Annotated in this window: 50 protein-coding genes and 1 tRNA gene (2 of these 51 only partly in view); 30 read left to right on the top strand and 21 right to left on the bottom strand. The window is 43.2% G+C overall.

The window, feature by feature from the left end; translation table 11 throughout:
* Positions 1-462 carry the 5' portion of a CPBP family intramembrane glutamic endopeptidase gene (locus BP74_RS04790; RefSeq protein ID WP_496371606.1) on the bottom strand. The gene continues 447 nt to the left of window position 1, outside the view, so 462 of the gene's 909 nt are visible here — the first part of the coding sequence; its start codon is at positions 460-462; its stop codon lies off the left edge, out of view.
* A gap of 129 nt (positions 463-591) precedes the next feature.
* Between BP74_RS04790 and BP74_RS04795 the strand changes: the two genes are divergently transcribed.
* The 3 genes from BP74_RS04795 (at position 592) to BP74_RS04805 (ending at position 2,802) form a co-directional block, all read left to right on the top strand.
* On the top strand, positions 592-1,701 hold the full coding sequence (locus tag BP74_RS04795; RefSeq protein ID WP_496371608.1) for an esterase-like activity of phytase family protein: 1,110 nt from the start codon (positions 592-594) through the stop codon (positions 1,699-1,701).
* 103 nt (positions 1,702-1,804) lie between these two features.
* Complete coding sequence (locus tag BP74_RS04800) at positions 1,805-2,212, top strand: hypothetical protein (protein ID WP_496371610.1); 408 nt, start codon at positions 1,805-1,807, stop codon at positions 2,210-2,212.
* 116 nt (positions 2,213-2,328) lie between these two features.
* Complete coding sequence (locus tag BP74_RS04805) at positions 2,329-2,802, top strand: GAF domain-containing protein (RefSeq protein ID WP_496371612.1); 474 nt, start codon at positions 2,329-2,331, stop codon at positions 2,800-2,802.
* Here BP74_RS04805 and BP74_RS04810 read toward each other — a convergent pair.
* Positions 2,799-3,122, bottom strand: a complete 324-nt coding sequence (locus tag BP74_RS04810) for a cupin domain-containing protein (protein WP_496371614.1) — start codon at positions 3,120-3,122, stop codon at positions 2,799-2,801. The two genes, BP74_RS04805 and BP74_RS04810, sit on opposite strands and share 4 nt — an antisense overlap.
* Before the next feature lie 81 nt (positions 3,123-3,203).
* Here BP74_RS04810 and BP74_RS04815 point away from each other — a divergent pair, with 81 nt between their 5' ends.
* Complete coding sequence (locus BP74_RS04815) at positions 3,204-3,419, top strand: hypothetical protein (RefSeq protein WP_496371616.1); 216 nt, start codon at positions 3,204-3,206, stop codon at positions 3,417-3,419.
* Positions 3,420-3,451: 32 nt separating this feature from the next.
* Positions 3,452-3,652 (top strand): hypothetical protein, encoded by a 201-nt coding sequence (locus BP74_RS04820; RefSeq protein WP_496371618.1) that lies wholly within the window; start codon positions 3,452-3,454, stop codon positions 3,650-3,652.
* A gap of 269 nt (positions 3,653-3,921) precedes the next feature.
* Here the strand turns inward: BP74_RS04820 and BP74_RS04825 are convergent, their stop codons facing one another.
* The 3 genes from BP74_RS04825 to BP74_RS04835 form a co-directional block, all read right to left on the bottom strand.
* Positions 3,922-4,101, bottom strand: coding sequence for a hypothetical protein (locus BP74_RS04825; RefSeq protein WP_496371620.1), 180 nt, complete (start codon positions 4,099-4,101; stop codon positions 3,922-3,924).
* 146 nt (positions 4,102-4,247) lie between these two features.
* Entirely contained in the window at positions 4,248-4,658 is a 411-nt protein-coding gene (locus tag BP74_RS04830) for a hypothetical protein (RefSeq protein WP_496371622.1), read from the bottom strand.
* Between the two features lie 64 nt (positions 4,659-4,722).
* Complete coding sequence (locus BP74_RS04835; RefSeq protein WP_496371624.1) at positions 4,723-4,881, bottom strand: hypothetical protein; 159 nt, start codon at positions 4,879-4,881, stop codon at positions 4,723-4,725.
* Between the two features lie 302 nt (positions 4,882-5,183).
* Between BP74_RS04835 and BP74_RS04840 the strand changes: the two genes are divergently transcribed.
* Positions 5,184-6,218, top strand: coding sequence for a LacI family DNA-binding transcriptional regulator (locus tag BP74_RS04840; RefSeq protein WP_496371626.1), 1,035 nt, complete (start codon positions 5,184-5,186; stop codon positions 6,216-6,218).
* A 20-nt stretch (positions 6,219-6,238) separates the two neighbouring features.
* Here the strand turns inward: BP74_RS04840 and BP74_RS04845 are convergent, their stop codons facing one another.
* Positions 6,239-6,817 (bottom strand): DUF2202 domain-containing protein, encoded by a 579-nt coding sequence (locus tag BP74_RS04845; RefSeq protein ID WP_496371628.1) that lies wholly within the window; start codon positions 6,815-6,817, stop codon positions 6,239-6,241.
* 180 nt (positions 6,818-6,997) lie between these two features.
* Between BP74_RS04845 and BP74_RS04850 the strand changes: the two genes are divergently transcribed.
* From BP74_RS04850 to BP74_RS04905, 12 genes are all read left to right on the top strand, one after another.
* Positions 6,998-8,482, top strand: a complete 1,485-nt coding sequence (locus BP74_RS04850) for a phytoene desaturase family protein (RefSeq protein ID WP_496371630.1) — start codon at positions 6,998-7,000, stop codon at positions 8,480-8,482.
* Positions 8,483-8,579: 97 nt separating this feature from the next.
* Positions 8,580-10,160, top strand: a complete 1,581-nt coding sequence (locus BP74_RS04855; RefSeq protein ID WP_496371632.1) for a lipase maturation factor family protein — start codon at positions 8,580-8,582, stop codon at positions 10,158-10,160.
* 657 nt (positions 10,161-10,817) lie between these two features.
* Entirely contained in the window at positions 10,818-13,583 is a 2,766-nt protein-coding gene (locus tag BP74_RS04860; RefSeq protein WP_496371633.1) for a DUF1553 domain-containing protein, read from the top strand.
* A 48-nt stretch (positions 13,584-13,631) separates the two neighbouring features.
* Complete coding sequence (locus tag BP74_RS04865; protein ID WP_496371635.1) at positions 13,632-15,143, top strand: DUF1501 domain-containing protein; 1,512 nt, start codon at positions 13,632-13,634, stop codon at positions 15,141-15,143.
* A gap of 82 nt (positions 15,144-15,225) precedes the next feature.
* Positions 15,226-16,161, top strand: a complete 936-nt coding sequence (locus BP74_RS04870; protein WP_496371637.1) for a sugar phosphate isomerase/epimerase family protein — start codon at positions 15,226-15,228, stop codon at positions 16,159-16,161.
* 11 nt (positions 16,162-16,172) lie between these two features.
* Entirely contained in the window at positions 16,173-17,573 is a 1,401-nt protein-coding gene (locus BP74_RS04875) for a c-type cytochrome domain-containing protein (RefSeq protein WP_496371639.1), read from the top strand.
* A 271-nt stretch (positions 17,574-17,844) separates the two neighbouring features.
* Positions 17,845-18,336, top strand: a complete 492-nt coding sequence (locus BP74_RS04880; RefSeq protein ID WP_496371641.1) for a hypothetical protein — start codon at positions 17,845-17,847, stop codon at positions 18,334-18,336.
* A gap of 11 nt (positions 18,337-18,347) precedes the next feature.
* Positions 18,348-19,040: a hypothetical protein gene (locus BP74_RS04885; protein WP_496371643.1), complete on the top strand. Its 693-nt coding sequence runs from the start codon at positions 18,348-18,350 to the stop codon at positions 19,038-19,040.
* A 276-nt stretch (positions 19,041-19,316) separates the two neighbouring features.
* The gene (locus BP74_RS04890) at positions 19,317-20,777 is read left to right on the top strand and encodes an alpha-L-fucosidase (RefSeq protein WP_496371645.1); all 1,461 of its coding nucleotides are present in this window, start codon (positions 19,317-19,319) and stop codon (positions 20,775-20,777) included.
* Positions 20,778-20,791: 14 nt separating this feature from the next.
* Complete coding sequence (locus BP74_RS04895; RefSeq protein WP_496371647.1) at positions 20,792-22,972, top strand: glycoside hydrolase family 3 C-terminal domain-containing protein; 2,181 nt, start codon at positions 20,792-20,794, stop codon at positions 22,970-22,972.
* A gap of 237 nt (positions 22,973-23,209) precedes the next feature.
* Positions 23,210-26,350: a T9SS type A sorting domain-containing protein gene (locus BP74_RS04900; protein WP_496371649.1), complete on the top strand. Its 3,141-nt coding sequence runs from the start codon at positions 23,210-23,212 to the stop codon at positions 26,348-26,350.
* A 577-nt stretch (positions 26,351-26,927) separates the two neighbouring features.
* Entirely contained in the window at positions 26,928-27,917 is a 990-nt protein-coding gene (locus BP74_RS04905) for a formylglycine-generating enzyme family protein (protein WP_496371854.1), read from the top strand.
* A gap of 137 nt (positions 27,918-28,054) precedes the next feature.
* Here the strand turns inward: BP74_RS04905 and BP74_RS04910 are convergent, their stop codons facing one another.
* Entirely contained in the window at positions 28,055-28,426 is a 372-nt protein-coding gene (locus BP74_RS04910) for a hypothetical protein (RefSeq protein WP_496371651.1), read from the bottom strand.
* A gap of 8 nt (positions 28,427-28,434) precedes the next feature.
* Positions 28,435-29,367 (bottom strand): hypothetical protein, encoded by a 933-nt coding sequence (locus BP74_RS04915; protein WP_496371653.1) that lies wholly within the window; start codon positions 29,365-29,367, stop codon positions 28,435-28,437.
* A gap of 157 nt (positions 29,368-29,524) precedes the next feature.
* Between BP74_RS04915 and BP74_RS04920 the strand changes: the two genes are divergently transcribed.
* Positions 29,525-29,821 (top strand): hypothetical protein, encoded by a 297-nt coding sequence (locus BP74_RS04920; RefSeq protein WP_496371655.1) that lies wholly within the window; start codon positions 29,525-29,527, stop codon positions 29,819-29,821.
* Positions 29,822-29,949: 128 nt separating this feature from the next.
* Here the strand turns inward: BP74_RS04920 and BP74_RS04925 are convergent, their stop codons facing one another.
* Together BP74_RS04925 and BP74_RS04930 are read right to left on the bottom strand one after the other, a co-directional pair.
* Positions 29,950-30,615 (bottom strand): flavodoxin reductase, encoded by a 666-nt coding sequence (locus BP74_RS04925; protein ID WP_496371657.1) that lies wholly within the window; start codon positions 30,613-30,615, stop codon positions 29,950-29,952.
* A gap of 224 nt (positions 30,616-30,839) precedes the next feature.
* Positions 30,840-31,499, bottom strand: a complete 660-nt coding sequence (locus BP74_RS04930; protein WP_496371658.1) for a hypothetical protein — start codon at positions 31,497-31,499, stop codon at positions 30,840-30,842.
* Between the two features lie 165 nt (positions 31,500-31,664).
* Here BP74_RS04930 and BP74_RS04935 point away from each other — a divergent pair, with 165 nt between their 5' ends.
* Together BP74_RS04935 and BP74_RS04940 are read left to right on the top strand one after the other, a co-directional pair.
* Positions 31,665-32,273 carry an RNA polymerase sigma factor gene (locus BP74_RS04935; RefSeq protein ID WP_496371659.1) on the top strand — a complete coding sequence of 203 codons (609 nt, stop codon included), beginning with the start codon at positions 31,665-31,667 and terminating at the stop codon, positions 32,271-32,273.
* The gene (locus tag BP74_RS04940; RefSeq protein ID WP_496371660.1) at positions 32,266-33,006 is read left to right on the top strand and encodes a hypothetical protein; all 741 of its coding nucleotides are present in this window, start codon (positions 32,266-32,268) and stop codon (positions 33,004-33,006) included. Before BP74_RS04935 ends, BP74_RS04940 begins: the two co-directional genes overlap by 8 nt.
* 14 nt (positions 33,007-33,020) lie before the next feature.
* Here BP74_RS04940 and BP74_RS04945 read toward each other — a convergent pair whose 3' ends face one another.
* Together BP74_RS04945 and BP74_RS04950 are read right to left on the bottom strand one after the other, a co-directional pair.
* The gene (locus tag BP74_RS04945) at positions 33,021-35,696 is read right to left on the bottom strand and encodes a CHAT domain-containing protein (RefSeq protein ID WP_496371661.1); all 2,676 of its coding nucleotides are present in this window, start codon (positions 35,694-35,696) and stop codon (positions 33,021-33,023) included.
* A gap of 94 nt (positions 35,697-35,790) precedes the next feature.
* Entirely contained in the window at positions 35,791-36,588 is a 798-nt protein-coding gene (locus tag BP74_RS04950) for a hypothetical protein (RefSeq protein ID WP_496371663.1), read from the bottom strand.
* Positions 36,589-36,912: 324 nt separating this feature from the next.
* On the opposite strand from BP74_RS04950, the gene BP74_RS04955 reads away from it, so the two are divergent.
* Together BP74_RS04955 and BP74_RS04960 are read left to right on the top strand one after the other, a co-directional pair.
* Entirely contained in the window at positions 36,913-38,127 is a 1,215-nt protein-coding gene (locus BP74_RS04955) for an exo-beta-N-acetylmuramidase NamZ family protein (RefSeq protein ID WP_496371665.1), read from the top strand.
* A 57-nt stretch (positions 38,128-38,184) separates the two neighbouring features.
* Positions 38,185-39,018, top strand: coding sequence for a hypothetical protein (locus tag BP74_RS04960; protein ID WP_496371667.1), 834 nt, complete (start codon positions 38,185-38,187; stop codon positions 39,016-39,018).
* Between the two features lie 241 nt (positions 39,019-39,259).
* Here BP74_RS04960 and BP74_RS04965 read toward each other — a convergent pair.
* Positions 39,260-39,333: transfer RNA gene (locus BP74_RS04965), tRNA-Arg, on the bottom strand.
* A 46-nt stretch (positions 39,334-39,379) separates the two neighbouring features.
* Complete coding sequence (locus tag BP74_RS04970; protein ID WP_496371669.1) at positions 39,380-39,883, bottom strand: hypothetical protein; 504 nt, start codon at positions 39,881-39,883, stop codon at positions 39,380-39,382.
* A gap of 58 nt (positions 39,884-39,941) precedes the next feature.
* Between BP74_RS04970 and hutH the strand changes: the two genes are divergently transcribed.
* Positions 39,942-41,501 carry a histidine ammonia-lyase gene (gene hutH, locus BP74_RS04975; RefSeq protein WP_496371671.1) on the top strand — a complete coding sequence of 520 codons (1,560 nt, stop codon included), beginning with the start codon at positions 39,942-39,944 and terminating at the stop codon, positions 41,499-41,501.
* Positions 41,502-41,521: 20 nt separating this feature from the next.
* On the opposite strand, the gene BP74_RS04980 is transcribed toward hutH, so the two are convergent.
* Complete coding sequence (locus tag BP74_RS04980; RefSeq protein WP_496371673.1) at positions 41,522-43,033, bottom strand: serine hydrolase; 1,512 nt, start codon at positions 43,031-43,033, stop codon at positions 41,522-41,524.
* 171 nt (positions 43,034-43,204) lie between these two features.
* Between BP74_RS04980 and BP74_RS04985 the strand changes: the two genes are divergently transcribed.
* Positions 43,205-43,822, top strand: coding sequence for a DUF4142 domain-containing protein (locus tag BP74_RS04985; protein ID WP_496371675.1), 618 nt, complete (start codon positions 43,205-43,207; stop codon positions 43,820-43,822).
* Between the two features lie 49 nt (positions 43,823-43,871).
* Here the strand turns inward: BP74_RS04985 and BP74_RS04990 are convergent, their stop codons facing one another.
* Both BP74_RS04990 and BP74_RS04995 read right to left on the bottom strand, forming a co-directional pair.
* The gene (locus tag BP74_RS04990) at positions 43,872-45,428 is read right to left on the bottom strand and encodes an acyl-CoA mutase large subunit family protein (RefSeq protein WP_496371677.1); all 1,557 of its coding nucleotides are present in this window, start codon (positions 45,426-45,428) and stop codon (positions 43,872-43,874) included.
* Positions 45,429-45,487: 59 nt separating this feature from the next.
* A complete protein-coding gene (locus BP74_RS04995) occupies positions 45,488-45,985 on the bottom strand; it encodes a DUF7935 family protein (protein ID WP_496371679.1) in 498 nt (165 codons plus the stop codon).
* Positions 45,986-46,870: 885 nt separating this feature from the next.
* Here BP74_RS04995 and BP74_RS05000 point away from each other — a divergent pair.
* From BP74_RS05000 to tnpA, 3 genes are all read left to right on the top strand, one after another.
* A complete protein-coding gene (locus tag BP74_RS05000) occupies positions 46,871-47,215 on the top strand; it encodes a HesB/IscA family protein (protein WP_496371681.1) in 345 nt (114 codons plus the stop codon).
* Positions 47,216-48,035: 820 nt separating this feature from the next.
* Positions 48,036-48,638 (top strand): hypothetical protein, encoded by a 603-nt coding sequence (locus tag BP74_RS05005; protein WP_496371683.1) that lies wholly within the window; start codon positions 48,036-48,038, stop codon positions 48,636-48,638.
* A gap of 1,203 nt (positions 48,639-49,841) precedes the next feature.
* A complete protein-coding gene (gene tnpA / locus BP74_RS05010; protein WP_496371685.1) occupies positions 49,842-50,300 on the top strand; it encodes an IS200/IS605 family transposase in 459 nt (152 codons plus the stop codon).
* Between the two features lie 260 nt (positions 50,301-50,560).
* On the opposite strand, the gene secDF is transcribed toward tnpA, so the two are convergent.
* The gene (gene secDF / locus BP74_RS05015; protein ID WP_496371687.1) at positions 50,561-53,617 is read right to left on the bottom strand and encodes a protein translocase subunit SecDF; all 3,057 of its coding nucleotides are present in this window, start codon (positions 53,615-53,617) and stop codon (positions 50,561-50,563) included.
* Between the two features lie 198 nt (positions 53,618-53,815).
* Here secDF and BP74_RS05020 point away from each other — a divergent pair, with 198 nt between their 5' ends.
* On the top strand, positions 53,816-55,033 hold the full coding sequence (locus tag BP74_RS05020; RefSeq protein WP_496371689.1) for a serine hydrolase: 1,218 nt from the start codon (positions 53,816-53,818) through the stop codon (positions 55,031-55,033).
* A gap of 43 nt (positions 55,034-55,076) precedes the next feature.
* Positions 55,077-56,267, top strand: coding sequence for a pyridoxal phosphate-dependent aminotransferase (locus BP74_RS05025; protein WP_496371691.1), 1,191 nt, complete (start codon positions 55,077-55,079; stop codon positions 56,265-56,267).
* A 19-nt stretch (positions 56,268-56,286) separates the two neighbouring features.
* On the opposite strand, the gene coaE is transcribed toward BP74_RS05025, so the two are convergent.
* The 3 genes in view from coaE to BP74_RS05040 are tightly spaced (at most 58 nt apart) and all read right to left on the bottom strand, a layout consistent with a single transcriptional unit that may run on beyond the window.
* Complete coding sequence (coaE, locus tag BP74_RS05030; protein WP_496371693.1) at positions 56,287-56,889, bottom strand: dephospho-CoA kinase; 603 nt, start codon at positions 56,887-56,889, stop codon at positions 56,287-56,289.
* Between the two features lie 58 nt (positions 56,890-56,947).
* Positions 56,948-57,277 carry a preprotein translocase subunit YajC gene (gene yajC, locus BP74_RS05035; RefSeq protein WP_496371695.1) on the bottom strand — a complete coding sequence of 110 codons (330 nt, stop codon included), beginning with the start codon at positions 57,275-57,277 and terminating at the stop codon, positions 56,948-56,950.
* 22 nt (positions 57,278-57,299) lie between these two features.
* Positions 57,300-57,671 carry the 3' portion of a DUF1573 domain-containing protein gene (locus tag BP74_RS05040; protein ID WP_496371697.1) on the bottom strand. Its footprint extends 72 nt past the window's final position, so 372 of the gene's 444 nt are visible here — the last part of the coding sequence; its start codon lies beyond the right edge, outside the window; the stop codon is at positions 57,300-57,302.

Genomic DNA, 57,671 nt, shown 5'->3' on the forward strand with positions numbered 1-57,671 from the left:
GTTGGAGGGTACGGTTCCATAAAATGGTTGTGATGGATTATATTTTTTCCAGACTACCACCAGGATAAGCGTAACTATCAAAAGTTTTAAAGGCCAGTAAACAACCTGGTTATAATATATATTGAGTTCATTGGAATTGGAAAGATGTATATTGATATTAAAAGCCATTTTCCAGGCAAAAAGGGCGGGTGCCAATAATACAAGTGTTACAAAATTCGCATTGGTAAAAAGGCGTCGACCTTTCAAACACGAATAGATGCAATAGGGAATGGCAAATGCAATAAAAAATACCAGGTACCAGGATACATATTGTATTTGGCGTGGTGTTGTATTGATCTTTCTGTTTAACTGGAAATGGTAATTTATCAAAATACCTGTTGCAGCCAGCAGGCAACAGAACAAAAGCATCCTTTTATCAACAGCAATAATAAATTCCTTTAAATAGCTAAGTATGCTTCTCATTTATAACATATGGATGCGGCCTCAATATAAACGCGGTTCCTGTTTTGAAGGCCATAGAATGTCCAATCAATAAAATTACTTTTTCAGACAACAAAAGATACAGCATTTTTGCCCCCTGAAATGGCTATTATGAAATATGGGTTCTGTTCTTTTTTAATGGTTTTTTTGCTGGGTTGTGCCATACAACGCAAACCTTTTAATGATGAAACCAGGCTGGAGTTAATAGGGCAATACAACATACCCCTGAAAGCTCAATTCAATGGAACAACAGTGGGAGGTTTATCAGGCATAGACTACGATCCAAAAAAAGAAGTGTACTATATTATTTCGGATGATGGGTCAAAGATCGACCCTACACGTATGTACAAGGCAAGGATCCCGGTTAGTGAAAAAGGTATTGATACAGTTCAGTTTCTTTCCGTAACGACATTGTTGAACGATAAAGCAGTTCCGTTCTCACCTTCCACCATTGATCCTGAAGCTATACGCTATTTCCCTTCCAGGGACCAGGTAGCCTGGAGCAGTGAGGGAGAAAGAACAAAGAAAAATAATGAATGGACATTACGCGATCCATCGGTTTTTCTCAGTGATCAACAGGGTAAATTAGTAGATAGTTTTTTGTTGCCCGCCAATTTGCATATAAGCAGTTTGGAAAAAGGGCCAAGGAATAATAGTTCTTTTGAAGGCATCACCTTCGATAGGAAGTACAGGTCCTTATTTGTTAATGTAGAGGAGCCTCTTTTTGAAGATGGTGTCCAGGCATCTACCGGGGACACTTCAGCATGGACCCGGCTAATCCGGTTTGATGTGAGGACACGAAAACCTCTTGCCCAATATGCTTACAAGACTGATCCTGTTGCCTACCCGGCGCAGCCCTCCAATGCTTTTAAAATAAATGGAGTTTCCGAAATATTCTGGATTGCTGAAAATAAGTTGCTGGCTATAGAGCGATCCTTTTCTACCGGGCGGCCAGGTTGTGTAATTAAACTTTACCTGGTGGATTTAAAAAATGCTACGGATGTATCTTCCATCACATCGCTAAACACTGTTCAGGGTTTCAGGCCTGTCGCCAAAAAATTATTGTTGAATATGGAGGACCTGCACATACCCGTTTATAATATTGAGGGTGTTACCTGGGGTCCTTATCTTCCCAATGGACATCCTACGCTTTTGTTTGTAGCAGATGATAACTTTTCGCAGGTTGACAAAACGCAATTTCTCCTTTTTGAAGTAAAATAAATTAGTGGAACTGTGATTTCTTTTTTAAGCATTTACAGATGATTAGTTTTTAACCTTGCTTAACATGAGAAATAAATACCTTACTGGTCTAAAATACAAACAAATGAAAAAACTGTTTTTCTTATTGGTATTGTTTACAACAGTATATACCACAAAAGTTGTGGCGCAACAAAACGGTGGTGACCGCGACCCTGCAGCAATGATGCAAAGAATGAAGGATAGAATTAAACCATCCCTGGTTGAAAAAACAAAGCTTACAGATGCACAGGCAGATAAGGTCATTGAGATCAATTTCAGCAACCAACGTAAAAGAAGGGATATCAGGATGGATCAATCACTGAGCGATGAAGAAAAAACCAAAAAAAATGCGGAACTACAGGAAACTCAAAATAAAGAATTGAAAGCTATCCCCCTTACTGACGACCAGGTAAAGGATGTAAATACATTTTTCGAGGAAATGAGAAAAGAGCAGATGCAGAGACGCCAGGCTTCCGGCAATGGTGGGAACTGATAAAATACCTTTAGATTATCACTATAGAGAGCTGTCTTCAAGGGCAGCTTTTTTTATAAGCATGTAGCAGGTTGAATTGTCGCAATGAAATGATTGATGGTTTACCTTTACGCACTATGGCAGAAGACTTATCAATTATAGCGGGAACAAAGCAGGAACAATATGAGGCTTTGTTACCACAGATCAAAGCTTTGTTGGAAGGCGAATCGGACCTGGTGGCTAATCTGGCAAATATTGCTGCGGCTTTGAAAGAACAGTTTGGCTGGTTATGGGTAGGTTTTTACATGGTAAAAAAAGATGAACTTGTGTTAGGCCCATTCCAGGGACCGGTAGCATGTACCAGGATCAAAAAAGGCAGAGGAGTTTGTGGGGCAGCCTGGGAAAGAGCCGAAACATTAATTGTCCCTGATGTGGAAAAATTCCCCGGTCACATTGCCTGCAGCAGTTTATCAAGGTCGGAAATTGTTATTCCTATCGTGCAGAATGGTATCGTAACTGCAGTGTTGGATGCTGATAGTGCTGAGCTTGACCATTTCAATACTGTTGACAAAAAATATCTTGAAGAAATAGTTGAACTTGCCCGGTTTTAAAATTTATAGTCCTCTCTTTCAGGATTAAAAACATCAAGTAATATACAATCTGTTATCGCATGGCCTCCATGAGGAATGTTGGGTGGTATCACAGCAACGGTGCCAGGTTCTAATATCCTCGTTTCTCCATTTACAGTAAGCTCAAATTTCCCTTTTAAAACATGGGCAGTTTGTTCATGCCTATGGTGATGAACAGGCATGACCGCACCGGCTTCTACTGTCCAATACATGAAGGTTGTTGTGCCTGTATGAATTGCCCTGCCTGTATAACCTTTTATAACTTCTTTGGTGGTAAGGTTCGTAATTTCTATGAAGGCCATTTTCAAAATATTGATCTAAAGATAAAAGTTTATTCAAGCCATTGCGGCATAGTATTTATTGACTATCTTATAAATAATTTTATGAAAAAGGCTAACAATAATCCTCAACAAGGACACCATGAACATCCTTTGCCTCAGGAGATTTCTACCAGGCAAAAACAAATAAATGAAAGGGCCCATGATGAGGCTATAAATGATATAGATAATGATCCGGACCTAAGTGCTTCCAGCCCCAACGATGATCTTGATGAAGGTGAGTCTGCCAGGCTGGGCGAGGAGAACACAGATTTGGTATAATATTTAGGATCATAATTTAATAAACAGCAATCATGTCACGGAATAATAATAGTAATAATCCAAGAGAACGGAAGCCTGGAATACCAAGAGGTTTTGGATATTCTGAGGAAAGAAGTTATACACCTGCCCGCTCAGGCAGGGATAAAAATGAGAACCGTGTATCTTCAATGAATCGTTTGGAATTGAGACGAAGCGATCGTGAGAATGATCTGTATGAAAGACAAAGTATCTGATGGATTTGAACCAGGTTACGGTTCAATTTTCCAAATTCATATCCCTGGTAGTAAATAAACAGTCATCTAACTGAAGTATAATTCCTCAGTTTACTACCGCTTATTTATAGTTCCCTTTTGAAAATTACCTTGAGAATAATCAGCCGGAAAATAATTTACCCCGGATGATGCATTACAATGCAATAAAAAACCCCGGTAAATTACCGGGGAGTTTGTGCTTTCAATTCTTCCTTTGCTTTGATACAAAGTAATGATCAGGGATACATTATTTACTTTCTCCTTGAAGGATTTAAAAAGAAATTCGGACTTGCCCAATATTGAAGTGGATGCATTGCATAATTTGCAACTTCCTCTTTCACATTATCATTGTTGCCAGGTACATTAACCTCTGCCTGGGCCTTTATCTTTACGTATCTTTTTTCCTGGTCTTGAGTGATCGTGTTTTTCATGTGTTCTGTGTTTTAATGCTAAATAGGATCTGGCTAAAAAGCCTTCCTTCTTTCTGATTGCAAAAGTAGCGCCATTTGTTTAAACGTTTAAACAACATGCTTACTTTTAACAGTTCCGGGTTGTCGCGGATCAACTTTCCTTACCATTAAAGCTTTGTAACTGTAACATCTTCAACAGTATAACTGGAAGTGTTGATCTCGAGGGTTTGAGAATGCCTGATCTTGCCGGATGTAAATACAAATGTCAATTTAACATCTGGTGATTCGCCCTGTGCCACCTGGAATCTCCTGGAAAAATTGGGTTGATTGAATTTTGTAGCATACAATACATTTCCTTCAGGATCTTGCACCGTTAAGGACCATGGCTGGCTGTTCGCATTTTCAAAATTTACCTGCACCATATGTTGTCCCTCTGATTTTCCCAGGTAACTGATGCCTGGCTTTTGAATGTCAACTATGCCATGTGCCATAGAGCTCGTAGCTGTCGCCAATATAATCAGGAAAAATAAAATTCTGGAAGCGATAACTCTCATTGGATTTTTTGTTTGCGTTTTCATTTTTGTAATGTTTAATTGAGAAAAAAGATTTTCATGAAAAGCAATCGGTAGGAGCAGGCAATAGTTAGGAACCAATATTGAATTCCTGGTTTTTCGTAATGCAAATATAGAGCAGGCATATAAGTGTTGCAACACCAAATTGGCGTACATCTATGATGGCAAACCGGGATGATCTTTTGTAAATCAGCCATGGTGGCGTATTGTAGCAGATTGTAGTTATCATTCCCAATGGTGTATTACTGAAATGTTAAGCCTGTAAACAAAAAAAAGTCCGATGTAGAAACATCGGACGACTAACGATTGCTTGCTATATGAAAAGTTGACTTGTAGTATTCGTGTTAGAAACTAATCCTGTTTTTAAACAGTGTTCAATAACTAAGACATCACAAATGTACAGCATTGTTTAAACGTTTAAACATTAAATTACTGTTTCTTAAAGAATTTTAACAATTAGGCTGTATTTCTGATAATTATAAGGCAGGGATGATTATCTTGGCAGCATCGATTCTGTTTCCATTGCCAATTATGAAAAAAAAGGTCTCCTTAAAAGATATTGCCCAGAAGGTTGGTGTTTCCATTGCACTGGTTTCCTATGTTTTGAATAATAAAAAGCAAGGCCGGATCAGTGAGGAAGTGTCTAAGAAGATCAGGGAAACGGCCCTCAGGCTAAACTACCGGCCCAACCAGATTGCCAAAAGCCTGAAGACCAATAAAACCAATACTATCGGATTGGTAGTTGCAGATATAGCCAACCCATTTTCCTCCACCATTGCCCGTATCATCGAAGACGAGGCTGAGAAAAATGATTATACCGTCATTGTTGGTAGTTCTGATGAAAAAGAAGAACGCTCCAAAAGGATCATAAATGTTATGCTGGACCGCCAGGTGGATGGGATCATCTTTGCACCCGCGGAAAACGACCAGCCGCTTATACAGTATTTGCAAAAATCCAAGGTGCCGTTTGTTTTGATCGATCGTTACTTTCCTGAAATGAAGGTTAACTACGTTGCCGTTAATAATACAGAGGCTTCGTTTACCGGCGTCAATCACCTCCTAACCGTTGGTTGCAGCCGCATTGGATTCGTGGGATTTAAAACATCCTTATTCCATTTGCAGGACAGGAAGAAGGGATACCTGGCTTCTTTAAAAAAGCATGGAATAGCCATAAACAAAAGCTGGATAAAGGAAGTTCCCATAGATACTTCCGCAGAAGAAGTTAAAGAAGCGATTAAGGCTTTGCTTTCTCTGGCTGAACCTATAGATGCCATATTTTTCGCCAGCAACAAAGTGTCCACCTTTGGCTTGAAATACATCAATACATTGGGACTAAAAGTTCCCGCCGATCTGAAGATCCTGAGCTTTGACCAGTCAGATGCTACCGATCTGTTTTATGCCACGCTTACCCATATCAGGCAGCCGCTTGAAGAAATGGGACAGGTAGCTGTTCAGACACTTATAGAAATAATGAACAAGCCTAAAAAGATCACGCAAATTCACCTGCCCGCAAAACTGGTGATTGGTGAATCGACCGGGATGAAGAGAAAAAAATCCCCGGTGTAAAACCCCCAAACCGGCTATCATTATTCACTAATGATATTTTTAAAATCTTTTTGATCCAGTAGTCCCGGCTCATACGTGATCCCATACATTTTTAACCGCTTGTTAAAGGCATGTAAATTGTTTTTGGAACCCATGGCCAGTATATCGAATGTATGCAGGAGGTCAGATTTAATAGTGACAGCTTTTGCCTCATGAAGTGCAAGCAGGCTCATTTCTTCCAACAGGGCACCTCTTTTAAGCGCATCTATCACCGATAAGGATCCTTTTGAAATAGATTCATGGTAAATGGTTTCTGCCTGTGGAGTTGTAAATCCTGGTTTATTATCTGTTGATCCATTCTTATCAAGTACCACATCATAATTTTCAGCAACATCAACCAGGAAATCAACATGCTGGCTTTCAGCCGACCGGATATTTCCAAATGGATTGATCCCCCAGATAGCAAATAAGGAATCGTAAACAAACAATGACAGTTTTTGATTGTCATGCAGATTGATCAATGCTTTTGTTTCTGCAGGTGTAAGAGTGATTTTCTGTGCTTTGGTAACAACACTTATATAGCAGGCACATAACAACAGGCATAGGGGAATTAGTTTCATTTTGATTTGATTAAGGTTGGGGAAAAAATGCTTGACTGAATATACCTTATATCCCGTATTCCTTAAAAACTATTTATAGAATTCAAGAGTAGCTTGCGGGGGAATGATAATTGTTGACTATAGATAGATTGTAGTTGAAGAAACCGCAAGGCTAATTTTAGATATATTGAAATACATCAAATGACTGCTGGCAAAAAAGATTTTGATGCAGTTGTCGTAGGATCGGGGCCCAATGGTTTGGCTGCAGCCATTACCATGCAGCAGCAAGGACTTTCTGTGTTGTTGATGGAAGCAAAAGATACCATTGGTGGTGGACTCAGGTCACAGGAATTGACCCTGCCGGGATTTATCCATGATGTTTGTTCAGCTATTCATCCCCTGGCTGTTGGGTCGCCGTTTTTTAAAGGCCTTCCATTGCATCGGCATGGCCTGGAATATATTCATCCCGGTTTACCTGCATCCCATCCTTTTACAGATGGTACTGCTGCAGGCGTATTTCATTCTCTCTGGCAAACAGCAGAGCATTTAGGGGCAGATAAACAAACTTACCTGCAGTTATTACAGCCTCTGGTAAAAAGCTGGCCGGTAATAGCCAAAGATATCCTGGGTCCTCTGCATCTGCCCCGGCATCCTTACCTGTTGGCGCAATTCGGATTCAAAGCATTGACATCAGCTACATACCTGGCTAAACGCATCAATACCCGGGAGGCTAAAGGATTGTGGGCTGGAATGGCGGCTCATGCACTACAGCCTCTTTCCAATGCGGCGACTTCCGCTATCGCTTTGGTTTTGCTCATCTCTGCGCATACAGGTGGATGGCCTGTTGCCAGGGGAGGTTCACAGTCTATTGCCCGGGCATTGTCTTCTTATTTTATTTATTTAGGTGGTAAGATCCAGGTCAATTTCCCGGTGAGCTCCCTTCAACAGTTACCCTCTGCCCATGCGATCCTTTTTGATATTACCCCCCGCCAATTACTGCAAATAGCCGGTCATAGCCTGTCTGCCATTTATAAATGGCAATTGAACCGTTACAGGTATGGAATGGGAGTGTATAAGATCGATTGGGCATTGGATGCGCCCATTCCTTTTACTGCTGAACCATGCAGGCAATCCGGCACAATCCACCTGGGAAATACGATGGAAGAAATAGTGGCGGCTGAAAAGTTTACAGCGAATGGCGGGCACCCGGAAAAGCCATTTGTTCTCCTGGCACAGCCAACCTTATTTGATGCATCCAGGGCTCCTGATGGGAAGCATACGGCATGGGCCTATTGCCATGTGCCCAACGGTTCAACGTTTGATATGACCAGCCGTATCGAAAACCAGGTGGAAAGGTTTGCCCCGGGCTTTAAAGAACGTATACTCGCCAGGCATGTTATGAATGCGGTTGACCTGGAAAATTACAATCCCAATTATGTGGGTGGCGATATCAATGGGGGCATACTTGATATTGGCCAATTGTTTACACGGCCTGCCTTGCGTTGGTCGCCCTATAAAACCTCGGCAAAGGGCCTTTATGTATGTTCTTCGTCCACACCACCCGGCGGTGGGGTACACGGCATGTGTGGATACTATGCCGCCAAAAGGGCTTTAAAAGATATATTCGGTCTTAATGCCCCGTTACTTTTTACCGAAACAGTAACCAGGGTTCGTAAAACCCAATAAGTAAAGAGTTTTTATTCAATCCTTTATTTCTTTTTCAAATGATATCTGTTGCCAGCTTCCTGTTTAGGCATTTTGATTGCTGCAATTCTTTATCACCATGCAAGAGGAACCATACGAACATTCTCAGGAAGCCCGCCCTGCATACATGAGTGATCAGGATGGGGACCTGGTAAATGATGTAGTGCGACCAACTTATTGGCTTACACGATTCATGATCCTTCGGTTGTTGGGTCTTGTCTATGTTATTGCTTTTCTTGTGGCCATCAACCAGGTGCTCCCGTTAATAGGGTCAGATGGGTTGACGCCGGCCAATCTTTATTTAACTCGGGTTACTGCTGCCTATGGTTCGGAAGCGTCTGGATTTCTGCGTTTGCCCTCGCTGTTCTGGTTCTGGCATTCCGATACGGCATTTGCTGTATTGGGCTGGACGGGGTTTTTTCTTTCCCTTGTTGTATTAGCTGGCTATGCCAATGCCATATTGTTAGCAGTGCTTTGGATACTCTATATGTCCTTCGTTCATGTAGGGCAGGAATGGTATGGCTATGGTTGGGAAATACAACTAACCGAAACAGGATTTCTTGCTATTTTTTTATGTCCCTTGCTGGATCTGCGTCCGTTTCCCAAAACAGCACCACCATTCCTGCTCATTGTTTTGTTCCGGTGGCTCATCTTCCGCATCATGTTAGGCGCTGGCCTGATCAAATTAAGAGGTGATGCCATTTGGCGCAATGCTACAGCCCTATATTACCAGTTCGAAACCCAACCCATACCAGGGCCATTAAGCAGGTGGTTTCATTTCCTGCCCCACACCATGCTGAAATTGGGAGTTTGGTTTAATCACCTTGCTGAACTGGTAGCACCCTGGTTTGTATTCTGGCCACGTCTGGCACGCCATATTGCCGGGATAATTATCATCCTGTTCCAGGTGAATATTTTCCTGAGTGGTAACCTGTCATTTTTAAACCTCTTAACCATTATTCCGGCGCTGGCATGTTTTGATGATAAATGTTGGGCCAGGATATTACCCGTTCAATTAGTGCACAAGGCACATGAAGCCGCCGCCAATGCCGTTGAATCAAAATCAATGCATACAGCTGCATTAGCTGTAACCCTTGTCATTGCATTACTAAGTATCCGCCCGGCAATAAATATGTTATCTACCCGCCAAATCATGAATACTTCTTTTGATCCGTTAGACCTTGTCAATACTTATGGCGCTTTTGGAACAGTAGGAAAGGAACGCTTCAATGTAGTATTTGAAGGGACCCTGAATAATGACACCAGTGATAGGGCCAACTGGAAACCGTATATATACAAAGGCTTGCCTGTTCTATTGGATAAGCGTTCACCCCAGGTAGCGCCATACCAGTTACGCCTGGACTGGCAAATGTGGTTCGCCTCCATGTCAACACCTAACGAATATCCATGGACGCTACACCTGGTTTATAAATTATTGCATAATGATCCCGGTGCAGTTGGTCTTTTTGCCAGCGCCCCATTTGGAAATACACCTCCCCGGTATATCCGCGCTGTATTATACCGGTATGCCTTTGCCCCGCCTGGAAACCCACAAGGATTGTGGTGGAAAAGGGAAAAGAAAGACACATGGCTTCCTCCAATGTCTGCTAATGATAAGATCTTATTAGATTTTTTAAAAGCTGAAGGCTGGAATCCATGATTTTGCCCGGGAGCTTATTGCATTAGATCCCTAAGCATTGTAATCATTAACCCAGGCAAATTTGGTGCTGCCCGGATGCCTGGCAAAGTGTACCGCATCCCAGGGATATACCATAGATGAGCCATAGTTGTCCCGAGGATATCCCGATTCTTATAGCGTCGGCTTATCGTCGGGATATCGTCGGGATATCATCGGGACATCATCGGGATATCTCCCCATTTGGGTAGCCGTTACATAAGCCTGGAAGAGCTTAGTCTATAAAGGTCTTTATGGATTGGACTAGCTTATTGTTGAAAATGCATGGATAAATAGGGTAATGATGAAAATTGGCAACTGAATGATTGAACTGGTGATCGTTATTTGATAGGGTGGGTAGCCAACCATAATTCTGAAAGGACAAACTGTGAACCGGGGTCCTTCTTTAATCCATATTATCACACATTTCAAGCAGCAACTTGTATAGAACTGTTTTGGGCCCGTTCTGGCAAACCGTATTGACGTCAGCAATGCCAGTATTTCATTTCATTTTCCAGTGGAAACCAATGAAATATCAATGTGTAATCTTACATTTAGCGAGGTTATTATAAGCCCGGACTGTTTGCATGAGTGATTGCGTGGATAGGCCAGTTACAAATCCCTTTCAATGCCCATGGTTATATGAAGTTTTTTTCCCTGCAAAAATTGATGATTGCTGCTATTGTTGTGATGGCAATGGGTGCATGGTGGCTGTTTAAACCTGCTGCTACCATTGACTTCAGCACCGAGGTAAAGCCCATACTCAATAAAAAATGCATTACCTGCCATGGCGGTGTCAGGCAAAAATCAGGCTTTAGCTTATTATTTAGAGAAGAGGCCCTGGCCAAAGCGGAATCAGGAAAATATCCCATCGTTCCAGGCGACCCGAATGCCAGTGAATTGGTCAGGCGCATTCATTCCAATGACCCGGATGAGCGCATGCCTTACCACGCAGAGCCATTGAGTGAGCACGAGATCAGGATATTGACAGATTGGATCAAACAGGGAGCGCAATGGGGTGAACACTGGGCCTATGTGCCTGTGCAGAAAGTTCCTCTTCCAAAGTCCTCCACATCTTTTTTTGGATGGTTCTCAGCTGGCAAACCAGACTGGGTAAAGAACGATATTGATTATTTTATTTACGAGCAGCTACAGCAAAAAAAACTGGACCCTTCTCCCGTGGCAGATAAATTTACCTTATTAAGAAGGGCCAGCATGGACCTTACAGGTCTTCCACCTGCCGATCACCTGGCACAACAGTTCCTGCAAGACAATTCACCAAAGGCCTATGAAAACCTGGTTGATTCATTACTGGCTTCTCCCTCTTATGGTGAAAGGTGGACGGCCATGTGGATGGACCTGGCCCGCTATGCAGATACCAAAGGTTATGAGCGGGATGCTAACCGTGACATCTGGCATTACCGCGACTGGCTGATCAAAGCGTTTAATACGGACAAGCCCTATGATCAATTCCTGACCGAACAGATAGCCGGTGACCTGTTACCCAATGCCACCGATGATCAATTGATTGCTACGGCTTTCCATCGCAACACCATGACGAATGACGAGGGTGGAACCGATAACGAAGAATTTCGAATTGCGGCTATAGTTGACCGTGTGAACACTACCTGGGAAGCTTTAATGGGTACCACTTTTGGTTGTGTGCAATGCCATAGCCATCCTTACGATCCTTTCAAACATGACGAGTATTATAAATTCATGGCCTTTTTCAATAACAGCCGTGATGAAGATACGGAGGCTGACTACCCGCTGCTTCGACATTTTTCCGGAGCTGACAGTGCAGAACTGGTCTCAGTGGTTAAATGGCTGCAGGATAATGGGTTTAAAGAAGAGGCTAAAAAATCATACAGGTTTTTAAAGACCTGGGAGCCAACCTATAACTCCTTAACAACAGATCAATTTGTCAATAGTGAATTGAACGATACCAAATGGCTGGCCATGCGTGCCCCCTCCAGCGCGCGGTTAAAACATGTATTGCTTGACGGTAGATCCGAGCTCATTTACCGGTATGCAGGTTATGCACCCGGGGGTACCATCACCATTCACCTGGATAATGTGAAGGGCCCGGTATTACTGACAACGCCGATCAAAAAGACTAAAGATTGGGAAATAACAAAAATTACATTCCCGCCGGTGCAGGGCACACATGACCTGTTCTTTGTGTATACCAACCCTTCCCTGAAAGATCCCAAAGCAAGTGGTATCCTGTTCGACTGGTTTTATTTTACACAGCCATTGCCTGGACAATCGCTTCCCGGTTATGATTCCACCAGTAAAAATTTCTGGAAAGTATTAACCGCTAAAAATATTCCCGTCACACCGGTCATGATGGATAACCCCCCGGAAATGTACCGGCCAACTTACGTATTTGAGCGCGGCAACTGGCTGGTGAAGGGTGATGAAGTAAAACCTGCCGTACCCAAATCCTTAGGTGCTTTATCAAAGGGAGCGCCCAACAATCGATTGGGTTTGGCAGAATGGCTTACAGATAAAAGAAACCCGCTTACCGCACGTACCATGGTCAACCGCATGTGGGAGCAATTGTTTGGAACGGGTTTGGTAGAAACGCTGGAAGACATGGGCACACAGGGTGCAGAGCCAACACACCGGCAGTTGCTCGACTACCTTTCTTACCAGTTCATGAACCAATATAATTGGAGCGTTAAAAAATTAGTAAAGGAAATGGTCCTGTCGGCCACCTATTGCCAGGATTCTAAAGTCTCCAAAGAAGCTCTCGAAAAAGATCCTTTTAATAAATACTACGCAAGAGGAACAAGGGTACGTTTTTCTGCCGAGCAGGTAAGGGACCAGGCATTGGCGGTAAGTGGTTTGTTGAGCCGTAAGATGTATGGACCAAGCGTAATGCCCTGGCAGCCCGGGGGCATCTGGATGTCTCCGTGGAATGGATATACCTGGACAAAAAGTGAAGGGGAAGACCAGTACCGCAGGGCCATTTATACTTTCTGGAAAAGAACAGCACCCTATCCTTCCATGATCAGTTTTGATGGAGTAGGCAGGGAAGTTTGTATGCCGCGGCGCATTAGAACTAATACGCCCTTACAGGCCCTTGTCACGCTCAACGATTCTGTATACCTGGAAGCATCCCGTTATTTTGCTTTCCGCATGCAGAAAGAAACGAAAACAAAGGATGTGCAGGAATTGATTAGAAAAGGATATGAACTGGCGATGTACAAACCGATAGCACCCGGAAAATTAAAAGCTTTGGAAGAATTGTACACCACCGCCTTGCAGGGTTTTAAAAGGGATAAGGATAAGACCTGCGAGATCATAGGTAGGAATGATGAACACAATGATCCTGAATCAGCAGCCCTGGTGATAGTAGCAAATGCTATCCTGAACCTGGATGAACTCATTACAAAGAGTTGAGGTAGCGATCATAAAAAGTATTTGATTAAAGGACAGCAAGTAATACACATGACACAAAAAGAATTGCACGAGCAGCGATTGCTGAAGGAAGCCGAAGAGGCTGCGGCGCGGATGCACACCAGGAGGCATTTTTTAAAGGATTGTGCCTTTGGTTTTGGTTCCCTGGCCCTTGGTTCCTTATTGCAATCCTGTGGTCTTGGTGCTGAAAATGTTGCCATGGCTAATGCATTTGATCCGGTGCATCCATTGGCACCAAAGCTGCCTCATTTTGCAGCTAAGGCTAAAAGCGTCATTTACCTGCACATGGCGGGTGCACCATCACAATTGGAATTGTTCGATTACAAACCCGACCTGATGAAACTGGACGGGCAGGATTGTCCTCCTTCTTTACTGGAAGGAAAACGCTTTGCCTTCATACGGGGTGTACCCAAGATGCTTGGCCCGCAGGCAAAGTTTGCGCAATATGGACAAAGCGGTGCCTGGATCAGCGACAACCTGCCGCATCTTTCAGGTATTGTAGATGAAATATCTTTTTTGAAAGCAGTAACCACCGACCAGTTCAACCATGCACCTGCGCAATTGCTGATGCATACCGGTGGTCCCCGCCTGGGAAGACCCAGTATGGGATCATGGGTCACCTATGGCCTGGGTACTGAAAACCAGAACCTGCCAGGTTTTGTAGTGCTCACTTCCGGAGGCAAGTTTCCTGATGCGGGTAAAAGTGTTTGGGGCAGCGGGTTCCTGCCTTCGGTCTACCAGGGCGTACAGTGCCGCAGTGAGGGCGACCCTGTGCTTTTTATCAATGATCCAAAAGGCATGGACCGCGACCTGCGCAAGGCTTCCATCAATGCCATCAATAAGGTGAATGAAGAGGAATACCACGAATACAATGACCCCGAGATCCTTTCACGCATTTCACAATACGAGATGGCGTACCGCATGCAGATGTCGGTGCCCGAAGTGATGGACATCAGCAAGGAACCACAATACATCCACGATATGTACGGAACCAAGCCCGGTGAAGCGCATTTTGCCAATAATGTATTGCTGGCAAGAAAACTGGTAGAAAAAGGCGTGCGGTTCGTTCAGCTGTTTGACTGGGGATGGGATAGCCATGGTACTGATCAGTCACTGTCCATTGATGTGGGTTTGATCAACAAATGCCGCCAGACTGACAAGGCGGTAACGGCATTGATACTGGACCTTAAACAAAGAGGCTTGCTGGAAGATACACTGGTAGTATGGGGAGGAGAATTTGGCCGCACACCTATGATGGAGAACAGGGAAGGTAAACAAAATCCATTCAAGGGAAGGGACCATCATACTGAAGCCTTTACCATCTGGATGGCCGGTGGTGGCATTCGCAAAGGAGCCAGTTATGGTGAAACGGATAATATAGGTTACAGTGCCATCAGTGGAAAAGTAACAGCATTTGATATCCAGGCCACCATTCTCAATCAACTGGGATTTGACCATGAGAAGTTTACCTACCAGTTCCAGGGAAGGCCGTTCAGGCTAACAGACGTGCATGGTAAAGTGATACAGGAGATCATTGCCTGATCGTTAGTATTAAAATTTAAGATTTGGTTCTTGATCCGCTTTTGAAAGATCTGATTTATTAAGCATTATTTTCGATACCGGCATGATACAACACAGGAGAGATTTTATTAAAACAACCGCTTCGGCAACAACAGCGCTTATGCTTTCATCATTGGATATATTGGCAAACAGCAATCAACCCACATCACAGGGCAGTCAAAACTTTGATTTAAAAATACTGGCCACCAACTGGGGTTTCCCGGGCAGCCTGGAAGAGTATTGTGCCCGCGTAAAAAAAGAAGGATATGATGGCATTGAGATCTGGTGGCCATTTGAAAAACAGGCACAGGATGAATTGTTTGGCCTTTTAAAAAAGTACAACCTGGAAGTAGGCTTTTTATGTGGCGCGCACCAATCCGCTTATGCAGAACATGCGGCCCTGTTTAAAAAAGCGGTTGATGATGCAGCTGCTAGCAGGCAACGTCCTTTGTATATCAATTGCCACTCGGGGAAAGATTATTTTTCATTTGAAGAGAACCAGGCTTTGATAGATCATACCCTGCAGGTGGCCAAAACTACAGGCGTCTTAATCTGCCATGAAACACACAGGTCAAGAATGTTGTTTGCCGCTCCGGTAGCCCGCAAGTTCCTTGAAAAGAATGCTTCTTTGAAGATCACACTTGATGCTTCACACTGGTGCAATGTAAGTGAGTCGCTGCTGGAAGACCAGCCGGAGACCATGAAGCTGGCCCTGGAAAGAACAGAGCATATTCATGCCCGTATTGGCCATGCCGAAGGGCCACAGGTGAATGACCCCCGTGCACCTGAATGGGAGGCCGCTGTGAAGGCACACCTGGGCTGGTGGGATACGGTGATAGCCCGCAAGAAGAAAGAAGGTGGCAGGATCACCATATTGACAGAGTTTGGCCCACCAGACTATATGCCCACCACACCCTATACCCGTCAACCGCTGGCCGACCAGTGGGGCATTAATGTACATATGATGCACCTGTTGCGTAAACGATATTTGACTGCTTAAACCATTTTTCCGTGCTCCTTTCTGTTTCAGAATTTATAGGTCGTTTTCATCCTGTGCTGGTGCATTTGCCTATTGGCATTTTGCTGCTGGCATTGTTGCTGCAGCAACTTTCCCGAAAGGAAAAATATGCGGTATCACCGGCAGCGCTAAAACTTATCTGGCTGCTTGGTATGGCATCTGCACTGCTGGCATGTATTACTGGCTTTTTATTATCCAACAATGGAGAATATGATGATACTACGGTGGCGCTGCACATGTGGGGCGGTATCGCTGTTACAGCAGTTTCCTTGTTAGTGGCATCCAGGGTTTTTATTGGCCGCTATGATGGTGTTTATAAGGCCGGTACTATCGTATTGCTGATCCTGATCATCATCACAGGACACCTGGGCGGAACATTGACGCATGGCGAAGGCTATTTAACCGATGCATTGAATGACAAGGAAAAAACGCCTGCCCCTGTGGTAATGCCTTCTGGCAATGTCCAGGAAGCCATAGTGTTTAACGATATGGTAAGACCAGTGCTGCAGTCCAGGTGTTATGATTGCCATGGAGAGAAAAAGCAAAAAGGCAAACTACGCCTGGATAGTCCCGAAGCTTTATTGAAAGGAGGCAAGAATGGTGAGATCCTGGTAAAAGGCAAGCCTGACGAAAGTGAATTGATCAAAAGATTGTTATTGTCCAAAGACAATGATGACCACATGCCGCCAAAGAAAAAACCACAACTGACCAAAGACCAGGTTGCGCTTTTACATTGGTGGGTGGAACAAGGTGCCCCTTTCAACAAAAAAGTAAAAGACCTGGAACAGCCGGGTAATGTAAAGAACCTGCTGGCATCACTTCAACAACCTGTTATACCCGGAAGCGAAACAGGTGCTCCTGAAACACCTGTAGCAGCTGCGGATTCCCGGGCCATCGAAATATTAAAAAGCAGGGGCGTGGTGGTCCTGCCTATAGCCCGGAACAGTAATTACCTCTCTGTAAATTTTGTATCTGCCGGTAAGATCAATGATAAGGATCTGCAATTGTTACTGCCTTTACAAAAACAGCTTATTGACCTGAAACTTAGTAATGCACCCATAACCAACGCTGCCATGCCGGTACTGGCCAGCCTGGGAGCTCTGAGAAAACTATACCTCGATCATACCAGCATTACAGACGAAGGTTTGGTACACCTGCAAAAGCTGCTGCAGTTACAATATTTAAATTTGGTAGGTACCCAGGTAACTATAAAAGGCTTGAAGCCACTACAACCATTAAAATCATTAAAGACTATTTACCTCTACCAGACCAGGGTGCGGTCAAATGAATGGTCAGCGGTGCAAAAATTGTTTCCCGGCGTGCAGGTAGATTCGGGTGGCTATCATGTCCCCATACTGGTAACGGATACAACAGAGGTGAAGCCTAAAAAATAGAGAATACAAAGTTCTAAGCTCATAGAATTCAATCTTTGAAAACAGGAGCAGTCTTGAGAAATAAAATACTTTGCGCTGACTCATCGGAAAGTGATTTGCACAAGGTTCACTAAAAGCTAATTATTGATTCGGCTTTCTTTTTTATGTTATGGGATTATCAGAAAGGACTACGTTTATTTGTTGAATAACATAAAAGCGAAACTGCAAGTCGTTGCGCATTATTATCAGTGTAATTATTTTTATGCAACCATCTCTTAAACTTCTACTGCTTTTGAGTTTGATTACGTTCTCTTGTGCGACAAATGACCAGAAGCAGGAGCCAGATAAAGACACCCTCATTTCATCTGCTGACACGACTCAAAAGGATGACACACTAAAAGAGCAAATGGCGTTGCAACCGTCTCCTTTACATTCGGATACATTGATCATAGACAGGCAGGCAGCCGTATTTTATCAACCGGACAGCCTGCAGATAGAAAAGCGAATGAAAGAAGTCGGTGAAGCTGACTTCAGAGCGGGAGCGGACGACTACATCTACTATGTAAATACGTCGGTGGAATACCTGGAAAAGAAGGGTTTGCCTGTATTGGACGCTAAAAATAAAAAGTATCTGAAGTTCGTATTAACTGGCAAGCAGCACCAGTTCATCAAGCTTGATACTTTAGAAGAATTATGGGGCATTTACTTGTTTGACCCAAAGAAAAGCGTATATGCTGCTGACATGACCATTATTGAAGATGAATACAAAAGCTATTATAAATAATTGGAGCATTCATGTGTCATGATAAAATGGCTTTTAATATCGTATTGCAGCAATGCGGACTGAAGAACATGGTCCTGGCTACACGTTTCTATTTAGCTTCTTGTATTTTAGTGTTGCTGAAGGACAACAAATATGGTAACAGCAAAAGCAGTCGCCGTTATATAAAAAGGAAAATGCACTACTCGACATATTGGTCAGTTCTTGACACACCATCTAAGACAATACAATCAAATCTTGTTTTTCTATTCATCGCTATTGGTGCAGGTCTGCTTTGGTTTCTTACATATAAATTTAAAAGGGATAGAGGTGACGGAGAAAAGGCAAACCTTCTTTGGGCGACAGCGGCATTTGGTGTTCTAGGCATTGCTGGATATGTAACACTGACATTTTTATACCCAGATAAGACCAATGAAAAGACATTGGAAATGCTCAACGCCGCGACTACTTCTAAAGTTGAAGGAGTAGTGACCAACTTTGAGCGGATATATCGTAACACAAGGTATGGTTACGAAACAATTGAAAAGTTTTCTGTTGACAGTGTTCAATTTGCGTATGGAGATGCTGTATTAGGGAAATTCAACTCATTTGCGCAGACAAACAACAAAGTAATATTTAATGGACAACGATTTCGTATTACATACAAGCCAGGTTCACCATATGGAAACACTTACAATTCCATTTTAAGACTTGAAATCTCAAAATGATTTCTGATAGTTCGCAGGAAGTGCTACATATTTTTACTATGGTTTATGGGCTTTCCAGGCGTTCAGCCTGGATTGAGATATGCCATTTTGGAAGAAAGCCGAATGAACATAGTGCAGTAGTTGGTTTGATTAGAAACACCCGGCTAACATAATCTTTGTAAAAAAGCTGCTGGCGAATTACATTTAGTCAATAATACATCAATCAACGGCAGAAGTAATTGAAGCCTGGGCTTTTCAAATTCCTTTAAAGAAACCATTTTTATTAATTCAACAGGAATGAACCATTTGAAGATATTATCAGCCATTTGCCTCAATTTCTTAGTAGCAACAACACTCTGTGCCCAAACAAAAAAAGCAGGGGCACCAGCTCCCGTACTACCCTTACCATCGCCCGCACAATTGCAATGGCACGAAATGGAAATGAATGCTTTTGTGCATTTCACTATCAACACCTTTACCGGTAAGGAATGGGGGTATGGTGACGAAAGTCCTGCCTTGTTCAATCCTACCCAATGTGATCCGAAGCAATGGGCAAAAGTTCTGAAAGAAACGAGCTTCAAAGGCCTTATTCTTACCTGCAAGCACCATGATGGCTTTTGTCTCTGGCCTTCGAAATACACGGATCATTCTATTAAAAACAGTCCCTATAAGTTTGGCAAGGGCGACCTGGTAAAAGAAACAAGTACTGCTGCAAAGGCTTTCGGTTTGAAGTTTGGCATTTATCTCTCACCCTGGGATCGTAACCGCGCTGATTATGGCACACCTGCTTACATCACCTATTACCGCAACCAGTTAAAAGAATTACTACACAATTATGGTCCTGTATTTGAAATGTGGTTTGATGGGGCTAATGGCGGCGATGGCTACTATGGTGGTGCCAGGGAAATGCGCAGGATCAATGGGAAAACCTATTACGACTGGCCTGCCACGTTAGAATTGGTACGCACCATGGCTCCTGGTATTATTTTCTTTAGTGATGCCGGTCCCGGTGTGCGCTGGGTAGGCAATGAAAGAGGTGCTGCAGGGGAGACCAACTGGAACAGCATTTCCATAGATACCCTCTATGCCGGCAAAGCGGGTATTGAATCCTTGCTGAACACCGGCAGTCCTGATGGTAAAAACTGGGTGCCAGCAGAAGTGGATGTTTCTATCAGGCCGGGATGGTTCTACCATGACACGGAAAACTCACTGGTTAAAAGCCCTCAGCAATTATTTGATATCTACCTCAGCTCTGTGGGGCGTGGCTCTACTTTATTATTAAATATTCCTCCCGACAAACGGGGACTGTTTCATGAAACCGATGTAAGATCTCTAAAAGGTTTTGCAGCCCTGCTGAAAAAAGAACTGGGCAGCAACCTGGCTGCAAACGCCAAAGTCAGGGCCAGTAATACCCGGGGCAGGCAACAACAATTTGCAGCAGTCAATCTTACAGATGGTAAAAAGGAAACCTATTGGGCCACTGACGACAATGTAACAAAGGCTAACGTGGAGATTCAGTTGAAAAAAAAGGTAATGGTAAAATATATCCTGTTACAGGAATATATCAGGTTGGGGCAAAGGGTAAGATCTTTTACAGTTGATGCCTGGATCAACAACTCATGGCAACAGGTGGCAACTGCCACCACCATTGGATACAAACGCATCCTTAAAATTGACCCTCTTGAAACGGATAAATTAAGGCTCAATATCACAGACTCAAAAGCCTGTCCTGTATTGTCAGCGATTGAAGTTTATTAAACAGATTACACGGTATGTTCAAAACTAGTTGCAAGCTAACCCGTCATTTCATCGGGCTATTGATCCTGTTACTTCCAGGATCTTCGTTAATAGCGCAGCATCATCTTCCTTTTCGGAATACTTCATTGCCCCTACAGACAAGGGTAGCAGACCTGCTGTCAAGATTGACACCGGAAGAAAAGATCTCCCTGTTGGGTTACCGCAGCAAGGCAGTGGAGCGATTGGGCATACCTGCCTATAATTGGTGGAACGAAGCGCTGCATGGTGTGGCAAGGGCAGGCAAGGCTACTGTTTTCCCGCAGGCTATTGCGCTTGCCGCTTCCTTTAATGAGGAATTGATGTACCATGTGGCAGATGTCATCTCCACAGAAGCCAGGGCTAAGTACAACCTGGCTGTGAGGCAGGACCGGCGCCTGCAATACATGGGACTAAGTTTCTGGTCACCCAATATAAATATCTTCCGCGATCCACGCTGGGGCAGGGGACAGGAGACCTATGGAGAAGATCCTTTCCTGACAGCTACCATGGGAACTGCTTTTATCAAAGGTTTGCAGGGGCCAGATAAAAATCATTTGAAAACATCTGCCTGCGCCAAGCATTTTGCCGTGCACAGCGGGCCAGAAGCCAGCCGTCATAGTTTCAATGCTGTAGTGGATGAAAAAGACTTGCGTGAAACCTACCTCTATGCCTTTAAAAAATTAGTGAATGCCGGTGTGGCTTCTGTGATGTGTGCCTACAACAGGGTTAATGGTGAACCTTGTTGTACAGGCAATACATTACTGCAAAACATCCTGCGCAAAGAATGGGGTTTTACAGGGCAAACCGTTACTGATTGCTGGGCACTGGAGGATATCTGGTCCAGGCACAAAACACTTCCTGGCAGCGTGGAAGTAGCAGCGGCAGCCATCAGGGCCGGAGTAAACCTCGATTGCAGCAACCTGCTGCAGGATGATGTCATGAAGGCCTTACAACAAAACCTGCTCACACAAAGGGAAGTGGATAGCGCTCTTGCTATATCGTTAGGTATGCAAATGAAGTTGGGATTCTTTGATGACCCTTCCGCCAGTCCTTATAGATCCTATGGTGCCGACAGTGTCAGTAATGCATACCATATTGGCCTGGCAAAGAAAATGGCTGAAGCGAGCATGGTCTTATTGAAAAATGATCATAACCTGTTGCCGCTAAATAAAACGAAATACAGCAGCATCATGGTGGTGGGACCCACTGCCTCATCGCTGGATGCTTTGATGGGCAACTACCACGGCCTTTCTGGTAAGGCTGTCAATTTTGTGGAAGGTATTACTGCTGCATCAGGGGCAGGCATAAGGGTGGAGTACGACCAGGGTTGTGATTTTACAGACTCCACTCATTTCGGTGGCATCTGGGCTGCCGGCAATGCCGATATAACCATTGCCGTAATAGGACTTACGCCTGTTTATGAAGGTGAGGAAGGCGATGCTTTCCTGGCGCCTGGTGGTGGTGATAAAAAGGATATAGGTCTTCCTGCTTCTCAAATTGCCTATATGAAAGCTTTGCGGGCAGGGCATACAAAGCCGATCATCGCGGTGATCACTGCCGGAAGTGCTGTGGATGTTGCTGCCATTGCACCGTATGCAGATGCTATTGTATATGCCTGGTATCCCGGGGAGCAGGGTGGTACAGCCCTGGCTGACATACTATTTGGTAAAGTTTCGCCTTCCGGCCGCCTGCCGGTAACATTTTATTCTTCTATCAATGACCTCCCTCCATATGACAACTATTCCATGCAGGGTCGTACCTATCGTTATTTTAATGGCAAGGTGCAGTACCCGTTTGGTTATGGATTGAGCTATACATCCTTTGATTATGCCTGGAAAAAACCATTGAGATCAAAATATACAGCCGGGGATAGCATCGTTGTTTCTTTAAATATTAAGAATACAGGTGCCATGGAGGGGTATGAACTGGTACAGGTGTATGTGGAGTATCCAAAAATGGAAAGGATGCCCCTGAAAGAATTAAAGGCATTTAAAAAGACCAGGATAGGCAAAGGCGCCAACAAAGAGGTACGGCTGAGCATACCCGTAAGCGAGCTGCAAAAATGGGACGCTAATGAACATAAATGGAAACTTTATCAAGGCACCTATACCCTGGATATTGGTAAAAACGCAGGAGAGTCTTATTTACAAAAGTCCTTCCAGGTGGCTGATCATTAATAAAAGATGAGATTTATTCACTGATCAGTTTATATAGAACCAATTCTAAAAGAATATAGTTATCCATTTCATTCTTACTGATAGCTATCACTGGTATTTCTGTCCCCGGTCATCGGCTGATTCATCTTCATTCCGGAACTTTTGATTCCGTATTCTTCCAAACTATACTGAAAGCTTTTACAGCCATTCCTGGTTCATAAAGCCTGGATAATTATTCTTCTCAAGAAATTACCTGTTATGAAAAAAATACTATTGGTACTTATTCTAACGGCATTGTATAATTCCGGCTTTGGCCAGGCCGGCAGCCTTGATCTTTCATTTGGAAATAAGGGTATTGTCAGAACAAGTTTCGGGGGCAGTGAATTTTTCTATGATAACCAATGCCAGCAAATATTGCTTGCTCCCGACGGCACGTTCTTCCTGGTTATCGAAATGAATATGCAAACCCTGGTAACCCATCGCCTGGCTAACGGTACTATAGACCTAGCCTATGGAGAACAGGGTTATTCGGTTCCTGTTTTTATGCGTGAGCCAAAAGCTGTAATGCAGCCGGATGGGAAGATCGTAGTGGGTGGCACAGCACAAACCTCCAACAGAAAAGATTTTGCCCTGGCCCGCTTCAACACTGATGGAACTCCTGACATTAGTTTTTCAGGCGATGGCTATGTCACAATTGATTTTAATTCTACAGATGATTCTTTTTTTGACCTGGCACTGCAGGCGGATGGTAAGATCGTTGCCGTGGGAAGCAACTATGATAATGTAAGGGACAGGATAACAATGGCCAGGTTCAATCCTGATGGTTCCCTTGATAATAGCTTTTCCGGTGATGGTAAACAGGTTACTAACCTGATAGGTGGTGCCGGTGCAGCTGCAGTTGCCATACAGAAGGATGGAAAAATAGTCATTGCCGGTTATTATAATAATGCAGGTATAAACAGCATGGCCATTGCCCGTTACCTTCCTGATGGCGCTATTGATGTTGCTTTTGCTGATAATGGTTTCCGGTTTATTACCTCTGGCTGGAACAGCAATGCTAAAGCATTAGCCATACAAAATGATGGTAAGATCATAGCTGCAGGTTTTACACTCAATGAGCTTAATATTATGAAGTTCATGTTGGCCAGGCTGAATAGTAATGGCTCATTGGATCCCGGTTTTTCAGAAGATGGCATACAGGTAAGCAATTTTAGCAATGAGGATGCACTGATCAATGCATTGGCGCTACAAAATGATGGAAAGCTGGTGGTGGCAGGTGGTGCACTGACCTCAGCGCACCAGGATTTTATAGTTGGGCGTTATAATACAGACGGTAGCCTGGACAATAGTTTCTCGGGCGACGGTATTGCTATAGCTGGCGTTAATGATAATCAAAGTTCAGCAGGTGCTTCGGCTTCTTCACTCGTCATTCAGCCATCCGGCAAGATCATGATCGCCGGTACTTACTTATATTCTATGGCCTATGCAGTAGCCACCTACAATAGTGACGGAATGTTGGATACCAATTTTGGAACCTCCGGCATTATAAAGGATTTCAAACATGCAGGGAGAACATCCTTGAATGCATCTGCCGTGCAGCAGGATGGGAAAATAGTAACTGCCGGGGTAACCCAGACATACCCTGAAAAACTGGATTTCGTTGTAATACGGTACAATACGGATGGCAGTTACGATAATAGTTTTTCTGAGGACGGAAAACTGATTGTGAATTTTGGACTTGCCGGGGCAGAAGCAAGGGCACTTGCCATTCAGCCTGATAGCAAGATAGTAGTGGCAGGCGAGTTCTGGAATGGCAGCGATGGCAAATTTGATATTGCATTGATCAGGCTCAATCCGGATGGTTCCTCCGATAATAGTTTTTCCGGTGACGGCCAGGTGTTGATGCGTGTTCAGGATAATAGTATAGCAACGGATATGGTTATCCAGCCCGATGGGAAGATCATCCTGGGTGGATTTACAGCTACACCCGGCGGTGGAACGGATGTAGCACTGGTGAGATTCAATAGTGATGGAACAATTGATAACAGCTTTTCCGGGGATGGTATACAGATCGCTGATTTCGGATCCTTCAACGACCAGGTAGTTGATCTGCTTTTAAGGCCAGATGGAAAACTGGTGTTGGTGGGAAATGGTCAACCAGGTAGTCTTGAATTGTGGCGTTATAATCCTGATGGCTCTCCGGACCTGAGCTTTAATGCAAATGGCAGGATGATCATTACAAACGGTGCATTTATGTTTATGGCCACTGCGGCTTTGCTGCAGCCTGACGGAGCTATTGTAGTAGCCGGAGTAAAAGGAAGTAATTTCAGGATCGAACGATTTAACAGCAACGGATCACCGGATAATAGTTTTGGAGAGAATGGAAAAGTGCTCATTGACTTTAACCTGGATAATGAACAGGCTACTTCAATGGCATTGCAACCTGGTGGTAAAATCGTAATTGGTGGTTTTGTTAAGGCCTGGCCTCTTGCGGATATTGCACTTGCACGCATCAATTCAAATGGTATCCTGGATAACAGCTTTTCCGGCGATGGTAAACAGGTGATAGAGATGGGTTTAGGCGAGGATATGATTCAAAGCCTTTCCATTCATGGTGATCATTTATATGCCGCAGGAAGTACTACCTATGGTGGTCAACTGGGAATGTTGGCAGCCTTCCGCCTTGGTTGTGAACTATCAGTTACTATTCCGGATACGATCAGTTTGAAAAGGGGTGTAGATTCCAATACGGTTTATCCGGCTTATTTACCTGCATCAGGTATTACCCTTGCGGCTCATGCTTCAGGTGGATCAGGACCATATACCTACCTATGGAGCAATGGAGCAGTTACATCTTCCATTACCGTTTCACCAACTATACCGACAACTTATTCTGTTACGATGTCTGACGCTTCGGGGTGTAATGTAACCACCAACAAATTGATAAAGGTGGTAGATGTTCGGTGTGGCAATAAAATGGATAAGTTAGCAGTCTGCCAGGTACCACCCGGGAAAGCAACCAACGCCCATACCATTTGTGTGAGTGCCAATGCGGTGGCTGCACACCTGGATAATGGCTCACGATTAGGCAATTGCAGCCAGGATGCTTCCATAACTAAACGCAATGCTCCAGATGATCAAATCGAAGAAAATGTGCCTGTCATCCAGGTCTATCCAAATCCAAGTCATTCAGGTTTTACGCTTTTGTACAGTGCGGTGAACATTTCATTGACCGACCTGGTGGTATATGATGTTTCAGGAAGGGTAGTGGAGAAAAGAAATATCTATCCTGGTAAGCCTGTTGAATTGGGAGCTGCTTACATGCCTGGTATTTATTATGTGCAATTGATACAGGGAAGTGTAAAGATGATGACTAAAATAATCAGGCAGGCCAGGTAATGAAATAGGTTGAGTTTATGTCTTTTTAAAAAGCCATTCACTACATAAAACTGGGTGGCTTTTTTAGTTCCAACTGAATTTAGAGGCTTTGTACCTGGGACCCTGGTAGCTGGCTCCTGGACAACCCTGTTTGGATGTGCTACAACCAGCCATAATGAGTATAAACAGCAGTAAGAACAGTTTCGGTTTCATGTATTCAATCATTTAAAACAGTACGGACTGCTAAATTAATAATTGAAACTGGAAAAGTGTAATCAGGCAATAAAAGAAAGATCGTAAAGGCTGGAGAACTGGTTTATGGGTTTGCAGGTATCTACCGGATTAAGGCAAAACTTGTTGCTATAAAACCTTGATACTTTATACAATAGCGATAATCAGCTATTATGACTAATTAGCCTGTTAATACAATATGAAAACACTATGAGACCAATCCAATAAATATGATTATCTTTTAATGATCAAACTGCCTGGTTTCCTTCCCTTAGAATCACTTCCACGTTCCTTCCAGTTTTCATTGCCAAAAACCGATTGTTTCCTTTGTGTAGATAATCTATGAACAAAATAATACGGCTACAAAATATTTAGCAATAATTCTTTTCCTTGGGTTGGTAAGCACCCATCCTTTGCTCAAACAAAAAACAAGACATCCTTTAAGCCAGGACAAACTTTTAGAGATTGTAAAGATTGTCCGGAAATGGTAGTAATACCTGGAGGTAATTTTATGATGGGTTCTCCAGAAACAGAAAAAGGACGTTTATCTAACCCTGGTGACGGCCCCATAGAAGGTCCACAAAGGCTGGTACATGTTCAACAATTTGCTTCGGGCAAGTTTGATATAACTAAAAAAGAATGGATGGATTTTGTAAAAGCCACCAACAGAAAAACAACAGGCGGCTGCGGCTTTGCTATGTTGCCTGGCGATACACTTCAACCATGGCAACCTAATCCTATTGCTAACTGGAACCATATTGGGTTTGCACAGGACAGCAGCCATCCGGTGGTCTGTATAAGCTGGGATGATACCCGGGATTACCTGGCCTGGCTTAGTAAAAAAACCGGTTTCTCATACCGTTTATTATCTGAAGCAGAGTGGGAATATGCCGCACGTGCAGGAACAACCACTGCCTATTATTGGGGTGATACTGCAAGCCATGAATATGCTAATTACGGTAATGATAGTACATATGGAGTAGGAATGGCTTCTGGTTATGACAAATGGGTGGGCACCTCACCAGTGGGTTCATTTCCACCCAACGCTTTTGGACTTTATGATATGAGTGGTAATGTTATGCAGTGGATTGCTGATTGCTTTTCCATTTCTTATTCCGGCTTACCAGCAACCGGTGTTGCCAACTTGATTAAAACAAAACTACATCTGTCCGGTAACCTTAGTATTGCGAATGGCAAAAGTTCCTGCGACTTTCACATGGTGCGTGGCGGTTGCTATGCAGACACACCTCCTTTGATACGCTCAGCTTCACGTAACTGGGGGCCTGTTCCTGGGGTTATGCCTGAATTTATGCAAAGCAGTGCAGGCGGGGGATTCCGTGTAGCAAGAACACTTTAAGTAGATTAAAAACATTTCCTTTTAAACTTCCTGTATAAGCCTTAAATAACTTTCCTTGTGAAGCCTTGCTTTCGCTTATCCATTTAATCTACCAGTAGCTGCGGTCTTGTTTACCACTGGAAAGTGATATAAATACTTTAGAAATAATAAAAGGCTATGGAAACAGGTATTGAAAATGGCAGTGCAACTGAAAAAACAAAACCAAACTTATATAAATTGTTTCTAAATTTTTCGCTTCCCTTTTCATTAAATGTTCCATCAATCAAACTTCCAAGTCCATAAAATATATTGGCAATTCCCATCATTATCAAATAACCAAATCCCTGTAAAATGGTTGTAAAACCAGTTACTTCGAAGTCCTTGACAAATATTGACCCAAGGATGCAGTAAAATATAAATGCGGTGACGCCGGATATAACCAATCCTTTGTTATAAGGAAGTCGTTTTCCAGACCAAAAAGCGGTTATTGCATCTTCTCTTTCCTTACCAGAATTTTGATGATTATTCATGTAACCCTCTATTTGTCTTTCATTTCTATGACATAGGTTTCTGACTGGCTGTTTTGTTCAGACTTCCCGGTTTTTTGATACGCTACTTTTGATACCCAACCTTTAGAAGGAGATATCCTGTACTCGGTTTTTATGAATATGGAAAAGTTTGCCATTACCTTTTTTAATTCTTCCATTGGAATTCTTTTATCATCTGTCAGCCCCATTTTTTTGAAAACATCATTTAACAACTTTGCAGTTGCAGCCTGGTCAATTTCCTGGATGTTGGAAAGCTTAAAATAATCCAGTTTAGGTCTTAGTTCGGTGATCCGGGTTGAAGTTACAGCGGGTAATGGATCATTGCCGAATGGACTGGGTAATTGGGTTTGCACCCTGGTACCCCTGGTAGAATAGGTGTAACCATAGGGACCATGATAAATTTGAATATCCTGGATAAAGGCATTTTCCACCATTTTTTGGGTACTAAACATGGATTTTACCCTATCCATTATGGAATCCATTGTAGTGTTCTCTCCTTTGGGAACGGAAAGATCGGCCATACCAATATAGGCATCCCGAACTTCCTGCCAGTTAACCAGTTCTGAAAATCCGCCCATTTCATCCGTTTTATAAATAATCTTTAATCCATTAAATACGGGGAGTGAATCAGCTAAATGTGGATTTAATTTCTTTAGTTGATCTGGAAGTTCCATTCGCCATTGCATGGTGTACCCGGCCGAATTTTTATCCAGGACGGTTAGATAGGCCAGGTAACCAAACGGATTATTCTCTTTGGGTTTCCCGGCTTCATAACTTTCTTTATTATGCAGAATATAAAAGGTTTTTGTATCTCCCTTGTTCCATTTGGCAATACAACTGGCGGTGGAATCTTTTAAAAATACTTTTTGCGAGAAGGTTGTTATGGTGAATAGGAATGTGGTTAATGTAAAAATGATTTTCATGGTGGATAGTTTTGATACCAGCCAGGTTAGTTACATACTAACCAAACCTTGTTAATAAAGACATGCTTGCTGGTCTATGCGCCGGTAAAATATTAAAAAAATGACAGAAGTGTTAACTTTCAACTACAAATATTGTTGACCTCCAATCTATACGGCCATGAAAACATTTAGCGTTGTTAGCTCCATTTCAATGGTATTGACCCTTACCGTAGCAGTACTGAGCATCATTGGCCTTGCATTCACTGGTTTTTACCAGGGAATTGTTGTGTTATGCTTACTGGCACTAATTCCAATGGCTTCAAAATGGTACGCTACAAAAAATAGTACAAATCTCAATAGTATAAAAAGAGATCATTACACTGCACTCACTGTGATTAATTTGCTGACCATCCTGGTGGTGCTGTGGATGACATTGGTTATTGTGCATGACCGTGTGCTCCAGGATTGTTGTTGATCATTATTCCGCTAAACTTCTTCGCGGTTCCAATATAAATGGCCCCGAGTCCTTTGCTTATAACAACGGAGATATTGCATTGTGAAACAAAGCAAAGACACCAACAGGCGGAGAAAATGGTCATTGCTTTATTTTTCAAAAACAACTGCTTCGGGGGCAACACCTGATTTTTTGAGGATCTCCTGCATGTCTTCCATCATCTTAGGTGGTCCGCATAGGTAAAAGTTTTTACTAAAGTCTTCGATATGTTGATTTATGAATGCTTGGTCAATATAGCCTGCATGATATTTTGTATGGCTATCCTGCGTAATTACATGCACAACGTTTTTTCCAAGCATTGAATTAAATTCATTTTCAAGAATAATATCCCTGTCTGTCTTGTTGGAGAAAAACAATGTATTGCCATTTAATTGGTTGTCTTTCTCCAGTTGCCTGAATATGGAGATGAATGGAGTAATGCCTGCACCGCCGGCTATAAAATAACCTGATCCATTGTACTCAATAGCTCCCCAAACATCACCTATGATCAGTTCATCCCCTTCCTTAAGTTGGTGTAGTTCGTTGGTTACACCTGGGTGGTCAAAATAACTCTTGATGGTAAATTCAAGGTATTCATCAGAATGTAAAGATGTAAAAGTAAACGGGCGTTTCTCATCCTTCCAGCCTTCTTTATTAATAGAGACCTCTGTTGCCTGGCCGGGCACAAAATTATAGTTGGCTGGTTTTTCACAACGATAGCTCCTGACATCGTGCGTCCGTTGAATGATGCTTTTGATAGTAACGATCTGTTCCATTCTAATTGTGTTTAGCTTTAAGGTTCAGCAGCAGAAATAGCTTTCAGAAAGATTGTATAAGCATGAATTTCCGCAACTTTAGCTATTAGATCAGCTATATGGCTAAAAGGTTACAATGGCTTATTCCAGGCCACCCTGCCAAACGAGACAGCGGGTGATGAAGTGCTAACAAAATAAAAAAACAGCCTTTCGGCTGTTTTTGGTTTTAATAGGGATAATAATTCCTAATGACGATGGTGAACCTCCACCTCGGTTTCATGGTGCGTCCGGAAGTTAGCAACGATAGCATCGAATAAATTCTTATTGGTGCTGGAAGAGATAACGATCATTCCATTTGTTTGCGTGGCATTGGTGAAATCTGCCGCAGAAAGACCATCCGTTAACTGGGAAAGGGTTATGGTATTCAGGGCTATATCTGCACCTGATAATGTGACCTGCGATTGTTCTGATTTAATTTCAATCGAATTGTCAACTTTTAAGATAACAGGAACGCCATTGACAGTTCCTTTCAGTTGAAAGGCTGGTTCATTACCATTGGGTGAGGCTTCTATCTTAAACTCCACTTCATCAAACGTACCAGTGGGTAGGTTAATAGTACCTATGGTTGATAAAGTGCCAAACAGGTCCACATGCTTATGGACGTTAGACTTGAATTCAGTTTCCTGGCCGTTTTGTTTTGCCTCAAATTTGATCTCATTGGCATTTACAAATCCTGAATCCCAGGTAATGGTGGCAGTGGTGCGTGCTACAATAGAGCTTGGACTGGTAGCCCTTAGTTGGAAGTCAAGTCCTGAATTGCTGCTGCTAACACTGTCAACGTTCTTTTTGCAGCTAAATAAGCCTGCTGTAAGAATGGCAGATAAGATTATTGTTCCTGTTTTCATACAAAATGTTTTTTGGTTTTATAATTATGAGTAAGCGCAGGTTTTCAAAATGTAACCGGGTCAGCAAAAAATTTATAATTCCGGGGTATTTTCGTCTGGAAAGCAAGATTTTTAAAAAATGTTCCCATTCCAAGGTTACATTCTAAACCTGCATATAAACTAATAATGGATAAGCGGCCAGGATCATTCAGCGATGCGGAGTTGTTACACAATCTTTTAAACAATGTATCCATTGATGACTCTATCAGGTTCTTATACAGGCAGCATTTCGAATTTCTATCCAGGTATGTACTCCATAACAGCGGTGAAATCCATGATGCCGAAGACATGTTCCAGGAAGTCATTGTTTCCTTTATCAACCTGGTAAAAGCAGGTAAGTTCAGGGGGGAGTCATCGATCAAAACGTTTTTATTCGCCATAAACCGTAACCTCTGGCTGAATGAATTGAAAAAAAGAGGAAGGGCGCAACTTAGGGAGATGAAATATGAGCAAATAAAAGAGGCAGATGAATCAGCAGTAAGCCTGTCAATGGAGAGCAGGGAAATTTCTGCAAGCCTGATGGACACCATTCAGAAACTGGGCGAGAACTGTAAAAAGATATTAGTGCTCTTTTATTTCGAAAACCGGCCGATGAAGGAGATCCTGGGGGTACTGCAGTACGAGAATGAACAGGTAGTGCGTAATAAAAAATATAAATGCCTGAAAAGGCTTGAGGAAATGATCAGAACTGATAAGACTTTATACGAACAATTAAAACAGTTTGTCCATGGATGAATCTTTACATAACAACGAAACAATACTCGATTACATAGATGGCATGATGAACCCGGGTGAAAAGGCTGCGTTTGAAAAACAACTGGAGCAGGACCCCGGTTTACAAGAACAGGTTGAATCTTTGAGAGTTGCCATTGAAGCCGTTAAACAATCGGGAACAAGAGAAAGGGTAGGCGCTATACACCAGGAAATGATGCAGGAATGGCAATCTCAAAAAACTCCTGCACGGGTTATTGGTATCAATAGAACGATGCGGTATGTCATCGGAGTGGCTGCTGTTTTGTTGCTGATTATCGGGATACAAACCTTCAGGCATTACAGCAATTCGCCGGGGAGATTGTACAATGAAGCCTTTGTTGATTATTCCTTGTCGGCTGAACGGGGAGCAGGAGATGGCGCCAACCAGCTTGAAAACAATTATAGGAATCATGACTATAACAATGTGATCAAAAATGCCGGGCAGGCAAGCCTGTCGCCAAAGGATAGTTTTTTGACAGCTATGGCTTTTCTACATACTGGTAATACTGCTTCTGCCATATCATGGCTGGAACTGGTACAAGCGAATAGCCCTTATGCAAAGGATGCCCAATTTTATTTGTCACTCGCTTATTTAAAAAACAGGAACTATCAAAAAGCCATTGACCTGATGCTATTGATCCGTAACGATCCCAATCATCCTTACCACGATAACATCACCGAGACTTTATTGGAAAAGACAAGGAAACTACAATAATACTTAGGCTCAACCTATGAAAAACGGGTCCCGGGTTTTCGGGACCTTTTTATGAATATCCCTATAAGAATAAGAAGACCAAGGGCTATGGCAAGTACCACCCATGTCCAGGGAAATAAATTATTCTCTGAAACATTGCCTAAAAATACAAGGTGCGACCAGTAGTAAGGTTGCTTTAACCGGGGATTGATCTTTTTATCACCCAGGTAATCGAGCTTAGCTTGTTGAAGAGCCTTGTCAATGGTGAGTCCTTTGTCTAAATAATCATGGATCTTGTTACTAAGGTAGGCTGTCGAATAATCATCTGCTTTCCATAAAGTGGTAACAATATTGGAGCATCCAGCATAGCTGAAGGACCGGCTTAAACTCATCACACCTTCACCCTTTATGAAATTACCTGCCCCTGTTTCACAGGCACTCAGAATGACCAGGTCCGTATGTTGTAAAGGAAGATTATAGATCTCGCCCAGGTATAACCTGCTTTGAATGCTGTCAGCTCCCGAAAACATAATGTAGGAAAAGCTGTTCTCCCTGTTGTTCACTACAGCATGGGTGGCCAGGTGAATGACCTTGTAATCCTGCAGGTGATTCAACAGGCTTTCTTTAGTGGCTGCGGTATCAACGTATTTTTTACCGCTCAATGCAGCTACCTCGGAAAGCGAATTCGGTAACCTTCCAAAGCCTTGTCCTGCTCGGGAAGCAAAAGGTGCAAAAGACAAAGTTTGATGACCCCTGAACCGGGCAGCTGATCTTTTCAATATCGAGGTGGAATATTGGTATTGCACCGAATAGTTTTCTACCAGGTATTTGTCCTTCTCATCCACCAGGGTTTCAAAAGGGAGGTAACACAATTCATTGTCAGGGATGAAGACCAGGTGTTTGATCTTACTACCAATGGGTTTGACCAGAGTAGCATACAAAACCTTTGATGTTTCCCGGGAGAAAGTATCGGAAGGAGCCAATAAGGATTGGATATAGCCTTGAAGCTGCGCATGAAAATTAAGTGATAGGGTATCCTGGTAACAGTTAAAAGAATCCCTGGTAATGACTGTTTTGGTGAGCTTGTCATCGGAAAGGGTATAGGAGAGGATGGCGGTTTCATCATCGAGCACGTTTGCCTGGAGATCACTCACAGCCTTGACGGTATTGGAAGGCAAAGCAATCTCATTGGCCAATGTTTCCTGCTTCTTACCGAGTTCCATCTCCAGGTTTCGTATGGTAGCTGCCGATGCAACAATATCAGCGCTATCAGTGATTTCATTGGCCTTTATCGACAGGGTGGTGATCTTTCTTTTCAGGTCCTGCACTTCTTGTAAGAAAGGCAGGTTGCTTTTTTGCGCCAGCTCTGAGAACTCCTGGTTGAATGCCAAAACTGAGGCCTTGTTCTGCTGGTCAAAATTGTAAAGATTTTCCAAATATCTTTTATCGTGGGTCCTGGCATAGAGTTCATAGGCAATTTCTATGGGCCTGGAATGGATAGCGTATTTAATTTTTCCAAGGAACAACCTGGCCTGGTCACTATCATACGTTCTTTCCACGTAGGCAACCAGGGCAAAAGCAGATGCATAGGTATTCAATTCTTCTTCAGCATCCCGCAGGTCCCGTGTTTGCTGGTACAGCAAATGCCATGTTTCCGCTTTGGCCACAAGAACATTGAAAAGATCTATATAAGAAAATACCCCTGAAAACTGGCGTGGAACTGCATGTATGGAGCTGTCTGTAAATCCAGGATATAGTTGATTGCAGGCCTTTTGATACCAGGCCAAGGCTCCTGCAAGATCATTGGATGCTTTTTTAATATCCCCCATCAACTTACAACTTCGCCCCAGGTCTTTATTGTGGTCCTGTTTATAGTAAGCAGGATTTTTACTGATGGCAAGTCGCAGGTATTTTTCTGCAGTGGTATAGTTTTTTAGATCCAGCCAGGCAGCGGCTATATCATTCAGCAAGCCCAGTTGTAAAAAGTTATTATATGTTACTTTCCCGAAATATTCAATAGCCTTTTCTGGCTGATGAGAATAAAGATTGACCAGCCCGATATTATTATAGATCTCGTCCTGGTATATGTGGTAGGGCAATAGGTCGTGGTATATTTTACTGGCAGTATCATATTCTTCTAATTTAAAGAGCACAGTTGCCAGGTTGATATGATAGTTTACAAACAAACCCTTAAAAAAGGAATGGCTTTTCGGAAGTGTTTCAACTGCTTTTAAAAAGTAATTTTTTGCCTGGTAGTAATTGCCCGACTCATAATAAATGGCGCCAAGCATATTGTACAAACGTTCACTTTCCAGAAGTTGATGGGTATAATGCTTTTGTATGGCCTCTGCTTTTTTAAAATAACGGGCAGCACTGTCAGTTTGGCTTTGCTGGTAGTAAATAAGCCCGGCAAATAGCATAGGTTTGAAATACAGCGAATCGGGTAGAAACGGAAGTTTTGGTTGCATATCCAGGGCCTGGCGGTAATAATCCAGGGCCTTATCGGTGCTGTCAAAATAACTTTCCAGTTCGCCCAATTTGATGCAGGAAAAGAACTGCACTGTATCGATGGTCTTTTGATCACTAAACTTACGCAAAAGAGATTTGAACTCCTGTAAAGCCAACTGATTCAACCTGCCTTCTTTTTGATCATCATTGGGATATTGTAAGGCTTCGTTATAATATTGATTAGCCTTGTGATATTGTTCCAAAATTGGCGAGGGCAGGTTACGGGTAGCCTGTGAAAAGCAGTACAGTAGCAGCAATAAACAGGTGCAGGAAAATAAGCAGTAAACGATTTTCATTTTAGTGGCCAATGATCACGATACAGGGCGGTCTTGGCTTTGATAAAGATAGGTTACTGGACAGGTTATTATCTATAGGTGCAGGGGTGGAAGGAATGGCCATGCGGTTCAGGCCTAATGACAAAGACTGGTGCGCCTGCATCAGCCCACTCACATTGGTTGGCACATCTGCAAGGTTGTTGTAATGATAAAGGATGATATCCAGCTGGTTTTCTATGGCATTGCTCTTATCGTTGATCGCGTATTTGATGGTGGTTTGTTTCCAGCTGCCATGCGTGGGGTCATCAAAATAACCCCTTCTGATGGATTCATTGATATTGATTTGACCATTGGCCGGGTTGATGGCCAGCTTGCTGTCAGCGCCTATGCTATAATTTCCAGCTGGTAAAGCCAGGCTGTTATTGGCATTGTAGGTGGGAGCAACGATGGAATCATTTTGTGCCAGGTAATGAAAACCGTCCAGGTAGTTGATACCTGATATCGTTATAAAGGTTGAATCTGTAAGATCGCTGTTGGAAGCCCTGAAGCTGATCTTATATTTCAACCCTGTCTGGCTTTGTCCATCTTTCCCTTTCAGTGCTATGGTGATGACACCTGTGGTATTATCAATCAAAAGATTGTCCGGGAAGGCAGTATAAGTGCCGGCTATTGCATTGGACGGGGATAGCGTATAGTTGCCGGGCTTCAAATAAAACAGCGAGTCGCCATAATCCAATTGTTCCCTGGGAGCTATGGTATCTTTTTTACAGGAAAAGATCAGCAGGCAGGCAAAGGGCAATATGTAAAAGGATGTTTTCATGAAGCAGGAAATTTCGGGCTCCGCTTTGATGAAAATACGGTTTTGCCCCGGAACGGGGTAAAAAATGCAGGAGGTTTACATATATGTCGTTTGATGGCCATTGCTCTCAATCTATTACTAAGTACGAGCCGGGTAAGAAAATGTAACCACCGGCACAAAAATATTTTATGCGGATATTATTGCTATGAACCAGTTTGACCACTGGCCAGTCAAGACAAGCGGGGAGAAGTGGAATAATTGGTTACTTTAGAACATTTATCAATGACTAAGGTGTTCCGTTCGAATAACCATTCAGCATAACCGCTAATAAATAAAATCGTCTCCATGAAATTGATTGTATCTCTTATTCTCATAGCTGGCACCTTCCTTTTCCATAAGGATCCACCTTCTTCCATTCACAATGAAACTAAGAGCAGTATACAAACCGGTGCAGAACAAACAGGTAAATACCTGCCTTACCTGAAAGGTAAAAGGGTGGCCATGCTAGCCAACCATACAACCATTATTGGCAAAAAACACTTGGTGGATAGTTTGCAAACCCTCGGCATTCAAATCGTTAAGGTCTTTGGGCCGGAACATGGCTTCCGGGGCAATGCCAGTGCCGGTGCTTCTGTTGCCGATGAAACTGATCTGGCCACAGGTATACCCGTGATCTCTTTATATGGAAAGAAAAATAAGCCAACAAAAGAAGACCTTGCAGATGTAGACATCGTTATCTATGACCTGCAGGATGTAGGCTGCCGGTTCTATACCAATATCAATGCGTTGGCCCGTTTGATGGAGGCCTGTGCTGAAAACGGCAAAGAGCTGTTGATCCTGGACAGGCCCAACCCTAATGGATACCTGGTTGACGGCCCGGTGCTGGATATGCAATTCAAATCAGGCATTGGTATGTTTCCCATCCCTATAGCACATGGATTGACGGTGGGTGAATTTGCGCAGATGGCCAATGGGGAAGGATGGTTGACCAATAAAGTACAATGCAAGCTGCGCATCATTAAGCTGGCTAACTACAACCACGATATGCCCTATGTACTGCCGGTAAGCCCTTCCCCCAACTTAAATACGCAGCAGGCCATCATGCTCTATCCTTCCACCTGTTTATTTGAGGGCACCTACCTTAACCATGGCCGCGGTACTTATTTTCCCTTTACGGTCATTGGCAGCCCGGAACTAAAAGGAAAATACACTTTCAACTACATACCAAAAGGAATAAAGGGCATGGCTGAAACACCACTCTTCATGAACCAGGTATGCTATGGGCTTGACCTGCGCCAGTATGATGTAGAGCAACTTCGACAAAAGAAGCAGATCAACCTACAGTGGATAATGGAACTGTACAAGGCTTCTCCTAACAAAGAACAGTTCTTTGATTCCAAACTAAGCAAGGAAATGGGAGTGATTGAAAGATTGACTGGCTCCGCATTGTTCCGAAAACAGATCATTGATGGTAAATCTGAAAAAGAGATCCGCACTAGTTGGGAGCCTGGATTAATTCAGTATAAAGTGATGCGGAAAAAGTATTTGTTGTATCCTTAAAAGTTCACTATCCAGTTTGCCTTTTGACAATCACAGAATTCGCCTATTTTAGTCTTTATGAGTCCAGAGTTGAAAGAAAAAAACGCGGATGTCCAGATTCAATATGGCTTAATGAATGCACTGTTCAAGAACTACGAACTTGATTTAAAGGCAGACATTGAATTGTCTAAATATCCATATAGCAATAGAGCTGTCTACAATGGAATTAAAAAAATGGATTTGGTAATTGAAAAACTTATTTCTTGTGATAGCTTTTATGTTTCAAACGTGCTTACTCGTGTCTTATTTGAACATTATATTGTGACTTACTACATAGCAGTAAAATCACAATTGGAATTCTCAGATTCTGTAGGACGTCAATATTATAATGAATACAGATATGCAGACCATTTGAAAAGATTAAGTTACGATTTGAAAGTTGAACGGATATCTCAAGACCAACTTGCACCGCAATTTTTAGACTTACAAGCCAGGTATGATGAGTATGCGAAACTTAGTGTTCAAGAAAAAGATAAGCTCATGGAGGTATGGAACAGTTTTTATCGGATAGATAACATCATTAAGTATTTACTCCACAATGAAAAGCAGGATAAAGATTCAAGATTGTACCATGAGCAACTTCCTATTTTGTTGAATATATATAATGTAACATCTTCTTACGTGCATGGAGGTGCAATTGCCGAATTTGAAACATTTGAAATGGATGGACACTTTCGCGATAATCGAATTGAATCTTTTATAATGTTTGGAAAGATTGTTGTTTATTCCTTAAAACTTCGTTTAATGAGTTCACTTATTCCAAGAAATCGAATGTACAGTAAGGCAGTATTACCGATTGAGTATTTTATTCTAAAACAATTTTTCAGGTTCAATTACACAAATCCTATTTAATTCTTTAAATTTCTATATTCAATATTGTTTCTCAAGAGAGTCTCGAGCTAGCTATCGGTTTTCAATTTGAAAATGTGAATGGAACCATGAGCTTCCAAAGTTGTTGCTCCAAAACTAATAGCTACTTTTTCCGGGGAGTCATTTGTTTACAGCAAAGGAGATAGAGAGAATGATATTACTTTCTATATCAGATAAAAAAGCCTTAAAAGTCAATACTTTTAAGGCTTAATAAATTTAACTGTGATCCGGATTGGATTCGAACCAATGACCTACTGCTTAGAAGGCAGTTGCTCTATCCAACTGAGCTACCGGACCTTTTAAAGAGCGGCAAATATAAGAGAATCCAAAATATTATGAAGGATTAATGCATCGAAAAGCTGTCTAAAAACAGGTCCTGCTGCTCCACGGTGCTCTGATTGATGTTTTTCACATACAATACCGCAATGATCTGTCCATCGGTATATCCCTTTACTTTCCAGTCCATCTCGTCTTCATCCTGCCAGTAATCCACCATTTCAATGCAGCTTGTTTCTGGCTCCAAAGGTTGACAGAGATCAATACCTGTATTATACAATGCATGGAATGGCTTGTGCAGCCTTTCCAAATAAGAGTCCATGATATCCCTGGCTTCATCCAACGGCACCCTGCTGCTGATACGGGCACACAATACGCCATAGGTCACTTCTTTTTCCGTGTACTCGGCAAAATACAATTCATCACCTTCATCAGACCTGGTATAATCAAAAACAGCATCTGGGGAAAACAGCACCGAACAATGGGTATCGCCAATGCGGATCTTCTTTGGCTTTCTGGCAGACTTATACAGCACCAGCGATGCTGTGAGCAGGAATATCAGGTTTTCCATAATGGAATAAATAGTGGCTTGTGGCTGTAAGATATAAGTTATTTTCGACCATCAAATTATGAAGCAGCCCTTTTTCTACGGAAAAGAAAAACTGACAGTTCAAAAGGCCATATCACTGGCTGAAGGCGGATTAGAAGGAAAATTAGACCCAGATGTAATAGGCAGGATACAACAAAGCCAGCAACATATCCAGCGCATGGCCGATGCCAATAAAACGGTCTATGGCGTTACCACAGGCTTTGGCATACTGGCCAATACCAGGATCAATGATGCCGATACAGCCACCTTACAATACAAGATCTTGCAAAGTCATAGTGTTGGTGTAGGTGATCCGGTTCCCCTGGATATTGCCAAACTAATGCTGATCACCAAGGTGCATGCACTGGCCCAGGGCTACTCGGGCATCCAGCTAAGCACCCTGCAACGCATCCTGTGGCATATAGAACAAAACGTGATCCCCGTAGTTCCTGAAAAAGGTAGTGTAGGGGCTTCGGGTGACCTGGCGCCGCTGGCGCATCTGTTCCTTCCCCTGATAGGCTTGGGAGAAGTGTTCTATGAAGGTAAGAGGTACAGGACACAGGAAATATTCAAACGGTTTTCTTTGCAACCCATACAACTGGGACCAAAGGAAGGCCTGGCGCTCATAAACGGAACACAGTTCATCCTTGCATTTGGCATCAAGGCTGTGCAACGAATGCACAACTGCCTGGAGGCTGCTGATGTGATCGGGGCCATGAGCCTCGAGGCATTGACAGGCACCAAGGCGCCCTTTGATATACGATTGCACCAGCTCCGGCCATTCGAGGGAAATACACTGGTAGCGCAAAGACTCAGACTATTGCTTGATCATTCAGAGATCATGCAAAGCCATATTGATTGCGGCAGGGTGCAGGATCCCTATTCGCTGCGCTGTATGCCACAGGTGCACGGCGCCTCGCGCAATGCCTGGAAACACCTGAAGGACCTGGTTGAAATAGAAGCCAATTCCGTTACCGACAACCCGGTTGTTTTTGGTGAGGATGATACCATCAGCGGTGGCAATTTCCATGGACAGCCATTAGCGCTTCCGTTAGACTATGCCTGTTTTGCTTCTGCTGAAATTGGTAATATATCAGACCGCCGCTGTTACCTGCTGCTGGAAGGTAAATGGGGATTGCCCATGCTGCTGATGAACAACGTGGGATTGAACAGTGGCTTCATGATTCCACAATACACCACTGCCGCACTGGTCACGGAAAATAAAACGCTTTGCTTCCCCAGCAGCGCTGACAGTATTCCAACTTCACTGGGACAGGAAGATCATGTAAGCATGGGAAGCATTAGCGGGCGCAAAATCAACCGCGTGATTGACAACCTGGAATTTATACTGGCCATAGAACTCATGAGCGCCTGCCAGGCCATTGAGTTTCGCAGGCCTTTAAAAAGTAGCGCCTTACTGGAAGGGGCACACGATTTTGTACGGCAGTTTGCAGGCTTTGCCGAAGAGGACAGGATCTTTGCTGATGATATCAACAGCATCAAAAACATCATCAGTGATTTTTCCTTTGTCCGCAAGGTCAATGAGCTGGCCCAATCCCTGGGTATTAAATTGAATGAAGGATTTGAGGCCTACCAGTAAGATCTCAAATCCTTCCGCATTTATTTTTTGATGAAGGTATAAGGATCGTATTCCACGAATTCATTCTGCCGGGTAATTACCGACTTTACTTTTTTACCTTCAATAGCAAACTTGATATTGAAAATGCCATACTCGATATTGTTGTATTGCATCAGCCACTCCCCATTGTCCATATAATCCAGCGTAGCCGAAAGATCCGGCTTGGCGCTGAAGTTCATCTTCAACCGGTTGCCCACCTGGCTGATAGTAATGGGGCCATACAATTCATTGTTGTAAACACCTGCGTAAGCTGTTAAAGGCAACTCAGGTTTATTGTTTTTCACCCTTGCCTTCCAGTCAGCGATCTCTTTGAGTTGTCCTGCCATTTCTGCCTGGAAGTTTTGCAGTTGCTGCTTACTCCTGTTTACATAGGGTACACCCAAATAGGAATCCATGATTTGATAGCGCAGGAATTCAAAGAAGCTCTGGTTGTCATTATTGGTAAGGATGGCGATGCCCAATTTTTCTTCCGGTATAAAACAAACATTGCTCACCATACCACCTGCACCACCGGTATGCCAGTACACCTGCCTGCCATTGTAATCCGCAACAAACAATCCCAGGCCATACCCACGGAAATGTATAGGGTATATTCCAGATTTACGGCTGCCGGTAATGATGTTAACATCCCTTGTCTTTTGAATGGCAGCCCAGGGTAGTACCTGCTGGCCATTATAACGGCCGCTGTCCAGTTGCATCAGCAGCCAATGGGAAAGATCACTCACATTGCTAACGATACTGGCGGCAGGAGCCAGGTTGTTCCAGTTATCATACGGCACCTTTTCCAGTTTGCCGGTATAAGAAGTAGTGTAGGGAACAGCCACATTGGCCTGTTGTGCAATGCCTGTAGACAAGACAAGCGATTGATTCATCTGCAGGGGTGTGATGATCGTATCTTTTATAAATTCCTCCCATTGTTTTCCTGTCACCTTGGGTATCACCTGTCCTGCAGCCAGGAAGCAACTATTACAATAGCCATAGTCCTGCCTGAAAATGCCTGAAGGTTTCAGCAGGCGCATTTTCTTCATGATCTCCTCCCTGCTGAGCTTTGTATTCCAGAAGGTAAAATCACCCTGGAATGTTTTGGTGCCCAGCCTGTGCGTGAGCAGGTCGCGGATGGTTACCAGGTGATTAACGGTTGAGTCATATACCCGGTAATCAGGAAAGTATTTAGTGATTCGGTCATTAAGGGATATTTTTCCCCTTGTTTCCAACAATGCCAGTGCTGTGCCGGTAAACAATTTGGTGTTGCTGGCAATCATGAACAAAGTGTGCTCATCTACAGCCTGCTTCGTTTCAAGGCTGCGTACGCCATATCCTTTGGATACTACTACCTGCCCATCCTTTACAATAACGATGGCAAGCCCGGGTATGTCCCAGTCCTTTAAACCTGAATTGATATACTGGTCCAGGCTATCCCTGACAAAGGAAGGGGTTTGGGCTATACAGGACAGTGAAAAACAAAGGCTCAGTATACAGGCAAGTTTTCTCATACGTATCAATGGTTAAAAAACAAAGTAAAGGTTTTTTAGATTCATGCAGGGAATACCTTCAGTAAGTTCTGTTGAAGAAATAGATGAATATTTGTTGTTGTGAATAATATTTTAGTCTATCCTTAATAGTGGCATAAAAATTTCTGCAAAACCAGTAACAAACATTCATGTATGAAAAAGAATTTCTTAGCCCTTTCAACCCTTTTATTAGCCGCCACCATCTGGTCCTGCGGCAACAATAAATCCAGTACGGAAACCACTGATTCAACAACAACTACAACCTCAACAACGGGGATGGACACTGCTAAGACCCCGACAGCGCCAACCACAACAACTCCCATGAATACGACACCCATTCCTAAGGAAGACAGCCTGTTCGTTTTGGAAGCAGCCAAAGGCGGCATGATGGAAGTAGAAGCCGGTAACCTGGCTCAGCAAAATGCAGCCAGCCAGAGAGTGAAAGATTTCGGAGCCATGATGGTGCGCGATCATTCAGCGGCCAATAATGAATTGAAATCACTGGTTTCAGGAAGAGGTATAATGCTGCCGGATAGTTTACCAGCGGATATGCGCAAACACCTTGATGCCATGAAGAAAATGACAGGTAAGGCTTTCGATTCCCATTATGTGGGCATGATGTTGAGTGACCATAAAAAAGATGTCAGCAAATTTGAGAAGGAATCAAAAGATGCCAAGGATGCGGACATCCGCAATTTTGCAGGCAAGACCTTACCTACATTGAAAACGCACCTGGATTCTATTCAGGCAATTTCTAAAGGAAAGATGTAAGGACTATTTCGTATTCTTTATAAGCCTTTTATGCAACCGCGTAAAAGGCTTATTTGTATTCACCAAACACAGATCTTAGTACATCGGCTATTTCACCCAGGGTGCAATAATTCTCCACTGCTTCTATTACCGAAGGCATCAGGTTCTCATTTCCCGTGGCTTTTTGCCTGATCGTTTCAAGGCTGGCACTGGCCTTCGCGGCATCTCTCGTTGCCCTTAGTTTTTTGAGCTTCTCCACCTGGTGCTCCCTGATACTATCATCGATACGGAAGCCAGGTATGGGGGTTTCCTGGTCTACCTGGAATTTATTGACACCCACAATGATCTTTTCCTTGTTTTCTATTTGACGCTGGTACAGGTAGGCACTTCTTGCGATCTCGTCCTGAATGAATCCCTGTTCAATAGCCGACACACTGCCACCCATAGCATCGATCTTTTCAATCAGTTGCCATGCTTTTTCCTCCACTTCCCTGGTCAGGCTTTCTACATAGAATGATCCCGCTAATGGATCAACCGTATCAGCAGCGCCGCTTTCAAAGGCCACGATCTGCTGCGTACGCAAGGCTATACGGGCCGCTTCTTCTGTTGGTAGGCTTAATGCCTCATCATAGCCATTGGTGTGTAGGGATTGTGTACCACCTAACACGGCAGCCAGGGTTTGCACAGTTACCCTTGCTATATTGTTCAATGGTTGTTGTGCAGTCAGTGTGCTGCCGCCGGTCTGGGTATGAAACCGCAGCATCATAGCCTTTGGATCGGTAGCACCCAGGTCTTTCATGATACGGGCCCACATGCGGCGTGCGGCGCGGAATTTGGCTACTTCTTCAAACAGGTTGTTGTGTGCATTAAAGAAGAAGGAGAGGCGCTTGCCAAAAACATTGATGTCCAGGCCTTTTTCCAAAGCTGCCTGCACATAGGCCTTACCGTTACTTAAGGTAAAAGCTATTTCCTGCACGGCCGTACTCCCGGCTTCCCTGATATGGTAACCTGATATGGAGATGGTATTCCATTTGGGCAGTTCAGCGCTGCACCACTGGAAGATATCCGTGATGATGCGCATGGAAGGCTTGGGAGGATAGATATACGTGCCCCGTGCCGCATATTCTTTTAGTATGTCATTCTGTATGGTACCAGTCAGCTTCTTCAGGTCTGCACCCTGTCTTTTGGCCAGTGCCACATAAAACGAAAGCAGGATGAATGCCGTGGAATTGATGGTCATGGAAGTGGACACATCTTCCAGTTTAATATCGTGGAAAAGTGCTTCGATATCATCGATCGAGTCAATGGCCACACCCACTTTTCCAACTTCACCTTCGGCCAGTTCATGGTCACTGTCATAACCTATTTGGGTAGGCAGATCAAAGGCCACGCTCAGTCCCATGACACCCTGTGACAATAAATAATGGTAACGCTTATTGCTTTCTTCCGCAGTAGAGAAACCGGCATACTGGCGCATTGTCCACAGCTTGCCCCTGTACATGTCATGCTGCACACCACGGGTAAAAGGAAATGCACCCGGCGCTTCAAGGATGATATCGCCGGTATTTTCTTTGGAGTAAAGGGTTCTTATTTCTATACCGGAATCGGTGAATACAGGTTTACTCATGATTTGAAAGCTTTTGATATACGGTTTACCATCCTATAGAATCTCCTGTTGGAAGAAAGCTACTTCATGATCTTTTTCGCTTCGCTGTTGAGGGTATCAGCAACATAGGTGTGCAGGGCTGCCTTTTCTTCGTGCATCAGTCCTTCAATGATCTTCTTATTCAGGTCGGCCGCAGTGGATTCTGGTGCCAGTGTCTTGGAGATGGTATTGATCATCAGCATATTCTGGTCTCTTAAATTCCTTACAGCTTCCCATGATTGCTGGCTCACATAGATCTGCTGTGAGGCATTGTATTCATATTCCTGTTTGATGGACTCGATCAGGAATACCTGCATTTCTTTGGCAGAAAGCCCGGGTTGGTAAAGGCGGCTGATCAAATTAGGCAGCGCGATCCTTTCGCATAGCAGCACCAGTCTTTCATAGGCCTGCAACTGTAAAGGCCGGGTGGAAAAGCTGTCCGGTGTGCTGTTGTCTTTGTCTTTCAACTGGAAAAAAACAAATAGGGACAATATAAGGGCAATGATTGAAACAACTAAACTGACTACGGTTACTCCCATTAGATTTTATTATGGTGGCAAATTTAATAGGAAACGGTCATCCTTGCAGGTATTGTTTGAGGGAAGGTGAGGGTAGGTTAAGCGGGTTGAAAAGTTGACAGGTTGACAAGTTGATAAGTATCCACCTACGCTAAAGCTTCGGCGGACGAGGGAGAGGGAACCCAGAACAATAGAACAAGGAATATCGAAGGGAGAAAGGAAGAGAAGTTTCGAAGGAAAATCAATAAATAAAAGTCATTGCGAGGAACGAAGCAATCTGTTTGGCAGATGGGTGAAGGCAGAGACGATTCATCTTATTAGTTGCACTTAATACACATTGCGTAATAAGTAACGCGAAGGACGCAGCGTTTCCCGCAAAGTTTCGCAGAGAAAGGGGCAAAACAGTTGATGCCAAATCAAACAACATCAAACAAACGAAACGCAAAAACACTTCAATCTTTCAGACTGTTCCAGCACCTCATTGCGGGTATTCGATTACTGAAACTTAGTTAGGCCGAAGCCCTCCGTCCGCAATTCAGTGCCTTCAGTATCCGCGCATATCACGTGATTGTAACTTAAGACCTTAGCAATATGTAGTAAAGTAAACACTATCAAGGAAAAACTGTAATCATAATACATCAAGCTATAAATAGTTCTGACCGTTGTGGGCAGGCCCGGCAAAACCCGCGGAAGTCCCGCCATGGCGGGAGGGTTTGCCTGCCCTTTTTTGCCTGCCCCGACGAGCGCAGCGGAACTCGGGGGTTCTTTTTTTTGGGCAAGCAAAAAAAACGAACAAGACATTTGCCGAAGGCATACAACTTCCTTGCTTTTTATATGATTGTTAACCTTCTGTCAGCTAACAGTCAAACAAGCAAACATGATCCCCGGATTAAATAACTTTGCATTATGGAAACGAAAACACTATCACCGGTAAAATTTACAGAAGGCGCCATAAGCGAAGTCAATCGCTTAAAAGGCGAACCCGGTTTTGATACCACCCAATACCTGCGGGTGGGAGTGAAGGGCGGTGGTTGTTCCGGTATGTCTTACCTGTTAGGCTTTGATACCCAAAAACCCAATGACCATATGTATGAAGCCGACGGTTTCAATTTTATCATAGACAGGGCGCATGAAATGTACCTGTTGGATATGGAAATTGATTACCAGGGCGGATTGAACAGCCGAGGCTTTACTTTCAAAAATCCCAATGCATCAAGTACCTGTGGATGCGGAAGTAGCTTTGCGGTGTAAAGAACTAAGATAGGCTGGATTGGAGAGGATTTTTGAGGAATTTGGAAGCGTACTATATCTCTTACTTGCTTTAAACTTTACCAGATTTTAATACCTGGGCACTTTTACATTTTCCGGTAAGCAGCGAATGCTTTTCATCTAACCGACATCAATATTCCTTTAGCCTGACAGAACTAAGATTGCCAGGAGTGGAGAGGATTTTGAGGAGGTTAGAGGATTACTGGCCTTCCCCTGCACCCGGGTTTTACATTACACATTTTTTTACCGGGCTCCCTTTTCATTTACCAGGAATCAAAGAATTATTTCCTGGCTTTCATTCCCATATTTTCAATATAGCATGGTCCTGTCATCGGCTGTTTTAATTCCCGGCTACTCCTTAGCTGGAGTATAGCTGCCCCCTATCTACTCCCTACCTGCGGTATAGATACTGCGTGGTGATCACGCAGTATCTATACCGTAGCTATACTGAAGGTTGGGCGCTGGTATACTTCAGATAGGGAGAAGGAGGGGAATATCGAACAGATGAACAAGGAATAACGAATGATGAAGGGAGTTTAGGTCGGAGAGGCATTGTTTATTGCGGTCTTTTCTTGGGTTGAAGGGGGAATAATGCTCAATGAGCAATGCTCAATGTTCAATGTTCAATGAGGGGAAAAGGAGTAAGGATCAATTGGTTAGAGAGGAAAACGGACAAAACCGGCCAATACGGTCAAAAGCGGTCAATACCGGTCAAATCGGTCAAAAACGGCCAAAACGGACATAGGGGTTTTGAACTGAGAGGGATTTTCAAAAACTTGCAGCTATTAAATCTAATACAGTTATGGCCAGGCAAGTAGGATACGTTACAGCAACAGGAACCGTGGATGGTGACACCAACTTTTATAAGGATGTGGAATGGGGATTTTTGGTAAGAATGCTTCCGGGTGTAAGCAGTAAGCGCTTCTGGAGTGATCCTGCCTTTGAAGGAAGCCGCAGAAGCGCTGAGAGGTTTGGTACAGGCAATATCATCTCTTCGATCATCTACCGCTTTGTACCGGTTAAAAGAAGGTACAGGCAGTTGTTTAAACAGGTAAGGACCATAGCCATTGTTTGTTTAAAGCAGGGAATGGATAAACCAGGGGTATTCACAGCCCTGCATACCTTCCTTACTGAACAACAGCGTACTTCCTTAACCAATGAGCAGTTTACCCTTTTGCTCTCTTCCTTTGAACAAGAGCTGGCAGAAAGGCTGAAGGAGCCAAAGCGGGAGAAGGAAAAGAAGATGAAGAACAAGCTGGAAATTACAGTGAAAGCACCCCTGAGTGCAGAAGACACCGAGTACTTACAATTGTACATGGATGATTATGAATGGACCATTAGGTTTAAGGGAGATTTTCCACCAAATTACCAGATACCATTTTTTTTGCTTAAGCATGCTGCTTAAGCGTTTCTGGTTTCTGGTTTTTTGTTTCTGGTTCGTTAGGTCTGGGCAGAACTATAATATGCAATCATTCTTTAGGTCAAACTATTGGTATAGGTTGGAGAGCATAATTGCAGCGAATATTTACCAGGCATGAATATACAATTCCCCTTAAAATAGCAAGCTAACTGCAATATATAAACGCCCATGCTTGTCATCCTGAGGAACGAAGGATCTTTGGACTGCACTTGAGCGGCGTAAATGTTTTATAGGAAGCGTTGTGTTATGCACAAAGAAGGCATGATGCTCTTTATTGCCTTTCCTTGTCAACTTGTCAACTTTTCAACTAGTCAACCTTGTTATAATGGTGTAAACGTTTTTAAATTTTCTGTTTGCATTTTGACCATTCTTTTTGAAACAAATCCCCCTTCAGTATGTGTCCGATTTGCGGAATGCCTGCTTTCCCCCTTTGCAAAGGGGGACCTCGGTCTCTCCGCACATTGTAAGCTTACCAGAGGGGGATTTTGTTCAATGGATAACGCCTTATGCAGTTGATGCTAATGTTAGCAACCTCTGTCAAGGGGAATAATTTTATAAATGCAGGCTAACTGTATTATATAAACGAAGCACTAATTATGTTTTGAATTTTCAGTGGCATTTTGACCATTCTCTTTGAAACAAATCCCCCTTCAGTACATGCCCGATTTGCGGAATGCCTGCTTTCCCCCTTTGCAAAGGGGGACCTCGGTCTCTCCGCACATTTTGAGCTTACCAGAGGGGGATTTTGTTCAATGGATAACGCTTTATACAGTTGATACCTTATGTTGGGACCTCAATCAAGGGGAATATTTTTATTAATACAGACTAACTGTATTATTTAAACGGAGCACTGATTATGTTTTAAATTTTCAGTTTGCATTTTGACCATGCTCTTTGAAACAAATCCCCCTTCAGTACGTGCCCGTTTTGCGGAATGCCTGCTTTCCTCCTTTGCAAAGGGCGACTTGGTTCACACCTTTTTAGTTTGCCAATTTTGAGTTGCATTTAAATGCGAAAAAGTATTTGCCAATTTCTTTAATGTCCCATAGGGACATCTTGTAGGTAGCATGTAGTAATTGAGAAAGAAATAGCGTGCCGTAGGTACGCTTGGTGGGTTAATTCGTTTATTGGCATGTAATATCATTCTATCGAAACTGCGGTAAAATATTTTATATTGTACAAAAAATTATGGCTAACACCTATACACAGGTGCATATACAATTTGTATTTGCCGTAAAATATCGCACAGGCCTCATACAATCTCAATGGAAAGAACAGTTGCATCAATACATCACCGGAATCTGCCAATCCAACAACCATAAAATGTTACGTATCAATAGCATGCCTGATCATCTCCATATGTTTATAGGCATGCGCCCACACCAATCTATTTCTTCATTAATTCAAAATGTAAAGGGAGAAAGTTCTAAATGGATCAATGCAGAAGGCTTATCCTCAAATTTTGCATGGCAGGAAGGATATGGTGCCTTCTCTTATTCAAAAAGCCATGTACCTGATGTGATCAGTTACGTTGAAAATCAGGAAGCTCACCATAAAAAACAAAACTTTCTTACTGAATACCAAAATATGTTGAAAGCATTTGCCATTGAATATGATCAACAATATATATTCAAGGAATTGTTGTAGTACATCAGAGTTTATGAAATATTCCTTTACTAATAGAATGCAAAGCTTTGGGAAGGAAGATTAACCCACAAGGCGTACCTACGGCACGCTAATCATCGTTTCTCTTGTTGTTCTACCCACTAAATGTCCCTATGGGACATGGTATATGATTTTGTAGCTTATTGCAAATTAATAACTATGCAGCTGCTAATTTTAAAATCATTTGCTTCAACAAAAAAAGCCTCCCGAAGGAGGCTCTTTCAATATGAGATTGCTAAAGATTAATGTTTGGCAATAGCAGGCTTTGTTTTGGTTGCCGGCTTTTCATTACCTGTAGATCCATTGGAAGCAGCTAAGGCTCTTTTACCTCCAAGGTCAACAAGGATAGGAGCTGCTACGAAAATGGATGAATAGGTACCTGTAACCACACCAATCAACATGGCGAAGGCAAATCCTTTGGTAACTTCTCCACCCACCAGGAACAGGATCAGGATGGTCAGGAACACCGTTAAGGAGGTCATGATGGTACGGCTTAAGGTTTCGTTGATCGCTTTGTTGATCACTACTTCTTTTGGCGCACCGATCATCTGGTGACTGTATTCCCTGATACGATCAAACACGATCACCGTATCATTCATGGAGAAACCGATCACCGTTAGAATGGCAGCGATAAAGTGCTGGTCAAGCTCTAATGGGAATGGCACTACATTCTTCAGGAAGGAGAATACCGCTAATGTTACCAATACGTCGTGCAGCAAGGCGATGATCGTACCCAGTGAATACCTCCAGTCGCGGAAGCGGATAAAGATATAGATGGCAATGATCAATACCGACCAGAACGTGGCCCACTTGGCACCGCTTTTCAGGTCATCAGATATGGTAGGTAATACGGTTGTTCTACCGATCACATTCTGCTTATCAAATTTCTCGAAACTGGTATTGGCAGGTATGTAATTGTGCAAGCCTTCTTTCAGCTTGTTCAACACAAGCGTACCTGTTTCAGGAGAAGTATTCTCGATCTGGTAAGATGTGGTGATGTCCAGGTGGTTGTTGGCACCAATGGTTTTGATCACGGGCGCTTCACCAAATGACTTGGTCAGGTCTCCACGGATCTTTTCTACATCCTTGGTTACATCTTTATCAAAAGCAACCACATAGCTGCGACCGCCTTTAAATTCCACACCTTCATCAAAACCATTAAAGATGGCTCCGATACCTAAGGCCAGTACAATAAAAGAAATCACATAGGCAACCTTCCTGTATTCAATAAACTTAAAGCTGGCATGTTTGAAGATGCGCTTTGATAATGGAGTGAAATACTCCATGTGGTGATTCTTATTCGTAAACCAGGCAGTTACCCAACGGCTCACCAGGATACCGCAGAACAGGGATAATAAGATACCGATGATCTGGGTAGTGGCAAAACCTCTAACAGGTCCTAATCCAAAAGAGAACAGGATAATAGCTGTCAGTAAAGTGGTAACGTGGGCATCCAGTACAGGAGGTAAAGAACGCTTGTAACCTTCATTTACGGCAGGTATATAGCCTTTGCCTTTCGATAGTTCCTCTTTGATACGCTCGTAAATAATTACGTTGGTATCCACTGCCATACCGATGGTCAATACGAGACCAGCGATACCAGGAGCAGTTAATGTAGCACCTAAACCGGTCAATACACCAATGGTGAAGAGCAGGTTCAGGATCAGGGCAATATTGGCGATCCATCCGCTGGTATTGTAATACACCAGCATCAGGGTAAAGATAACAAGGAATGAAATTCCAAAAGCAAGCATACCACCATGGATGGCATTTTCACCAAGCGTTGGACCAACAACCTGTTCCTGCACGATCTTAGCAGGCGCTGGTAGTTTACCTGCTTTTAATATGTTGGCAAGGTCAGTAGATTCTTCAGGAGTAAAGTTTCCGGAGATCTCCGTATTACCACCCGTGATAGGACCATTGTGTGCTATAGGGGCTGAATAAACAATATCGTCCAGTACAATAGCGATCGGCCTTTTTTGTTCATAGCTCCTGCGGGTGATCTGTTCCCACTGGCGTGATCCCACGCTGTTGGTGGTCATGGACACGCTGGGCTTTCCAAACTGGTCGAATGTAGACCTTGAAGAAGTTACTACTTCACCTTCCATTGGAGGCTTTTCAGAACCGTTTGTTTTTAAAACATAAAAAGGAACCACTTTTTCCTGCTTACCCGCAGCATCACGTGCCGGGATACCATAGGCAAACCTGGCATCAGAAGGGAAAGCATTGCGGATCTCCTCCATATTCAAATACTCCCTTAATGCTTCGGTGTCTTTTACAGCCACAGTTAAACCGGGCTTGAAGAATTCCTGCATTAAAGAACGCTTGCCGGAAAGGCTGGTGTCAGCAGCTTTCTTGCCTGTATCATTTTTGATCTCCTCAGATAGTTTTCCTGTTTTAGAAGTATCGGCAGGAGTGGCAGGGGCAGCTTTAGTTGTATCAGTTGTTGTTGGTGCAGCTGTGTTTTTAGTTCCTGTAACCATAGCATTGTAAGCCTGGTCTGCCGCAACAAATGAATTCTGTAATTCTTCTATTTTGTACACTTCCCAGAACTGCAGGTTGGCAGATGATTGCAGGTACTTGCGTACGCGCTCCTCATCCTGCACACCCGGTAATTCCACGGTGATCACACCACGGTCGCGGTCAGGGTTGATGTTGGGCTGTGCCACACCAAACTGGTCGATACGTGTACGTAAAACGCGGAAGGTACGGTCGAAGGCATCATTGGCTTCCTGCCTGATGGCAGCAATTACTTTATCATCACTGTCTGTAACCTTGATGCGATCCTGGTTACCGGTAGCAAATAAAGAAGCCAGGCGTCCGTTTGGATTCAGCTTTTTATATTCTTCTACAAACAGGGTAATGTAATCCGCACTGCTGTTGGCTTTCCTTACATTGGCATTTTCAAGTGCCTTTAAAAAATTAGGCTCTTTGGTATTGTTGGCCATAGAACGAAGTAAGCCGGAAAGCTCAACTTCCATGGTTACGTTGATACCTCCCTGGAGGTCAAGACCCAGGTTCAATTCTTCCTCTTTGGCTTTCTGGTAACTGACAGGACCTGTGAAACTGTAATGAACAGTAACATCCTTGGTGCTGTCTAATAATCTTTTCAGACGGGCTTTGTAAACAGAGTCTTTCAAAGTCTCGTCAGCATTAGCATAGTTTTGGGCTACGAACGATTTAGCCTTAGATTCCATTTTGTTCTCATGGCTACGAACGACCCATGTAAAGGACAATTCGTAAATAGAATAAAGGATCAGCAGAATAGTAAAAAAGCGGACTAAGCCTTTCAATTGCATACACGGTTTTTTTAAGAGTGGGCAAAGATAGTTTTTTCGCCTTAAATTCAGGCTTTAATTATACGCCTTTTGGTCGTCTAAAACGGCCTGTTTAAAGGCTTTTAGCCTTTTTTTAGCTTTATGATTACTAAATCCCTTTGGCCTGTATTGCAGATTGCTGTAATATTCTTAGTAAGCTGTGGTACCTCAAAACAAACGATGACACCCTCCCTGGAAATGAAAAAATATCCCGGTAAAACCCAATCGGAAACATTTCTGAAAAACCTGATCAGGGAATCATCCCCACACCTGGATAGCCTTATCAATGCCAAAGAAACCTACCATATCAAGATCATTTATACCCAGGTAGACAGGTCGGCATCCGGTAAGCCCAGGTTTACCAATTACTATTTGAATGCAGACCCGGGCCAGTATTTTTATCCCGCTTCCACTGTCAAAATGCCTGTTGCCCTGCTGGCCCTCCAAAAACTCAACCAGTTGAATATTCCGGGTCTGGATAAAAACACTACGATGATCACGGAGGCGGCTCACACGGGACAGACAGCAGTGTTCAATGATCCAACAACCATTGATGGACGGCCTACTGTGGCCAACTATATAAAGAAGATCTTCCTTGTTAGTGATAACGATGCTTTCAACCGTTTGTACGAATTGCTGGGGCAGGAGTATATCAATAACAGCCTGCATGAAATGGGTTATGACAGCGCGCAGATCATTCACAGGCTGGATGTGAGCCTCAGTGAAGAGGAGAACCGGGCCACCAACCCGGTAAAGTTTTATGACACCTCTTCAAAGCTGTTATGGGAAAAGCCTGTGCAAAAAAGTGAACTCCAGTACCAGCCGAGAAAAACTTTTTTGGGTAAGGGATATATGAAAAGCGGCAAACTGGTGAATGAGCCTTTCGATTTTTCCAAAAAGAACCGGTTCACCTTACCAGATCTGCATTCCATTCTTATGAGCGTGATCTTCCCGACAGCTGTTCCCAAAAAACAACGCTTTCAACTCAATGAAGATGATTATGCTTTTTTATACAGGTATATGTCTATGAAGCCCGGTGAGTCGAAGTTCCCCCAATATGACACCAGTTTTACTGATGCCTATTCCAAGCTATTGATGTTTGGAGGAAGGGGAAAGATGGAGGATCCGGGTATCAGGATATTTAATAAGGAAGGGGATGCCTATGGATTTTTAACCGATGTAGCCTATATCGTTGATCTTACCCATAACGTGGAGTTCTTTCTGAGTGCCAATATTTATTGCAATGCTGATGGTGTATTCAATGATGATCATTATGATTATGATACCATAGGCTTCCCGTTTTTGAAAGAACTGGGGCAGGTGATCTATCAATATGAACTCAAACGTCCACGAAGGCACCAGGCTTCACTGGATCAATTTAAATTAAGCTATGATTAATTAGTTCGTGTAATACTTACATTTGTTGCTTTGAAAAATCAGCATGGAATTATCATCATTACTTTCAAGATTCAGCGAGCCCGAAACTTTACGCATGGCCAAATTGGGCAGAGAATTGAGGGCCAAAGGCTTAGATATTATTGACCTGAGTTTGGGCGAACCAGACTTTGATACTCCTGAACATATAAAAGAAGCTGCAAAAAAAGCGATAGATGATAACTGGAGTCACTATACACCCGTATCAGGATACCTTGATCTCAGGGAGGCTGTTTGTTCCAAATTTAAAAGGGATAATAACCTGGATTATAAGCCGGAAAATATTGTTGTGTCAACAGGCGCCAAGCAAAGTCTTGCCAATGCGATATTGAGTATTGTTGAAACAGGCGACCAGGTGATCATCCCTACACCATTTTGGGTGACCTACCAGGCACTGGTAGATATTACAGGTGCTGAAGCCGTGCTATTGAAATCATCGTTGGAACATGGCTATAAGATAACACCTGAAGAACTGGAAGCGGCGATCACGCCAAGGACAAAGCTGTTTATATTTTCTTCTCCATGTAACCCCAGTGGTTCCGTGTATAAGAAAGAAGAACTGGAAGGCCTGGCCCAGGTATTTAAAAAATATCCGCATATCTATATCATTTCCGATGAGATCTATGAATACATCAATTACTTCGGCAAGCCTGAAAGCATTGCGCAGTTTGAATACCTGAAAGACCGGACCATCATCATCAATGGTTTGAGTAAGGGTTTTGCCATGACAGGATGGAGGCTGGGTTATATGGCCGCTCCCGTGGAAATAGCCAAAGCCTGTGATAAATTGCAGGGACAATTTACCAGCGGTACGAATTCTATTACGCAGCGTGCTGCCATCACAGCTTTGACTTCACCTCTCGATGCTACCAATGAAATGGTTAAGGAATTTGAGAGAAGAAGAAAAAGGGTCATGGAACTGATGCATGCTATTGAAGGATTTCGCTTTGCTGAACCTGATGGCGCCTTTTATGCATTTCCCTGTGTAGATTTTTATTTTGGCAAATCAGATGGTGAGGACGTAATTAAAAATGCGGATGACCTTTGCATGTACCTTCTCAATAAAGCACATGTTTCCACTGTTACGGGAACTGCATTTGGAGATAGCCAGTGTTTGCGCTTATCCTTTGCCAACAGCATGGAGAATATTGAGAAAGGTTTTGCAAGGATAGCAGAAGCCTTAAAGAAACTGAAATAGAACAGGAGAAAATCCAGGTTTATTGTATAGTTGCTGCAGCGGCTTTTTGCAGGAACTCCGTGTGCAATTGTAACACCTGTGGGATCACCAGTTGTTGTTCATCATTGTGAATGATAAAATCGCAGAGGCCCATTTTAATATTTTCATCCATCTGCCTGTCCATGCGCTGTTGTACCTGTTCACGGGAAACCAGGTCTCTATCCATAACTCTTTTGATGCGAAGATGTACAGGCGCTGTAACACCAATGATAAAATCCAGTTGCCCTGCTGAACCGGTTTCAAATAAAAGGGCCGCTTCTTTAATGATATAGGGAGCAGTTTGCCTGGCTATCCATTGCTCGGCATCACGCAGGGTGGGGGGATGAACAAGGCTGTTCAACAACTCCAGTTTTTCGGGCGCATGAAAAACCAGTTGCGCCAGCCGGACTTTATCAAGCTGCCCATCTTTATATACATCCGCTCCAAAATGCTTTACCATTGCATCTCTTAATGCAGCATCCGTGTTATACAATCTTTTGGAAGCTTCATCCGCATAATACACAGGAACATTTAATAATTCAAATACCCTGGCTACTGTAGACTTCCCGGAACCGATGCCACCTGTTAACCCGATCTTAAGCATAAATGGAAATAAAAATCCGAAGCTGCTGCTTCGGATCTCTAAATTAATTATTGTTTACTTATTTTTTCTCAACTACAGGAGTCAATGGTTTATTGAGCTGGGTAGTCCACTCCATGGATATAGCGCTTTTCTCAATTTTGATATAGCTGCCAGGATTGATCTCCAGCTGAATGGTGGTGCCATCTTCATTCACTTTATTGATGGTGCCATGTATGCCGGCAATGGTAACGATTTTGTCACCTTTCTGAAGGTTATCTATAAAGGTCTTTTGAGTCTTTGCTTTTTTAGCCTGAGGGCGAATGAAAAATAACCAGAACACAAGGATCATTAATCCAAGGAAAATGAACTGAAAAGAACCTCCACCTGCCGGTGCTTGTAATAAATACATATTAGATGATTGAATGATTAAACTACTTTTTTGTTACGTTCACATTGAATGCCAGGAAATAAGATTTCTCTTTGGTGTTGGCTGTAACGGTTATATTCTTCCTGTGCTCACCTTCCGTTTGATTTTTGCTGTCAAACTTTGCCTTGATCACACCATCGGCGCCGGGAGCAATCGGTTCGGTAGGTTTTTCTGCAACAGTGCATCCACATCCCGGGATAACACTGGCGATCACTAAAGGCTTGGTGCCGGTATTCTTTACATGCCAGGTGATGTCAACCACCTGTCCTTCATTTACTTTTCCCAATTCCTGGAAGGTGGAATCCACCCACTGAAGGCTGGTATAATTGGCAGAATCTTCCAGTGCGACCCTGTTCAATGAATCTTTGTTAACTGA

The sequence above is a fragment of the Flavisolibacter ginsengiterrae DSM 18136 genome (genome assembly GCF_059568575.1).

Excerpts from the sequence above, each read along its gene's own strand:
- BP74_RS04795 (WP_496371608.1), top strand. The coding sequence starts at position 592 with ATGAAATATGGGTTCTGTTCTTTTTTAATGGTTTTTTTGCTGGGTTGT.
- BP74_RS04800 (WP_496371610.1), top strand. The coding sequence starts at position 1,805 with ATGAAAAAACTGTTTTTCTTATTGGTATTGTTTACAACAGTATATACC.
- BP74_RS04805 (WP_496371612.1), top strand. The coding sequence starts at position 2,329 with ATGGCAGAAGACTTATCAATTATAGCGGGAACAAAGCAGGAACAATAT.
- BP74_RS04810 (WP_496371614.1), bottom strand. The coding sequence starts at position 3,122 with ATGGCCTTCATAGAAATTACGAACCTTACCACCAAAGAAGTTATAAAA.
- BP74_RS04815 (WP_496371616.1), top strand. The coding sequence starts at position 3,204 with ATGAAAAAGGCTAACAATAATCCTCAACAAGGACACCATGAACATCCT.
- BP74_RS04820 (WP_496371618.1), top strand. The coding sequence starts at position 3,452 with ATGTCACGGAATAATAATAGTAATAATCCAAGAGAACGGAAGCCTGGA.
- BP74_RS04825 (WP_496371620.1), bottom strand. The coding sequence starts at position 4,101 with ATGAAAAACACGATCACTCAAGACCAGGAAAAAAGATACGTAAAGATA.
- BP74_RS04830 (WP_496371622.1), bottom strand. The coding sequence starts at position 4,658 with ATGAAAACGCAAACAAAAAATCCAATGAGAGTTATCGCTTCCAGAATT.
- BP74_RS04835 (WP_496371624.1), bottom strand. The coding sequence starts at position 4,881 with ATGATAACTACAATCTGCTACAATACGCCACCATGGCTGATTTACAAA.
- BP74_RS04840 (WP_496371626.1), top strand. The coding sequence starts at position 5,184 with ATGAAAAAAAAGGTCTCCTTAAAAGATATTGCCCAGAAGGTTGGTGTT.
- BP74_RS04845 (WP_496371628.1), bottom strand. The coding sequence starts at position 6,817 with ATGAAACTAATTCCCCTATGCCTGTTGTTATGTGCCTGCTATATAAGT.
- BP74_RS04850 (WP_496371630.1), top strand. The coding sequence starts at position 6,998 with ATGACTGCTGGCAAAAAAGATTTTGATGCAGTTGTCGTAGGATCGGGG.
- BP74_RS04855 (WP_496371632.1), top strand. The coding sequence starts at position 8,580 with ATGCAAGAGGAACCATACGAACATTCTCAGGAAGCCCGCCCTGCATAC.
- BP74_RS04860 (WP_496371633.1), top strand. The coding sequence starts at position 10,818 with ATGAAGTTTTTTTCCCTGCAAAAATTGATGATTGCTGCTATTGTTGTG.
- BP74_RS04865 (WP_496371635.1), top strand. The coding sequence starts at position 13,632 with ATGACACAAAAAGAATTGCACGAGCAGCGATTGCTGAAGGAAGCCGAA.
- BP74_RS04870 (WP_496371637.1), top strand. The coding sequence starts at position 15,226 with ATGATACAACACAGGAGAGATTTTATTAAAACAACCGCTTCGGCAACA.
- BP74_RS04885 (WP_496371643.1), top strand. The coding sequence starts at position 18,348 with ATGTGTCATGATAAAATGGCTTTTAATATCGTATTGCAGCAATGCGGA.
- BP74_RS04890 (WP_496371645.1), top strand. The coding sequence starts at position 19,317 with ATGAACCATTTGAAGATATTATCAGCCATTTGCCTCAATTTCTTAGTA.
- BP74_RS04895 (WP_496371647.1), top strand. The coding sequence starts at position 20,792 with ATGTTCAAAACTAGTTGCAAGCTAACCCGTCATTTCATCGGGCTATTG.
- BP74_RS04900 (WP_496371649.1), top strand. The coding sequence starts at position 23,210 with ATGAAAAAAATACTATTGGTACTTATTCTAACGGCATTGTATAATTCC.
- BP74_RS04910 (WP_496371651.1), bottom strand. The coding sequence starts at position 28,426 with ATGAATAATCATCAAAATTCTGGTAAGGAAAGAGAAGATGCAATAACC.
- BP74_RS04915 (WP_496371653.1), bottom strand. The coding sequence starts at position 29,367 with ATGAAAATCATTTTTACATTAACCACATTCCTATTCACCATAACAACC.
- BP74_RS04920 (WP_496371655.1), top strand. The coding sequence starts at position 29,525 with ATGAAAACATTTAGCGTTGTTAGCTCCATTTCAATGGTATTGACCCTT.
- BP74_RS04925 (WP_496371657.1), bottom strand. The coding sequence starts at position 30,615 with ATGGAACAGATCGTTACTATCAAAAGCATCATTCAACGGACGCACGAT.
- BP74_RS04930 (WP_496371658.1), bottom strand. The coding sequence starts at position 31,499 with ATGAAAACAGGAACAATAATCTTATCTGCCATTCTTACAGCAGGCTTA.
- BP74_RS04935 (WP_496371659.1), top strand. The coding sequence starts at position 31,665 with ATGGATAAGCGGCCAGGATCATTCAGCGATGCGGAGTTGTTACACAAT.
- BP74_RS04940 (WP_496371660.1), top strand. The coding sequence starts at position 32,266 with ATGGATGAATCTTTACATAACAACGAAACAATACTCGATTACATAGAT.
- BP74_RS04950 (WP_496371663.1), bottom strand. The coding sequence starts at position 36,588 with ATGAAAACATCCTTTTACATATTGCCCTTTGCCTGCCTGCTGATCTTT.
- BP74_RS04955 (WP_496371665.1), top strand. The coding sequence starts at position 36,913 with ATGAAATTGATTGTATCTCTTATTCTCATAGCTGGCACCTTCCTTTTC.
- BP74_RS04960 (WP_496371667.1), top strand. The coding sequence starts at position 38,185 with ATGAGTCCAGAGTTGAAAGAAAAAAACGCGGATGTCCAGATTCAATAT.
- BP74_RS04970 (WP_496371669.1), bottom strand. The coding sequence starts at position 39,883 with ATGGAAAACCTGATATTCCTGCTCACAGCATCGCTGGTGCTGTATAAG.
- hutH (WP_496371671.1), top strand. The coding sequence starts at position 39,942 with ATGAAGCAGCCCTTTTTCTACGGAAAAGAAAAACTGACAGTTCAAAAG.
- BP74_RS04980 (WP_496371673.1), bottom strand. The coding sequence starts at position 43,033 with ATGAGAAAACTTGCCTGTATACTGAGCCTTTGTTTTTCACTGTCCTGT.
- BP74_RS04985 (WP_496371675.1), top strand. The coding sequence starts at position 43,205 with ATGAAAAAGAATTTCTTAGCCCTTTCAACCCTTTTATTAGCCGCCACC.
- BP74_RS04990 (WP_496371677.1), bottom strand. The coding sequence starts at position 45,428 with ATGAGTAAACCTGTATTCACCGATTCCGGTATAGAAATAAGAACCCTT.
- BP74_RS04995 (WP_496371679.1), bottom strand. The coding sequence starts at position 45,985 with ATGGGAGTAACCGTAGTCAGTTTAGTTGTTTCAATCATTGCCCTTATA.
- BP74_RS05000 (WP_496371681.1), top strand. The coding sequence starts at position 46,871 with ATGGAAACGAAAACACTATCACCGGTAAAATTTACAGAAGGCGCCATA.
- BP74_RS05005 (WP_496371683.1), top strand. The coding sequence starts at position 48,036 with ATGGCCAGGCAAGTAGGATACGTTACAGCAACAGGAACCGTGGATGGT.
- tnpA (WP_496371685.1), top strand. The coding sequence starts at position 49,842 with ATGGCTAACACCTATACACAGGTGCATATACAATTTGTATTTGCCGTA.
- secDF (WP_496371687.1), bottom strand. The coding sequence starts at position 53,617 with ATGCAATTGAAAGGCTTAGTCCGCTTTTTTACTATTCTGCTGATCCTT.
- BP74_RS05020 (WP_496371689.1), top strand. The coding sequence starts at position 53,816 with ATGACACCCTCCCTGGAAATGAAAAAATATCCCGGTAAAACCCAATCG.
- BP74_RS05025 (WP_496371691.1), top strand. The coding sequence starts at position 55,077 with ATGGAATTATCATCATTACTTTCAAGATTCAGCGAGCCCGAAACTTTA.
- coaE (WP_496371693.1), bottom strand. The coding sequence starts at position 56,889 with ATGCTTAAGATCGGGTTAACAGGTGGCATCGGTTCCGGGAAGTCTACA.
- yajC (WP_496371695.1), bottom strand. The coding sequence starts at position 57,277 with ATGTATTTATTACAAGCACCGGCAGGTGGAGGTTCTTTTCAGTTCATT.